Here is a 55,940-nt window from a genome sequence, read left to right on the forward strand (position 1 = left end):
CGCCGGCCCGCCGCCGTCCGGCCGTCCGGCGCCCGGACGGCGTTCGCCCGGCACTCGGGACGGCGTTCGCACGGCGTTCGGACGGTGTGGTTGACGCGCGTCGACCACAGGGGCCAGGCTTCCCCCCGACAGGTTCGCTGACAGATGCATGACATGTCCCGGCGTGCCCGCGCCGGGGCTCGTGCGCCCGTTGAGGTGGAGGCCCGCCCGATGCTCCTGCACAGCCGCGCTCCCGTTCCCCCCGCGACCGCGACCGCGACCGCGACCCGGGTGTCACCCGTGTCCCCGGTGGCCCGACTCCTGCTCGCCCTCGTGCTGCTGCTCGCCGGTTTCACCGGTGTCGTCGCCGGCGCGGGGCCCGCCCGCGCCGACGGGTGCTACACCTGGTCCCGCACCCTCTCCCAGGGGGCGAGCGGCGCCGACGTCACCCAGCTCCAGATCCGCGTCGCCGGCTATCCCGGCTACGGCGCCGTCCTCGCCGTCGACGGCTCCTACGGGCCGGCCACCGCCGCCGCCGTGAAGCGCTTCCAGTCCGCCTACGGACTCGCCGCGGACGGGGTCGCCGGACCCGCGACCTTCAGCAAGCTGTACGCCCTCCAGGACGACGACTGCACGCCGATCCACTTCACCTACGCCGAACTGAACAACTGCAACTCGACCTGGTCGGGCGGGGCCGTCAGCGCCGCCACGGCCAAGTCGAACGCCCTGCGGACCATGTGGAAGCTGGAGGCCCTCCGGCACGCCCTCGGCGACCAGCCCATCCGGGTGACGAGCGGTTTCCGCAGCACCTCCTGCAACGCGGCGGTCGGCGGCGCGACCGGCAGCCGGCACCTGTACGGCGACGCGGCCGACCTCGGCGCCGGGCCGCACTCCCTGTGCCGACTGGCCCAGCAGGCCCGTAACCACGGCTTCAACGGCATTCTCGGCCCGGGCTACCCCGGCCACTCCGACCACACCCACGTCGACCACCGTTCCAGCCGGTACTGGTCCGCCTCCTCCTGCGGCATCTGAGCCCGAGGCGCCGGAACGAGCCGTCCCGAGCCACCCCGCGCCACCCCACCTGCCCGGCCGCGCGTCCCCGCGCGGCCGGGCAGGTGCTCCGGGTGGATCAGGGTCAGTACATGACGCCGACGTGCGCCAGCGCCTGCTTCAGGAGCACGCCGTGGCCGCCGGGCATCTCGCTCTGCACCGTGGCGGAGGCCGCTTCCCTCGGGCTGAACCACACCAGGTCGAGGGCGTCCTGACGCGGTCGGCAGTCGCCGCTGACCGGGACGATGTAGGCGAGCGAGACGGCGTGCTGCCGGGGGTCGTGGAACGGGGTGATGCCGGCCGTCGGGAAGTACTCGGCGACCGTGAACGGCTGGAGGGACGCGGGCACGCGGGGGAGGGCGACCGGGCCGAGGTCCTTCTCCAGGTGCCGCAGCAGGGCGTCCCGGACGCGCTCGTGGTGCATCACGCGCCCCGAGACGAGGGTGCGGTTGATCGTTCCGTCGGCGCCGATGCGGAGCAGCAGTCCGATGCTCGTGACCTCGCCGCTGTCGTCCACCCGGACGGGAACGGCGTCGACGTAGAGGATCGGCATCCGGCCTCGGGCCGTGTCGAGCTCGTCCGAGGTCATCCAGCCGGGCGTGGTCTCAGTCATGTCAGACATCGCCTGATCATACTTTCCGCCACGGCCGTACGGCCCGGATTCCGGCATCCGTCGTTCGGGTGAGCTCCGGAGGCGCCGGGCCGTACCCTTCCGCGTCTCACTTCACCGACCCGGCCATCACCCCCTGCACGAAGTGCTTCTGGAAGGCGAAGAACACCACCAGGGGCACGACCAGGGAGAGGAACGCCCCCGGCGCGAGGATCCCGATGTTGCTGCCGAACTGCCGCATCTGCGACTGGAGCGCCACCGTCAGCGGCTGGGACTCGCCGTCCGCGAAGAGCAGCGCCACCAGCATGTCGTTCCACACCCACAGGAACTGGAAGATCGCCAGGCTCGCGAGCGCCGGCCGCCCCAGCGGCAGCGCGAGGCGCCGGAAGATCCGCCACTCCCCGCCGCCGTCGATGCGCGCCGCCTCCAGCATCTCCCGGGGGATCTCCGCGAAGAAGTTCCGCAGCAGGAAGACCCCGAACGGCAGCCCGTACGCGACGTGGAAGAGGACGACACCGGCCACCGTCCCGAACAGCCCCACCGCGCCGAAGAGGCGGGCCACCGGCAGCAGCCCGATCTGCACCGGGACCACCAACAGCCCGACGACCACCAGGAAGAGTCCGTCCCGCCCCGGGAACTCCAGCCAGGCGAAGGCGTATCCGGCGAGCGCCGCCACCCCCACCACCAGGACGGTGGTGGGCACCGAGATCAGGACGGTGTTCCAGAACGCCTGGACGAGTCCCGAATCCTCCAGCAGCGCCCGGTAGTTGTCGAAGGAGAGCTGCGACGGTTCGGTGAGCGAGGTCCACCAGCCGTCCGCGGCGTTGTCCCGCTCCGAACGCAGCGAGGAGAGCAGCAGCCCGGCCAGCGGGGTGATCCAGACCAGGGCGACCAGGACCAGCAGCGCCTGCACCGCCGAACTCCCCAGCCACCGCGTCACCTTCGTGCCTCTCATCGCGAACCCTCCTTCCGGAAGCGCCGGATGTTGAAGACCATCGCCGGGACGACGAGCAGGAGCAGCAGCACGCTCAGCGCGCTGCCGAGCCCCTGGTCGTTCCCGCCGCCGAAGGAGACCAGCCACATCCGCGTGGCCAGGACGTTCGCGTCCTCCTGTACGGGACCGGGGGCGATGACGTAGACGAGGTCGAAGACCTTCATCACGTTGATCACCAGGGTCACGAACACGACCGTGAGGACGGGCGCGAGCAGCGGCACCGTGATCCGCCGGAAGATCTGCCGCTCGTTCGCGCCGTCCACCCGGGCCGCCTCCAGGACGTCACGGGGGAGGGCGGCGAGCCCCGCCCCGATCAGCACCATGGAGAAGCCGGTCCACACCCACAGGTAGGCGCCGATGATCGCCGGGGTGACGAGGGCCGGGCCGAGCCAGTCGACACCGCCGTATCCGGCGGCGAAGTTCGCGGCCGGCACCCGCAGCCGGTACGTCCCGTCACCGAGCCCGTCGAGCCGGAATGTGCCGTCGGCGGCCGTCCGCGCGGACGCCGCCACCGCCCCGTCCTCCCCGACCGCCTCGACCGTCATCCCGGGCAGCCCCTTCTCCCGGGCGTCGACGACCCCCGCCCGGCCTCCCGAGCCGGGCGTGAAGTCCAGGTACGCGGTCCCGGCCAGACCGTCCGGGGCGGGCTCGGGGGCGCGCGCCGGCTCCGCGCCCGCCGGTACGGCTCCGGGGGCGACGCCCACGAACGGCAGGACGGCGACGGAGCCGGGCCGCAGCCCGCCGCTCGTGTACCCGTCGGCGGGGTTGCCGGTGAGGCCCTCGCCGTCCCGGGCGCGGGCGGTCGGATAGGGGGACGGCTCGTCGAAGGCGTCGTGGACGCCCACGACGACCGCGTTGAGGACGCCCCGGTCGGGATCCTGCTCGTACGCCAGCCGGAAGACGATGCCCGCGGCGAGGAAGGACACCGCCATCGGCAGGAACAGCACGAGCTTGAACGCCGTCGCCCAGCGGACCTTCTCGGTGAGCACGGCGAGCACCAGGCCCAGCCAGGTGAGCAGCACGGGGGCGACGACCACCCAGACGGCGCTGTTGCGCAGCGCCTTCAGGGTGGCCGGGTCCCGGAACATCTCCACGTAGTTGTCCGCGCCGACGAACCGGTCGCCGCTCGCGTCGAACAGACTGCGGCCGACGGAGAAGACCACCGGGTAGGCGACGAGCGCGCCGAGGAGCAGCAGCGCGGGGAGGGCGAAGGCGGCGCCGAGCAGCCGCCTCCTGCGCAGGGCGCGGCGCAGGCTCGGGGTCCGCTTCGGTCCGGTCGCGTGCGTCGGTCCGGTGGCGTGCTTCGGGGCGGCGTCGGGCCGCGGTCCGATGGCGGGCTTCGGGTCGGTGGCGGGATCGGTGCTTCCAGGAGGCCGGTCCATGGCGGGCCCCGGCCTCAGTTCCCGTACGCCTTGGCCGCCGCGGCCTCCAGCGCGGCCGCCGTCCGCCGCGGGTCCGAGGGGTCGCGCAGGAAGTCCTGGAGGAGTTTCCACTCGCCGGCGCCCTTGGTGCCGCCGAACGCGGCCGGCGCCTGGTCGGACAGGTCGAAGCGGACGGAGTCCCCGGCGGCGACGAGCGAGGCGGCGGTGGCGCGGGCGGTGTCGTCCGCGTACGCCTCCGGCTTCACGTCCTTGTTGGGGGAGAGGAAGCCGCCCGCGCCCGCCCACACCTCGGCGGCCTCGGGGGTGGCGAGGAACTCCAGGAGCCTCATCCCGGCGTCCGCGTTCTTCGCGTCCTTGAGGACGACGGCGGCGTCGCCGCCGCTCACCACGGGCGCCTTCCCCGAGCCGACCGGCGGGAAGGGGAAGAACGCGGCGTCCTCGCCGGGCTTCCTGCCGAACTCGTCCCTGGCGACGCCGCCGACGAAGTCGCCTTCGTACACCAGGGCGGCCTTCGGCTCCGGGCCGAAGACCTTCTCCACGGAGCCGGGGAAGTCGGTCCGCAGCGCCTCGGCGGCACCGCCCGCGACGAGCCGCTCGTCCTTGAAGACCTCGGCGAGGGTGGTGAGGGCGGTGACGACGCTCGGGTCGGTCCACTTCAGCTCGTGCCGGGCCAGGAGGTCGTACTTCTCCGGTCCCGCCTGCGACAGGTAGACGTTCTCGAACCAGTCGGTGAGCGTCCAGCCGTCCTCGCCGGCGACGGCGAACGCGGGCAGGCCCGAGTCGGCGAGCGTCCGGCCCGCCGCGAGCAGCTCGTCCCAGCTCTTCGGCTCGCCCACCCCGGCCTGCTCCAGGGCGTCGGGGGCGTACCAGACGGTCGACTTGTGGGCGGCCTTGAAGTAGAGGCCGTAGAAGGAGCCGTCGACCGTGCCGTACTCCTTCCAGACCGGCGCGAGGTTCCCGGACGCGGTGGTCGTGGTCTTCTCGGAGAGCGGCTTCAGCCAGCCCTCCCCGGCGAACTGCCGCAGCACGCCGACCTGGGGGACGAGGACCACCTCGGGGGCGTTGCCGCCCTCGATCTTGCTGCCGACGAAGGTGGAGACGTTGTCGCCGGAGGGGACGAAGACGGTCTTGGCGCCGGTCTTCGCGCTGAACGCGTCGAGGACCTTCTTGAAGTTCTCCTGCTCGCCGCCGGTCCACACGCCGGCGACGGTGACGGTCGTGCCGGCCAGTTCGCCGCCGGACTTCGGGTCCGCGTCGCCGCCGCAGCCGGTGACGGTGAGCGCGAGAGCGAGCGCCGCGGAGAGCGCGCCCGCGGCGCGGCGGGTCGTGAGGGAGGGTCGTCGCATGGTCGTCCTTCCTTCGTTTCGATACCTTCATGTTAGGTACCTATGACGAAAGCATGTCAACGGGCGCGACCCAACAGCCTTATCGATCAGGCGAGTTGGAGATGATGGAGTGAGAGAGGAGAGTGGGAGTGGAGTGGGAGGGAGGGGCTCGTGTACTTAACGCGTAGGCAGGGGAGGGGTCGCGGCGAGCTCACGCGTCAGCCGCCGCACGCCCTCCTCAGGCGAGCACCGCAGCGCCAGGACGTCCTGCGCGACCGCCTGCACCGCCAGGCTCACCTGGTCGTACCGTGCGCTCTTCGGCCGCGGGACCGCCGCCAGCACGCTCTCCCGCAGGATCGGCAGGTACGGATGGGCCGCCACCAGCTCCGGATCCGTGTACAGCGAGGCCCGCACCGGCGGCAGCGAACCCCGCGTCAGCACCTGCCGCTGCACCCGCTCGCTCGTCAGGTACGCCAGGAAGTCGGCGGCCGTCGCCGGATGGAGCGACCGGGCCGACACGGCGAGGTTCGAACCGCCGAGGACGCTCGTGCCCGGCCCGTACGGCCCCGGCAGCGGCGCCGCCCCGAACCGGCCCGCCACCCCCGACCCGGGCCGCGCCGCGTCCGCGTACACATACGGCCAGTTCCGCAGGAACAGCAGCCGGCCCTCCTCGAAGGCCGCCTTCGACTCCTCCTCCTTGAACCGCAGCGCCTCCGCCGGGATCCACCCCTCCCGCACCCCGCCGGCCAGGAACGACAGGGCCGCCCGCGCCGCGTCCGAGTCCACCGCGACCCGCGCGCCCTCCTCGTGCAGCACCGTGCCGCCCGCCGACTGGATCGCCTCCGTGACGTTCACCGTCAGCCCCTCGTACGGCAGGAACTGCCCCGCGTAACCCCCGAGTCCATGGCGCGGCGCCAGCGTCCGGGCCAACCGGGCCAGCTCCGCCCACGTCCGCGGCGGCCGCTCGCCCGCCGCGTCCAGCACGTCCTTCCGGTAGTACAGCAACCCGGCGTTCGTCACGTACGGCACCGCGTACAGGCGTCCCCGGAACGTGGCCGTGTCCACCACCGGCGGCAGGAACTCCGCCAGTTCGAACCGCTCCCGCTCCAGCGGCGCGATCAGCCCCGCCGCCGCGAACTCCGACGTCCACGCCACATCGATGTTCAGCACGTCGAACCGGCTGCTCCCGGACCGCAGTTCGCTCAGCATCTGCGCCCGCGTCTCGTCCGCCGAGTCCGGCAGCTCGACCAGCGACACCGGCTCCGCGGGCCGTCCGGCGTTCCACTCCGCCACCAGCGGCGCCAGATAGTCGGTGAGGTCGCCCGCCGTCGCGAACGTCAGCGGCCCCCGGCCGACGGCCGCCCCCGTCCCGGACCCGGAGGCGGCCGTCGGGACGGCACCCCCGCACCCCGCGAGCAGGACGGCCGCGACCAGCAGGGCCTTCGACACGGACCGTACCCATCCCATGCGTACCTCCCGACCCGGAGACGGCGCCCCGCGTGACGGTCCATCGTGGCAGGACACGGCGCGCGCCGCATCGGTGATACTGGTCCGGGAACGACGCACGACACGGAAGGGGGAGCGCGTGCGGCAGCAGCTGCTGGCACTCCTCACCCGGGGCCCCGCCCACGGCTACGAGCTCAAGCAGGGCCTTGAACAACTCCTCGGCTCCGCCTACCCCCAGCCCAACGTCGGCCAGGTCTACGTGACCCTCGGCCGGCTGGAGAAGAGCGGACTCATCGAGGGCGAGGACGTCGAGCAGACGGGCCGCCCCAACAAGCGGATCTACCGCCTCACCGACGCCGGACGGGAGGCCGTCGCCGCGTGGTTCGAGGACACCGGTGACGAACCCCGGGTGCGCGACGGGTTCTTCATGAAACTCGCCCTCGCCCCCCTCTCCGGACTGGCCGACCCCATCGCCCTGATCAACCGGCAGCGGCGGCAGCACCTCAACACCATGCGCAGCCTCTCCCGGCTCGCCGCCGCCGAGGACCGCGACAACAAGATCGCCCAACTCCTCATCGAGGGCGCCATGCTGCACCTCCAGGCCGACCTCGACTGGCTGGAGCGCTGCCAGGAGGAGCTCGAATGAGCGGGAGCACGGGGCCCGGTGGCCCGCCGGGCGACGCGATCGTGCACGCCGAGGGCCTGTCCAGGACCCACCGCGGCGACCGCGCCCCCGTCCACGCCGTCCGGGGCGTCGACCTCACCGTCCGCCAGGGCGAGTTCGTCGCCGTCACCGGCCCCTCGGGAGCCGGCAAGTCCACCCTCCTCCACCTCGTCGGCGGCCTGGAACGCCCCGACGCCGGGCGCCTCTGGATCGGCGGCGAACGCGTCGACGGCTACGGCGAGGCCCGCTGGGCCGTCCTGCGGCGCCGCAGCGTCGGCATCGTCTTCCAGTTCTTCAACCTCGTCTCCCACCTCACCGTCGCCGACAACGTCGAACTCCCCGCCCTCCTCGCCGGCGCCTCCCCGCGCGCCGCCCGCGCGAGCTGCGAGGAACTCCTCGCCGAACTCGGCCTGAAGGGACGGGAGAACGCCCTCCCCGGCGCATTGTCCGGCGGTGAACAACAGCGCGTCGCCCTCGCCCGCGCCCTCGTCAACCAGCCCGCGCTCCTCCTCGCCGACGAGCCCGCCGGCAGCCTCGACAGCAAGGGCACCCGCGACGTCCTGCGCCTCCTCGCCCGCTTCCACGCCCGGGGCCAGACCATCCTCATGGTCACCCACGACGCCCGGATGGCGAGCGCCGCCGACCGCGTCATCAGCTTCTTCGACGGCCGGATCGCCGACGACGCCCCACTCGGCGACCCCGCCCCCGTCCGGCCGGGGGTGACCGGCGTACTCGATCTGAACGACTGAACGGGCACGGGCGGGCCGAGAGAGGAAGGGCGAGAGCGCATGCGGGCGACCTGGCGATGGGTCCACTCCGACCTCCGCACCCACCGGGGCGAGGCCCTCTTCGCGGTCCTCGCCAGCGCCGGCGTCATCGCCTCCCTCCTCCTCGCCGCCGCCCTCCTCGGCTACGCCGCAAGCCCCTGGCAGCGCGTCTTCAACCAGTCCCAGGGCAGCCACGTCTGGCTCCACGGCCGCGACGGACGCGACGGACGCGAGGGCCTCGGCCCGGCCGCCTTCGCCCCACTCGCCTCCCTCGACGAGGTCGCCGCCGTCTCCGGCCCCTTCCGCACGGCCGCCGCCACCCTGGAGAGCGGCGGAACCCGCGCCGGGGTCGCCCTGCGCGCCACCGGAACCCGCCCGCCCGACACCGCCCGCCCCCTCCTCACCGCAGGCCACTGGCTCACCGCCCCGACCGGTCGACAGGAGAGGACCCCGCACGACCAGATCGTGCTCGAACGCACCCTCGCCCGCACCCTGTGGGCCGAACCCGGCGAGACGGTCACCGTCACCCTCACCGGCCGCCACGGCCCCACCACCCGCACCCTGTACGTCGTCGGCGTCGCCGAGACCGCCGAACCCCGCTACCGCGCCGGCCAGGACGACGGCGTCGGCTGGATCCTCCCCGCGACCCTGGACCGCCTCGCCCCGGCCACCACCGGGCAGACCGTCGGACTGCGCCTGAAGGACCCCGGCGACACCGACTACGCCGTCCAGCGCGCCGTCACCCTCCTCGGCGCCGAACGCATCGCCCAGGTCACCAAGTGGCAGCAGGCGAAGGCCGACTTCGGCGGCGACGACCGGCTCCTCGGCCGGATCTTCGCCGCCTTCGGCCTCGCCGCCCTCCTCGCCGCGGCCGTCGCCGTCGCGGGCGCGGTCCGCGCCCGGATCAGGGGGCAGGCCGGCGACATCGCCGTCCTCAAGGCCGTCGGCTTCACCCCCGGCCAGGTGATCCGCGGCTTCCTCCTCCAGCACCTCGGCTTCGCCGTCGCCGGCGCGGCCCTCGGCACCGCCGCCACCCTCGCCCTCGGCCACGCGATACCCGGCCGCGTCGGCGAGGCCGTCGCCCTCTGGCCCCGCATGCCGGGCCACCGGGCCGCCGTCACCGGCATCCCCCTCGCCGCCGTCCTCCTCATCGCCGCCGCCACCGCGCTCGCCGCCTGGCGGGCCGGCCGCGTCCCCCCGGTCCCCGCCGCCCGCCGGGCCCACCCCGCCGCCCGCCCGCTCTCCGCCCTCGGCCGCCGCGCCCTCGGACTGCGCCTCTCCCCGGTCCTCGTCCTCGGCTGGCGCTCCGCCTTCACCGCACCCGGTCGCACCCGCGCCCTCGGCGCGACCGCCCGGCTCGCCCTCCCGATCGCCCTGATGACGGTGGCCCTCGTCGCCTGGTCGACCCTGGGCCAGTTCCGTACGGACCCCGCCCGCGTCGGCCGCGCCGCCGCCCTCACCGTACGCACGCAACAGCCGCCGCCGTCCGCCTCGTCGGAGGAGGCGCTGGAGGCCGTCCCGGGGGTCGCCGACGCCGTGCCCGGCGCCGAGTTCCGCGCGCTCGTCCCCGGCCAGACCGGCACCATCACCCTGCGCGGCCTCGGCACCCCCGACGCCCCCTACCCGCACACGATCGCCGAGGGCCGCGCCCCCGCCGGCCCCGACGAGGCCGTCGCCGGACAGGGCCTCCTCGACCTCCTCGGCGTACGCGTGGGGGAGTGGGTACGGATGACGGTCGGCGGCCGCCCGCAGATCCTCCACCTCGTCGGCCGCAGCATCGAACCCGACCACGGCGGCCGGGTCGTCTCCACCACCCTCGACACCCTCCGCGACTCCACCCCCGGCCTCCGCCCCGCCTTCCACGCCCTCGTGCTGCGACCCGGCGCCGACCCCCGCCGGGTCGCCTCCGCCGTGGCGACCGCGGCGGAGGCGACCGGTGAGGGCGCCGAGGTCCGGACCACCGCCGACCCGGCGGGCGGCGAGGACGCCCCGAGAGGCGTCCTCGCCGCCCTCGCCGCGGTCCTCGCGCTGATCGCCCTCGTCGAACTGCTCACCCTGATCGGCACAGGGGTACGCGACCGGGTGCGCGACCTGCTCGCCCTCCGCGCCATCGGCCTGACCCCTCGCCAGATCGGCGCCGTCGTCGTCACCTCGGCCACCCTCACCGCCCTCGCGGCGGCCGTCCTCGGCACGGCGGCGGGCGCCGTTCTCGGCCACTACCTCGTCGACGCCGAAGCCGCCGCCACCGGCCTCGGCGCCGGCGTCGCCCGCCTACCGGCCCCGGCACTCCTGGCCGCCCTCGTCCTCGCCACGACCACGGCCGGCGCGCTCGCGGCCCTGGCCCCCGGCATCCGCACCGCCCGCCGCCGCCTCGTCGACTCACCCGGCGAGACGCTCTAGCCTGCGGGGCGGGGCGGGGCGGGGCGTCGGGACGTCGGAGCGTCGGAACGTCTGGCCGACCGGGGCGAACCCGGGTGCCCGAGGGTGCGCCGAGCCGTGACACTGCTCCGACGACCGAAACGCCGACCGCCCCGCCGACCGCGTGCGGTGACGCCTCCGGTGACGCCTCCGGTCGAGCCGTGGCGGTGGACCGGCAACACCGCTCAGGCCCTCGTCCTCGTACGGGAACTCGCCGAGGGCGGCGGTACCGTCGACCAGGACCGGCTCGCCCGCGCCCTCGCGGCCGCCTGCACCGCCGACACCCACCGGGGCCACGGCGCCTCCCTGCACGATGTCCTGCACCGGATCGACGCCGGCGAGCCCGGGCGGGACGCCGTCGCCGGACAGTTCGGCGGGCAGTTCGGTGGGCAGGGCTCCTGGGGCAACGGCGCGCGCTGCCATGCGCATCGCCCCGCACGGCGCCTGGCACGCCGGAGACCTCGGCACGGTCGCGGAGCCGGCCACCACCCCGAGGCGGTCGCCGGGGCGGTGCCCGCCGCCCGCATACCTCGGCTCCGGATACCGCATGTCGGGCCCCCGGGTTGATCGCCGCCCGCCGCTGCCCTGGACCCCCCGGGCCTCGCGCAGCGCCGTACGCACCGACCACACCACGGACACCAGCGGCACCGCGAGGGGCACGCCGAGCAGCCACAGGGTGAACCCGACGAGCACCGCGTTGACGGCGGCGACGAGCACGATCCCGTGGGTGTACCCCGTGAACGTCCGCCACGCCGCGCGCCCGCCGACCGCCACCCGCTCCCGTACCGACTCCGGCAGCTGCTCCTGGAACCACGCCCATTGGCGGTCCCCCGAGTGGATGAAGAACACCGACGCGAACACGGCCAGGGCGAGTGTCGTCAGCAACGCCACCACATGGTGCGCCCTGCTCGCCGCCTCCCCGACCAGCGCCAGCACGCCGAGGACCAGCGCGAGTCCGCCGAACAGCGTGAGCGCCACCGCCAGTGCGCGGGGCAGACCGCGGGCGAGGAAGAGGGTCACCCCGCGGGCCGCCGCACCCGGTCTCCGCGACCTTGACCCGCCCAGCGGCGCACCAAGATCGAGAGTATTGTCCGGAAAGTACGACCGTGCGTGACGCTAGGCGATGACCGGAGGCCGTCATGAAGGACTTCAAGTACGAGCGCAAGCGCTCGCTCTCCCGCGCGGACGCGGCCGACCAGCTGTCCGCCCTCGCCACCGCCCTGCGCAAGGGCGGCGAGGCCGAACTCGAACTGGGCGGGGGCGTCCTGAACCTCCGGATCCCCGAGAAGCTCGCGGGCGAGATCGAGCTGTCGGTCGAGGGCGGTGAGATCGAGATCGAGATCGAGCTGAAGTGGCCGGTCCGGGGCACGGCGCTCCCGAAGGAGAAGGAGAAGGAGAAGGCGAAGGAGAAGGCGAAGGCACCGGCGAAGAAGGCGGCCGACAAGGCGAGCAAGCCCGCGCCCGCGAAAAAGGCACCCGCCAAGAAGCCGGCAGCGGCCAAGAAGGCGGCAGTGGCGAAGAAGACCACGGCGAAGAAGACCACGGCGAAGAAGACCACGGCGAAGAAGACCTCCGCCAAGAAGACCACCGAGAAGAAGACTCCGGTCAAGGCGAAGGCTCCTGCCAAGCGGTCATGACGGCTCGGCAGGAGCCGGGGCGGGTTCAGCAGCTGACGGTGCCCCTGCGGAGGGCGTGGCCGCCGGTGTTGGAGTCGTCGGACCAGTAGACGGGCTTGCCGCCCGCCACGCACTCGTCGGCGCCGGCGAGGGCGAAGCCCTCGTTGTTGTAGTCGGGCATGCCGGCGGGCCGGGCGTACGCGGCGGTGACGGCGAACGCGCCGGTGGCGGCGTCGACCTTCAGCGTGCGGTGCTGCCCGCCGCAGGTGTCGTCGCAGACGGCCCACAGCCGGGACGCCTGCGGCTCCCACTGGACCTCCATGACGCCGGCCATCCCGGTGGCGATCGAGGCGACGCGGGTGAAGGCGCCGGAGTCCTGGAGGACGTACCCGTGGATCGTTCCCGTGCCCTCGACGCCGAGGAAGAAGACGCCGCCGCCGTGGGCGCCGTAACCGGCCGGGGCGTAGGGGGCGCCGGTCGAGGCGTCCTTGAAGCCGGCGGCGGTGAGGGAGGTGTCGGGGATCCAGGTGATGGCCTCGAAGCCGGCGTTGGAGCCGGTCGGCGGCAGGTCGGCGGTGAGGTTCCACTCGCGGGTGGCGGTGAGGGCGGAGCCCGTACCGCCGACGTCGTAGCGCAGCACGGAGAGCCGGCTGGTGCCGGAGGCGTCGCCGTTGCGCTCGCTGGCGACGAAGACGCCGGCCGGGGCGCCGGCGCCGGTGACCGTGACGCCCTCGCCGTCGGGCGTGCCGGAGCCGTTGGGGAAGCGCAGGGTCTTGCCGGAGGACCAGCCGTTCGCGGTGTCCGGGGTCCAGCCGCCGGAGCCGTCGCGGACGAGCCGCCACAGCTTGCCGCTGTTCTGCGCGGCCCAGAGGACGGAGCCGTCCTGGCGGAGGCCGCTCAGGTCGCCGCCGAAGACGTTCGCGGCGTCGGCGGTGGCGACGGCGCTGCCGCCGGGCCAGGCGGCGGGGGTGGTACCGCCGCCACCATCGCAGGAGTTGGGCGCACCGAGCGTGAGGGCGGCCGCCTTGAACGCGCCGGTGCCGTCGGGGCAGCGGGACCAGGACGGCGAGGAGTGGCTGCTCCAGGAGTGGCTGTCCACGAGCGTGCTGCCGTCGGGCAGGTAGAGGCGGGCCTTGTCGCTGGAACCGAGCCCGAACTTTCCGTGCACGTCGAAGGCCCGGAAGGCGCCCGGGGCGAGCTTCGTGCCCGAGGCGATCGTGTACTTCGAGCTGTTGTTCTCGTCCTTGAGGATCCAACCGGAGAGGTCGACGGTCGAGGTGCCCTTGTTGTAGAGCTCGACCGAGTCCTCGACGGACCCGGTGGTGACGACCTCGTTGACGCGGATGTCGTTGGCGGCCGCGGCCGCCGCGGCCTGCGCGGGCGTGGCCCCCAACGCGCCGAGGACGAGCGCCGGTACGGCGACGAGGGCAAGGGTCAGTTCACGACGCCGGCGACGTACACGCGAAACGATCACAGAAGTCCGTCCTGGTTACGGGGGGGAAAGGGCGCCACGACCGTCGCGCCCCCACCCGAACACCACCCCTCACCCCCGAACCCCCACCATGAACACCAGCCGAACCCTTACCGGCCCCGCCCCTCCCCCCCGCCCCGCATCGCCGGTGTCCGTGCCGGTCGCTTGCCGCCCCGGTCGCCCGGGTACTGCTCCGACGGGAGGGCCGATGCGCATCTTCGAGCCGGGAGACACCGTCGTACGCCGGGACAGGCGCCCCTCGGGGCGTCCCTGGAGTGAGCACGCCCTGCGAGCCGTCGCCGATACGGAAGAGGCACTTGTGGCCGCCTGCGCCCCCGGGGCGCAGGTCCGCCGGCCCGTCCTGTACGAGGCGGCCCGGAAGTCGGGCGACCGGATGGAGCGAGGCGAGGCGCTCGAACAACTCGCTGCGGGCGACTGGCAGTTGACGGAAGCGTGCTGGCATGACACCGAACTGCTCCTCTGGAAACCGCCGGAAGCCTGGTACTCGGTCAACGCCTTCTTCACCCCGCCCCCCGACGGCTGCCTCCGTCACTGGTACGTCAACTTCGAGCATCCCATCCGCCGCACCGGGGACGGTTTCGACACCTTCGACCTGGCCGTCGACCTGATCGTCTCGCCCGACCTCGGCCGCCACGCCTGGAAGGACGAGGACGAGTACGCCCACGCGCGCCGCCTCGGCGTCATCGACGACACCGAGCACGCGGCCGTCTCCGCCGCCCGCGACGAGGTACTCGCTCTGATCGCGGCCCGCGCCGGTGTCTTCGCTCACGCGGACCACTGGGCCGCCTGGCGCTGGAATCCCTCCTGGCCCCTGCCTCGTCTGCCCGCCGAGTAGGTTTTTGCAGGGTCTGCATCTTTGCTGACCATGTACCCAGGGTGGAGGGGGTGCCTGCCGAGGGCGGGCTCAGGGAGCGCAAGAAGCGGGCGACGCGGGCCACGCGGGCCACGCGGGCCACGCGGGCCACGCGGGCCGCTCTGGCCTAGGCGGCGGTGCGGCTGGCGGTCGAGCGGGGCGTCGAGAACGTCACCGTTGACGCCATCAGCGCGGCGGCGGGTGTCTCCACCCGCACGTTCTTCAACTACTTCGACTCCCGCGACGAGGTCTTCGTCATGGTCGGGTCCGACTCCAGCGACCGCGTCTGCCGGGCCCGCCCCGCTTGAGGTGCTCCGTGACGCCCTGGCCGCGGAGCTGGGGGAGGTCGAGCAGCAGCAGGAGGTGTGTCGTCTGCACGCCGAGGTGCTGCGCAAGGCACCCCAGCTCCTCGCGCGCAGATCGGCGCCCACACCGCCGACGAACTCGGTCTCGCCGCTCTTCGACGAGGACCGGCCTGCGTTCGCCTCGCCGGCGGAAGGGGAGCGCCGACGCGCCCTTGACCTGTACTCGCGGCTGCTCGCCGCCGTCGGCGGCACCGCCGTCCGCGTCGCGGTCGAGCACTGGTCCGTACGACAGGACCAGGCCCCCGTCGCCGACGTGTTCCGGGAGACCTTCGAGCACCTCGCCGCCGGCCACCGGCCCTGCCCCCGCCCCGTCCGTCGCGACCTACGCAACGCGCGCCACCGAGAAGGAGAAGCTGTGAAATCACCCGCCGCGGCGCCCGCCGAGGCGCCCCCGGCCGCCATGTCGGACCGGCAGATACTCCAGGCCCTGTCCGGCCTGATGGCGGGCATGTTCGTCCCGGCCTCGCCGCCCAGGACATCGCCCTCACGACCGTCGCTCCCTCCCGGGACCTGGTCCTTCCGATCGCCCGGCTGCGCGAGCACGGTGTCCGCGTCGGCCTCGGCTCCGACGGCGTCCGCGACTCCTGGAGCCCCTTCGGCAACGCCGACATGCTCCACCGCGCCCACATCCTCGGCTGGGTCACCGGCGTCCGCCTCGACGAGGAACTGGCCGACTGCTACCGCGCGGCGGCCCACGGCGGCGCCGACGTCATGGGCCTTGCGCACGCCGACCTCGCCCCGGGTTCGCCCGCCGACTTCGTCCTCGTCCTGGGGCAGGGGCTGCCCCAGGTCGTGGTCGACATGCCGCAGCGGGACCTGGTCGTCCACGGCGGCGCCGTCGCGCGCAAGGTCGCGATCCGGCCAACGTGGGGAACGAGGGCAACGCCGCAAACGTGGACCACTGCCCCGTGAACTGCAAGACCTCTCTGCAATTTTCTGACGCCCATTCAATTTTCCCTTCAACTTCCTCCCTGGTGAGGGTGGTTGAAGAGGGCGCCCGCCGTCATCGGCGATGGACGCGCGTAGAGCGGCCGAAAGTGCGCCTTGCCGCCGTTCCCTGCGGAGTCGAGGATTCCTCTCGCAGTCGTCAGTCAGTCACGCTCACGACGTTGTCAGGTTCATGGCGGAAACCCCCGCCGATCCCACTCCACCTGGGCCGCCCACCCAGCGGCTCACCCCCCTCGGAGGACTCAGTGAACCGTTCGTCCCAGAACCGCCGCCTCACCAAGGGCACCCGCGCCCTCGCCGTCCTCGGTGCGCTCGTCGCCGCGACGGCCCTCGCCGCCCCCACGTCCTCGGCGCAGCCGGCCGACACCGCGCGGGCCGGCGTCGCCGCGCTCGCCGCCACCAGCGACGCCGTCCTCGACGCCGACGTGCCCGGCACCGCCTGGTACACCGACCAGGCGACCGGCAAGGTCGTCGTCACCGCCGACGAGACCGTCTCGTCGGACGAGATCGCCGCCCTCCGCAAGGCCGCGGGGGCGAACGCCCCGCACCTGAAGATCGAGCGGACCGCCGGCAAGATCAACAAGCTGATCGCGGGCGGCCAGGCCATCTACTCCGGCGGCGGCCGGTGCTCCCTGGGCTTCAACGTCCGCAGCGGCAGCACCTACTACGCGCTGACGGCCGGCCACTGCACCGACGCCGCGAGCACCTGGTACACCAACTCCGCCAACACCACCCTCCTCGGCAGCCGCGCCGGCTCCAGCTTCCCCACCAACGACTACGGCATCATCCGCCACTCCAACGCCTCCGCCGCCGACGGACGCGTCTACCTCTACAACGGCAGCTACCGGGACATCACCGGCGCCGGCAACGCCTACGTCGGCCAGTCCGTCCAGCGCAGCGGCAGCACCACGGGCCTGCGCGGCGGCACCGTCACCGGCCTCAACGCCACCGTCAACTACGGTGGCGGCGACATCGTCTACGGCCTGATCCAGACCAACGTCTGCGCCGAGCCCGGCGACAGCGGCGGCGCCATGTTCGCCGGCTCCACCGCCCTGGGCCTGACCTCCGGCGGCAGCGGCAACTGCTCCACCGGCGGCACCACGTTCTTCCAGCCGGTCACCGAAGCCCTCAACGCCTACGGCGTCAGCGTCTTCTGATCCCGCGACGACGACCGCGCCCACGCCGACACCACGGCGTGGGCGCGGTCATGCCGGCCGGTGGGCAGGAAGACCGCGTCGCGCACCACCAGCGACAGCGACAGCAGGGGGACGCCGAGGAGCACCGAGATGCCCAGGTGATGTACGCGGCCGTCGCGGGTACATCGGGATGCTCGCCGTCGACGGGGGGACTCGCTGGATCCCCGCAGCGGCCGGTATCGGTCGGATGACCGATGTGGGACGGGTACGGGCCCGGCGATGGTTCTCGGAGATCGTTCGGGGGTGCCCGTGGGGCGCCCGGTTTTCGAAAGGACCCTGCTGTGGGTACGTATGCGGATCTGGTGTTCGTCGGTGGACGGGTGGTCACGGTCGACGCCGACTTCTCCGTGGCCGAGGCCTTGGCGGTGACCGGATCGGTGATCAGCGCGGTGGGCACGCGGGAGGACGTGGCCCCGCTCGTCGGGCCCGGCACTCGGGTCGTCGATCTGGAGGGGGCGACGCTGCTGCCGGGCATCAACGACTCCCACTTGCACGGCTGTGCCTTCGGGACCGCGAGCCCGCCGTTGTCGGTGGAGGTCGGGCATCCGGCCGTTTCTTCCCTGGCCGACGTGGCCGAGGCGGTGCGGGAGGCGGTCGGGCGGACGCCCGACGGGCAGTGGGTCACCGGGCACGGCTGGGACCCCGGCTTCCTCGCCGAGTGCGTCGCCGACCCGGCCCGGCAGCCCTCGCGCCGCGACCTCGACGCGGTCAGCCCCGACCATCCCGTCGTCCTGTACTCCTTCTCCGGGCACGCCACGTGGGTCAACTCCAAGGCCCTGGAGCTGATCGGCATCGACCGGGACACCGTGGCTCCGCCCGGCGGCGCGATCGTCGTGGACGAGGCGGGGGAGCCGACCGGTCTGCTCCACGAGGGTGCGCAGGCACTCATCCAGAACGCGTTGCCGGCGCTCAGCAGGCAGGAGCGCGCGGACGCCATCCGCTCGACCCTCGCCACGCTCGCCCGGCTCGGCGTCACCAGCTACACCGAGCCCGGGCTCGGGCCCGGCGGCGACGGCATCATGCGCGGCACCATGGGCACCCAGACGTTGGACGTGTACCGCGAACTGCTCGCCGACGGCGAACTCACCGCTCGGGTCGGCGTGTTGCTCCTGCCGACGGGCATGGCGAGCACCGCGGACGAGTTCGCGCGGAACCTCGACGACCTGGCCGGTGTCGCCGTCGGCGACGACCCGCGCCGCCTCGCCGTCCACGGCGTGAAGGTGTTCGCCGACGGCATCGTCCCCAACAAGACGGCCTGGATGCACGAGCCGTACGTCGGCGGGGGCTGCGGCTCCCTCTGCGTCGGCGGCGACATCGACGACGAGCGGGTCGCCGAGATCCGTGCGATGGTGCGGCACGCTCACGCCGCCGGGTACCAGCTCGGCGTGCACGCCACCGGCGACCGGGCCATCGACACCGTCGTCGACGCCTTCGCCGAAGCCGCCGCCGAGCGCCCCCGCGACGACGCCCGCCACTACGTCATCCACGGCGACTTCCTCACGCCGCACGCCATGGAGGTGCTGGCCGAGCACGACTTCGGGGTCAACATGAACCCGACGATCAAGTGGACGGTGGCGGACATGGAGGAGGAGTTCGTCGGCGCGGGCCGGGCCGCGTACGCGTGGCCGTACCGTGACGCCCTCGACGCCGGCGTGCGCGTGGCCAGCGGTTCCGACGCCCCCGTCACGCACCCCGACTGGCGGCAGGGCGTCGCCACCATGGTGCTGCGCGAGTCGAAGGCCGCGGGCCGGGTGAGCGGACCCGAGCAGCGGATCGCGCTCGCCGAGGCGATCCGTACGTACACCATCGACGCGGCCTGGCAGGACTTCGCCGACGACTGGAAGGGCTCCCTGGAGCCCGGCAAGGTCGCCGACCTGTGCGTCGTCGGCGGCGACCTGCTCGGTGCGGACCCCCACGCCATCCCGGAGCTGCCCGTCGTCCTCACCGTCCTCGACGGACGGATCGTGTACGAGGCCGGGCCCGGCACCCGGTCCCGCACCGGGTCCGGCGAGGGCTCCGGCACGGGCCTCGGCGTGGGCTCCCACACGGGCTCCCACACCGGCTCCGACATCCCTCGCGATTGACGTATGCCGGACAGATGATCATCCTGGTGGGATGGCGGCGCGGCACAGCACAGTGGTCACAACGGACATCCTCGACGCCGCCGTCCACGTCCGGGACGCCGCCAGGAGCGCCACGGCCGGTTCGGCGGGCGTCGACACGGTCCTGGCGGCGCTCTCCGAGGTCGTGGAGCACGACCACGCCTCCCTGACCCGGTGGGACCCCCGGCGGCGGCGCCACACCACGCTGGCCGGGAGCTATCCGGAGGAGGCCACGGCCTACATCGAGACCCGCCTCCACCGCGACCCGGTCTTCCCCGTGCTGCACAGCCCCGCCCAGGGCGGCCTCTGGCTCGGGGACGTACCCAGGCGGCTGCTCGACTCCTCGCCGGGATTCCGGGACGTGCTCGCCCCGCTGGGCATCGTGGACGGCGTCGCCCAGTGCCTCTTCACCTCCGACGGCCGGTACGTCGGCATGCTGAACGTCAGCATCCGGCGACCGCGCCGCACCCCCGACCCGGCCCGCGCCGTGGTCACGCTCCTCACCGAGGCCCTCGCCGCGACCGTGGCCACCGGCGAGGCCGGCCCGGCCCGCCCGCCCGGCGGGCTTTCGCCGCGGGAACTGGAGGTGCTGGCCGAGCTGACGGCCGGACGCACCAACCGCCAGATCGCCGAACTGCTCTACGTCACCCCGCGCACGGTGGGGACCCACATCGAGCACATCCTCGCCAAGCTCGACCTCCCCAACCGCGCGGCGGCGGCGGCCCAGGCGGCGGCCTGGGGCATCCGGTCGCCGCACTGAGCGAGCGGCTCGCGCCGGACGCTCACCCCACGTCGTGCCCCACGTCCTGCCCCGACGTCATGCCCCCATGCCGTGCCCGAGGTCGATGCCGAGCCGCTCCGCGACCGAGGTGAGCGCCTTCCCGAGGGGCAGGGCCACACGGGTGGCGGCGAGGGTGTCGCCGCGGGTCGGATCACGGTTGACGATCACCACGGGGGTGCCGGCCTGCGCTGCCTGACGGACGAACCTCAGCCCCGACATCACCGTCAGTGACGACCCGAGCACCAGCATGGACGCGGCGCCCCGCACCAGCTCCCGGCAGTGTTCCACGCGCTCGGGAGGCACCGTCTCGCCGAAGAAGACCACGTCGGGCTTGAGCACCCCGCCGCACACGACGCACGACATCACGTGGAAGCCCGCGACCTGCTCGTCCGTGAGATCGGCGTCGCCGTCGGGGTTGATCGCGGCGGGGACGGGGTCGAACCCCGGGTTGGCCTCCTCAAGGCGGCGCGCGAGCTCCCGCCGGGGGCTCGTGTCGCCGCACTCCAGACACACGACCCGATCGAGACCGCCGTGCAGCTCGACGACGCCGTCGCTGCCGGCGGCCTGGTGCAGCCCGTCGACGTTCTGCGTGACCACGCCGCCGAGGAGCCCGGACCGGCCGAAGGCGGCCACCGCACGGTGTCCGTCGTTGGGCCGGGCCCGCCCGAAGGTGCGCCAGCCGAGGTGGCTGCGGGCCCAGTACCGCCGCCGCGCCTGCGCGTCGCCCGTGAAGTCCTGGTACGTCATGGGCGTGTGCCGGCTGAGGCTCCCGCCCTCACCCCGGTAGTCCGGGATGCCCGACTCCGTCGAGATCCCGGCCCCGCTGAGGACGAGTACGCCGCCGGCCCGCACCGCGTCGACGACCGGTTCCAGATCGGTCGTCCCCGGCGGCAGCTCCCCGGTCGGTGTCCAGCTCAAAGTAGGCCGCATGCGCATGCGGCCAGCGTACGGAACGTCCACCGAAGACGCCGTACGTCAGGTGTTGGCCCAGTCCCGCGTGGACAGCACCAGCAGATAGCCGTCCGGGTCCTGGACCGTCACGCCCCAGGTGTCCCAGTAAGGGTTGTGGGCGGGTACGCGCTTCCCGCCGTGCTCTTCGAGCCGCCGCACGAGCGCGTCCGGCACCTCCTCGCCCAGATAGACCACCAGCAGGTCCTCGGCCGTCGGCCGGGGCTCGATCGGAGCGGTCGGATCGAGGACGAGTTCAAGGTGCCAGCCGGCGCCACGCCACCCGACCATGAGCAGCGAGTGCGTGCCGGGAGTGCCGTCGGCCGCGTGCCGGTACTGCACGTCGAGGCCGAGCCCCGCCACCCAGAAGCGTTCCGCTGCCTCCAGGTCACGCGAAGGGCGGGCGATACGGATGTGTGCGGCGGCATCGGCGGACAAGACAGGACCTCCTGATCGACGGGTGTCCCCGACCCTAGGCACCGGATCACACCCCTGCCCATACCCCGCTGGACCTACGACCGGCGAAGGAGAACCCCGTCACGCGTTCGCGGTGTCGGCGAGCTTGTCCAGTTCGCGCATGGCCTGGCCGTGGGCGCTCATGCGGCGGCTCACCGCGCCGGTCGTGTAGAGGCCCACGCCGGCGATCGAGAGCGGGAGGGAGAGGCCGAGTACGGTCAGGGCCTCGGGCCAGTCGCGCTCGGCCTGGCACCAGGAGTTCTGCCTGATGCCGCGGTTGGCGGTGCCGTCGTCCGTCAGCAGGCGGGACTCGCACTCGGCCGGGTACTTGTCGTCGGGCTTGCGGTCGACCTCGTACGGCGTCAGCAGCAGGATCGCGCACCAGGTCCACAGGAGCGCGGCCAGGCCCAGCAGGGCCATGCCCCAGATGCTCGTCCGGCGCGCCCGGTCGCGGAAGTCGAGGTCGAAGTCACGTGATCGCATGGCGACCGAACATAGCAGCGGATTTCCGGGCGTTCGGCGGTCATTGACAACGCAGGTGCGTGGATCGCTTCGTGCCTGGTGTTGGACGGGAGGGGAGGTGCGGCGCGAAGCTGATCATCGATACCTCTTCCCCCTTCCGCCAGTCCAGCAGTGAAACGAGGCGCGGTGTTCATGCGTGACGACGTCTTCGAGACGGCCGGCGGTTCGGTCCGGGGCTTCCGGGTCAAGGGCGGTGACGACGTCGTCGCCGTGCTCGGGATCCCCTACGCCGCACCCCCGTTCGGCGCCGACCGGTTCCGGGAGCCGCGCCCGGCCCCGCCGTGGAGCGGCGTCCGGGACGGTACGGAGTTCGGGCCGGTCGCCCCGCAGTCGGCGGAGCTCCCCGGCGCGCCGAACTGGTCGCCCGGAGACGAGGACGTCCTCACCGTCAACGTCTGGACCCCGGCTCCCGGCCGCGGCGGCCGTCTCCCCGTGCTGGTCTGGCTCCACGGCGGCGCCTACACCTTCGGCTCCTCCGCCCAGCCCGACTTCGACGGTACGGCGCTCGCCCGCGCCGGCCTGGTGGTCGTGACCGTGAACTACCGTCTAGGGTTCGAGGGTTTCGGGCACGTCCCCGATGCCTCCCCCGATGCCTCCGACGACGCCTCCATCGTCTCCGAAGTCCCCGACAATCGGGGGCTGTTGGACCAGATCGCGGCCCTCCGCTGGGTGCGCGACAACATCCACGCCTTCGGCGGCGACCCCGACGACGTCACCCTCGCCGGTCAGTCCTCCGGCGCGACCTCCGTGGTCTGCCTGATGGTGATGGACCGGGCCCGGGGCCTGTTCCACCGCGCCATCGCCCACAGCCCCGCGAGCCCGTTCCACACCCGGGACATCGCCGCGGCGACCGCCCGCGAGATCGCCGCCGCGGCCGGCTGCCCCGCGACGTGGGAAGGCCTGGCGTCGGCCACCCCGCAGGCCCTGGTCGCGGCCGCGGACCAGGTGGTCGACGCGTACCGGAACGACCCCGGCTCCGGCTCCCGCCACTACGACCCCTCCCTCTTCGCCCCCGTCCTCGACGGCGACACCCTCCCCACCGACCCGCTCACCGCCCTGGCCGCCGGCGCGGCCCGCGACGTGGACCTGCTGCTCTGCCACACCACGGAGGAGTACTGGCTCCTCGACGCCGTCGGCAGCTGCGCGAAACTCACCACCGAGGCACAACTCGCCCGCTTCGCCCGCGACTTCGGCCTGAGCGACGAGCTGCTCGACGCCTACCGCTCCCCGGACCCGGCGCTGCTCGCCGACGACTATCTCGCCCTCTTCGGAGACCTGCTCTTCGTCGAGTTCACCCACCGTCTTGCCGAGGCGCACGCGGCCGGCGGCGGCCGGACGTACCTCTCCCGCTTCGACCGGCGTCGCGAGCGCGCCGACGGCACGACCGTCCATGCCTGGCACTGCGCCGACATCCCCTTCGCCTTCGGCAACCTCGACGACGCCCACCTCTCCTTCCTCATCGGAGGCGCCCCCACCCCCGAGGACCACGCCCTGTCCCGCCGCATGGCCGGCGCCTGGGCCGCCTTCGCCACGACCGGAAACCCGGGCTGGGACCCGATACGGAAGGACGACACGGAGGCGGGACGGACCACCCACGTCTGGACCCTCGCCGACCGTCCGCCAGCCGACCCCAGGCCCGTACGTCCCCGCGACCTCTGGGCGAAGGTCGCATTCCCCCTCCTGCACCCGTGACGTGACCGGTCCTGACGCCAGCCACACGGGCGTGGAGATCCGCGGCGTCCCGAGGACCGCCTGGCCACAGCCACGGTCACAACCACTGCGCCCAGCCGAACGCGAACATGTAGGCGCGCCGTAGCCCCGACGCACCGCGGTGGCCCCGAAGGAACAGCACGGCCGCGGCGGCGGTGAAATGCGCGGCGAACGCGCCTGCGATCGACACACTGGCGACAGGGCTCACGAAGATCCCGATCGACAGACCGGTCTCGCCGCCCACAGGGTGTCGATCAGCGAGCTCGTGCGGGTGCGGATCTCCGTGCTCCTGGAGGGCTGGGGCGAGCGGGAGGTGCTCACGCCTCGGCTCCTCGACTGCCGTGGAGACGGTGAGCCGGGGCCGGTGACGCTGGTGCCGCCGGTGGAGGAGGAGGCGGCCGGTGGCGTTCTCGTGCCGTGGATCGCCTGCGAGCGGTGTGGTGATGTCCTCGCGAGGGTGCACGTGCGCGAGCCTTGGGGAGGGCTTTCCTACCTCGCCGTGCGGTACGTGATCACCTCGTCGGCAGGCGGCGGCGCGGTCACACGGGAATTCCCCGCGGAATCCGTGGACTTGGCATTCGCGTACCTGCTGGAGGCTTGCTCGGGGTAGTGCCCACACGACTCGTTACGACGCCTCGTTCCCCCTTCTGTTCAGCGGGCTGCTCCACGTGTCCGGCCATGGGCCGGGCGGAGCGGGGGCGGGGGCGGGGGCCTCGGGACAGAGGTGCTACCGGCCCGCCGTCTCGAACAGCAGCCCGGCCGCCACCGTCGCGCCGTCGTCGCGGATCCGGCCGCGTACCGCTTCCGCCCGCGCGCGGGTCTCGGGGCTCAGGGCCGTTGCCAGGGCGGCCGACAGGACTGTCGGCGACGGGGGTTCCGGCGGCGGGGCGGGGAGGGTCGCGCCAAGACCTAGGGTGGCGATGCGGTCCGCCCAGTACGGCTGGTCGCCGGCCCGGGGGACGATCACCTGCGGGGTGCCGGCGCGCGCGGCGGTGGTGGTCGTGCCCGCGCCGCCGTGGTGGATCACGGCGGCCACCCGGGCGAAGAGGGCCTGGTGGTCCGCCTCGTCGACCGCGAGGCAGTCGTCACCGTCGTCCGTCGGGGTCAGTCCGGCCCAGCCGCGCGCGAGGATCACGCGGCGGCTCCGCTCGCGGGCCGCTTCGATCGCCGCCCGGGCCAGGGCGGACCCCGCCGTGCCGAGCGGGGTGCTACCGAAGCCGACGTACACGGGGGGCGGCCCGGCCTTCAGGAAGGCCGTCACCTCCGGTGGAAGCGGGCGGGCGACGGGGCGGAACCACGCACCCGTCCTCACGACGTCGACCGCGCCTCCGCCACCGCCACCGATGCCTATGCCGGCCGTCGGCCAGGGGGACAGGACCGGGTCCGCCGCCAGCCAGGGGCGGTCGGTGAAGGCGTAGCCGCGGACGTCGTCCACCGGCGGCAGGCCGGCCGCATCCCTGAACGCGCCGAGCATCGCGCCGAACATGTCGTTCGCGAGGCGGGCGTCGAGGTCCCACAGCTCGCGGTTGTCCTCGACGTCCGGCGGCAGCGGCCGGCCCCGCCGGCCCGGCGGCGGCTGGTGCGGGGACGGGAGGACGACCGGCGTGTGGGTGGCGTACACGTAGGGGACTCCGAGCCGCTCCGCCACCGACCGCGCCCCCGCCGTCACCGGCAGCGGGCCCGTCGCGACCACCACGTCGCACCCCTCGGCCGCCTCCGCGACCGGCCCGAACTGCGCGGCCATCAGATCGGCCGCCCGCTGCGCCAGACCGACGGCGGACCCGGGCTTCACCGTCGTCACCAGCGGCCGCACCGGCGCGCCCACCGGTATCGCCGCAACCCCCGACCCGTCCAGCAGTTCCGTGAACTCCCCGTCGGGCGGCGCGCACACGCGTACCTCCGCGCCCCGCTCGCGCAGGGCTTCCGCGAGCCCGGCCATCGGCTCCACGCTTCCGCGCGCCCCGTAGGCGGACACCACCACACGCATGCGACGCATCCCGCGCTCCCCCCCCGATGTGACCTGACCCCGAGCGACCTGACCTGCGGAGTCATATAGGTGTGCGATTGTCGGTCACGCGTGATAGTCACTACACCCACGGGGTGGGACGATCATCAGCCACCTCGTGCGAACACGGCAAGGGGTGGGGACATGGCGTTGCTCCGGGACCTGGGGAACACGCTGGGAAGATGGACGGGCAGGCCCGTCGCGCGCGTCGACGCCGACTCCGGCGACCCGGACGTGCGGCGCGTCCGCGAGGCCGCCGAGGCCGCGGACTGGGCCGCCGTACGGGACGTGCTCGACGCGCGGCCCGAGAGCGAGGACCGTACCGGCCTCCTGTGGGCCGTCGGCGACGTCGCCGGGGTGGAGCGGTGGATCGCCGACGTCATGGCCGCCGAGCCGGACGCCGCGCTGCCGCGCCTCGTGGCGGGCGTCCGGCACATCAGCTGGGCCTGGGAGGCCAGGACCGCGGCGCGCGCGCAGCACGTGTCGCGCGAGCAGTTCGAGGTGTTCTTCGAGCGCCTCGGCACCGCTGAGACCCGGCTGTACGAGGTCGCCGAGCGCGAACCCGGATGGACCTCGCCCTGGTACGGCCTCCAGGTCACCGGGCGCGGCCTCCAGGTCGGCCAGGAGGTGGCACGGCGCCGCTTCGAGGCGACCGTGCGCCGGGACCCGTACCACCTGGGCGCGCACCAGCAGCAGTTGCAGCAGGTCTGCGAGAAGTGGAGCGGCTCCCACGAGGAGATGCACGCCTTCGCCCGCGCCTCCGCCTTCGGCGCGCCCGCCGGGACGCTCCTCGGCCAGCTCGTGGCCGTCGCGCACCTGGAGCACTGGCTCGCCCTCGACTCCGGTCCCGACGCGCGCTACATCCGGCAGCCGCAGGTCGTGGCCTCCCTGAACGAGGCCGCCGACCACTCCTTCCGCCACCCGGACTTCGTGCGCGGACGCGGCTGGCTCCAGGTCTACAACACCTTCGCCATGGCGTTCGCCCTCGCCGGCGACGTCGCCTCCGCCCGCGCGTGCTTCCGGGCCACGGAGGGCCGCGTCACCGAGTTCCCCTGGTACTACCTCGACGGCTCCGACCCCGCCAAGGCGTACCGACAGCACCGGTCGTTCGCCGGACGCTGACGCTGACGCTGACGCTGACGCTGACGCTGACGCTGACGCTGACGCTGAGGCGGGGGACGGGGCAGACGCGGGGACGGACCGTCCCCCCACCCCACCACATTCCGACCCTCGTTCCGGCCCTCGTTCCGGCCCTGATTCCCACCCGCTCGCACCCGAAGGACTGCGTCAGGTGTTCCACCCCGATTCCCCCGGTTCCCCCGATTCCGCCGAGACCGCCCACACCTTCCAGGTGGATCTGCGCGGCCTTGTCGACCTGCTCTCCCACCACCTCTACTCCAGCCCCCGCGTCTACCTGCGCGAGCTCCTCCAGAACGCCGTCGACGCGATCACCGCCCGCCAGGCCCTCACCCCCGGCGCACCCGGCACGATCACCGTGCGGACGGGGGAGACGCTGACCGTCACGGACACCGGGATCGGGCTGACCGAGGCCGACGTGCACCGGTTCCTCGCCACGATCGGACGCAGCTCCAAGCGCACCGCAGACGGGGCGCTCGACGGGGCGGGACTCGACGCGGCCCGGGGCGAGTTCATCGGACAGTTCGGCATCGGGCTGCTCGCCTGCTTCGTCGTCGCCGACGAGATCACCGTCCTGAGCCGGTCCGCCGCCGATCCGGCCGCGCCCACCGTCGAGTGGCGCGGCCACTCCGACGGCCGCTACACCATCCGCACCCTGCCGTCCGCGACCCTCCCCGAGCCCGGCACCACGGTGAAGCTCGTCCCGCGCGCCGACAACGCCGAGTGGACCGGCCCCCAGCAGGTCGTCGCGCTCGCCCGGCACTACGGCGGGCTGCTGCGCCACGAGGTCACCGTCGTCGACGCGCGCGGCGACAGCCACCGGGTCAACGCGGCCCCGCCGTGGGAGAAGGCGCACCGCTCGCCGCTGGCCAAGCGCGAGGCGTACACCGCGTACTGCCGCGAGCTCTTCGACTTCACCCCGCTCGACACCATCGAGCTCGACCTGCCCGCCGCCGGCCTGCGCGGTGTCGCCTACGTCCTGCCGACCGCCGTCAGCCCGGCCCAGCGCGCCGGACACCGCGTCCACCTCAAGGGCATGCTCCTCACCGACCAGGCGCCCGAACTGCTCCCCGAGTGGGCGTTCTTCGTGCGCTGCGTCGTCGACACGACCAGCCTGCGGCCCACCGCCTCCCGCGAGTCGCTGTACGAGGACGGCACGCTCTCCGCCGTACGGGACGCCCTCGGCGACCGGATCCGCGACTGGCTCACCGGGCTCGCCGCCAGCGACCCGGCGCTGCTCCACCGGTTCATCGACACCCACCACCTCGCGGTCAAGGCGCTCGCCCGCTACGACGACGAGCTGCTCCGGGTCGTGCTGCCCTGGCTGCCGTTCGAGACCACCGACGGGAACGTCACCCTGGAGGAGTTCGCGCGCACCCACCCGACGCTCCTCGTGACGCGCAGCGTCGAGGAGTTCCGGCAGGTCGCGCCGATCGCCGCGGCCGCCGGACTCGGCGTCGTCAACGGCGGGTACACCTACGACCGCGACCTCGTCCACCGCCTGCCCGAGATCCGCCCCGGCACCTCCGTCGGCGACCTCGACCCGGCCACCGTCACCGCCCACCTCGACGCCGTCGACCCGAGCGCCGAACTCCGCGCCGCCGCCTTCCTCGCCGTGGCCCGAGAGACCATCGGCGTCCACGACTGCGACGTCGTCCTGCGCGACTTCCAGCCGGTCACCGCCCCCGCGCTGCTCCTCGACAACCGCGACGCCCGCCACGAGCGCACCCGGTCGAGCCTCGCCGCCGACAGCGACGGCCTGTGGGCCGACATCCTCGGCTCGCTCCGCGACGAGACGCCGCGCGCCCAGCTGGTCCTCAACCACCTCAACCCGCTGGTCCGCCAGGCCCTCACCATCGGCGAGCGCGGCCTGGCCGTCACCACCGCCGAAGCCCTCTACGGCCAGGCCCTGCTGCTCAGCCGCCGCCCGCTGCGCGCGAGCGAGAGCGCCCTGCTCAACCGGGCCTTCATCGGCCTTCTCACCCACGCCATGCACCACCCGGGCGACGCCGGCCCCGACCGCGCTTCCGGCCCCGACCCCGCTTCCGGTCCCGGCCCCGCCCTTGGTCCCGACCTCGGTCCCGATCTCGGGCCCGGCTCCGGCTCCGGTCCCCGGAAGGAGAGCTAGATGCTGGACACCCCCGAGGCCGTCGTCGAGGCGCTCCGCGAGAACCACGAGCGCCCCCACGGCCTGCCGCGCACCATCACCGCCGAGGAACTCGTCGAGGCCGCCGAGGTCTTCGAGAAGCCCGACGTGCTCGTCACCGCGCTCCTCGAACTCATGACGGCGTACGAGTTCACCGGCGAACAGCGCAAGTCCCCGGTCGCCTTCGCCCGCATCCTCAAGCTGTGGGACTCCGCCCCCGACTCCTTCAGCCCCTACGAGGCCCACCAGGTCTTCTGGCGCTTCAAGTGGGTGACGACCTCCCTCCTCCAGGTGCCCGAGATGCCGCTGACGGCCATCGGCGGCTGGATCGACCAGATGCGCGAGCGGTACGAGGCCGCCGGGCACGGCGTCCAGCCCGTCGCCGCCATGCGCTACCACTTCGCGCACCACACCGGCACCGGCGTCGCCGACGCCTACGACCTCTGGGCCACCCGGCCCCGCACCGACCTCAGCGACTGCGAGGCCTGCGAGACCCGCCACCACGCCTGGCACCGGGTCGCCGAGGGCGACGACACCGCCGCCCTCGACGTCTGGGGCCCGGTCCTCGCCGGCGCGTCCACGTGCAGCGAGGAACCGCAGATGAGCCAGGCCCGCGCCCTGCTTCCGCTGCTGCGCACCGGCCGCACCGACGAGGCCCGCTCCCACCACCTCACCGGCTACCGCAAGGTGCGCGGCAACGCCGCCATGCAGGCCGAGGTCGGCCTCCACCTGGAGTTCTGCGCGCTGTCCCGGAACGAGGGCCGGGGCCTGGAGATCCTCGCCGAGAACCGGCCCCTCTTCGAGGCGACCGGCGCCCCGCTCGACCACCTCGGCTTCCTCACCGGCGTCGAGGTCCTCCTCGCGCGCCTCGTCGAGGACGGCCACGACGACGCCGCCGTCGCCGGCCCGCCCGGCCGCGACTGGACGGCCGGCGAGCTCCTCGCCCACGTCCGCGCCGAGGCCGAGCCGCTCGCCGCCGCCTTCGACGGCCGCAACGGCACCGGAGCCGTCGGCGACGGCCGCCGGACCCGGCTCGCCCGCCGTCCGCTCCTCGACGAACCGCTGCCCCTCGGACTCCGGGCAGCCACCCGTGCGACCGGAGCGACCGGAGCGACCGGAGCGACCGGAGCGGGCCGGACGGCCGGAGCCGGGGTGGGCGCGACCGCCGTCGCAGGCGCCCCGGCCGCCGCCAGGATCGAGATCCCCGAGGACTTCGCCGCGCTGGTACGGGAAGTCCGCCGGCTGTCCCGCGACGGCCACCCCGGCGAGGCCCGGCTCTGGACGCGCATCACGGAGCGCCTGGCGGAGGGTTCCGCGTCGTACGACGACGCCGACGGCCCCGGGGACCTCCTCCGCGCCGAACTCGCCGAGCAGAACGCCCAGAAGCTCTGGCTGGACGACCTCCACACGGCCGGCATCGCCGAACTCGACACGGCCATACGGTACTTCGAGGCGCTGGGCCTGCCCTGGCACGCGCTCTCCGCCCGGGCCCGCGTCTTCGCCTGGGCGAGCGGTCCGGGTTCGCGGGACACGGACGGCGCCGCCCCGGACCACGACTCCTCCCGCGCCGGACTCGACGAACTGCTGCGCACGGCCGAGAAGCTGCTCGCCGACACGCCGTTCGACAGCGAGCCGCTCGGGGACGCGGAGGCGGCGTACGGCACCGACCTGGAGGCCGAGCGCACCCTCGCGTACCTCTCCCTCCGCTACTCCGACGCCTTCGTCGCGTACCAGGCGTTCGTCGACGCGATGAACCGGTCCCAGGAGAGGGAGGCCGACGAGGCCGACGAGGACGGTGAGGGTGGCAAGGACGGCCAGGTCGAGGCGCTCGCGGAGCGGTTCGAGGAGGCCGCCGGCACCCTCGTCGCCGAGGCCCTGCGCCTCGGCTACCCGCACCACAGCGCCAACGCCCGCCAGTTCCGCGCCGACATGCTCGCCCGGCGCGGCGCGATGGACGCCGCCGAGGCGCAGGTCAGGGCCGCGCTCCAGGACCTCGAAACCGCCGGACGCCCCTGGCGCAGGCCGCGCCCGAACGCGCTCCTGGCGCAGCTGCTCCTCGCCCAGGACCGGCCGGAGGAAGCGGTGGAGCTGCTGCACGCCGCGAACGCCGACGCCGTCGCGTACGACGACACCACCTTCCGGCTCGCGCCGACGTACCTGCTGCTCGGCCACGCCTCCACGCACCTGGGGGACCTCACCGGCGCCGTACGCCACCTCTCCGAGGCCGCCGCGCGCTTCGACCAGGACGGCGAGTCCACCGACGCGACCCGGGCCCGCCTCCAGCTCGCCGACGTCCTGGCCCGCTCGGGGCAGCAGGCCGACGCGGTCGCCGTCCTGGAGTCCGTCCTCACCGACGAGGCCGCCTCCGGCGTCGACGAGCGCACGCTCGCCCAGGCCCGCCTGACCTTCGGCCGGGGCCTGCGCGAACTGGAGGAGTACCTCCCGGCCGCCGAGGAACTGCTGCGGCTCGCCGACACCGTGGCCGGCTGGCCGCAGGAGGAGCGCGGCGGCGTCCTCACCCTCGTCGCCGCCGAAGCCGCGATCACCCTGGCGCTGGCCGAACGCTGGGACGCGGCGGACACGGCGTACGAGCGCGCCGTCGCCGCCCACGCCGAGGCGCCCAACCCGCCGCTCATCCTGCAGATGATGCGGGAGTTCGCCCGCCTCACCCCCCGCCCCGATGACGACGAGGCCTCCGGGGGCGCTTCGGCCACCGACAAGGCCCTGGCGCACCTCGCGCGCGCCGAGGCGGTCCTCGCCGCCGTGACCGCCGAGGAGGCGGACGGTTTCGCCGTCTGGTACGAGCGCGGCGAGATCCACTACCGCCGTGCCCGCGCCTTCGCCGAGGCAGGCCGCCACGAGGAGGCCCTGCCGGAGGCCGAGTCCGCGATCGCCGCCCACGAGGAGGGCGGCGAGCAGGGCGAACTCCCGCGCGCCGAAGCCGTCCGCATCGCCGCCCTCGTCGAGGGCAACGGCCTCGACCGCGTGAACGAGGCCATCGCCCGCCTCACCACGGCGGCGGCCCGCTGCCGCAACTCCGGCCACCCGGAGGCGGCCCGGATCCTGGACGCCCTGCGCCAGGAGTTCCTCTCCCGCTGACGGCCCGTCCTCGGCCTCCGCCGCTCCTCGCCCGCCGCGCTCAGCGCACGGGCGGCGGGGGAGGCGGAGGCGGCGGGGGTGACGGAGGCGGTGGCACGGCGGGCCGTGGCGGTATACGGGGGCCGCGGCGCGGGGGCGCCGCAGGGGGAGGCGGCGGGGCCGACGGGAGGCCGCCCGTCCGAGGGCGAGGCGTCCGTGACGGCGGGTTCGCCGGCGGGGGCGGCGGGGGCGGCGGCGGGACCGGCTCGGCCAGGGGTGGGAGCACGGGGCCGCCCGCGCGCAGACGTGCGAGGGTCATCTCCCGGCGGCGCCGTGCGTCGGGGGCCTCGACCCGTCCGAAGACGAGCAGCACGCCGTAGAAGCCGTTGCCCTTGGTCTCGACCAGGCCGTAGCCGAGCGCGTGGGCGATGGCCTCGATCCGCTGCCGTCCGGCAGGGCTGGCCTGGCGCTTGTCGAGCAACAGCTCGACACGGCCGCCGCCGTCGAACCGCGCGCGTATCCGGTCGTCGTCCACCGTCCGATCCTCGCACGCGCCGCCCGTTGTTGTCGGTGCCGGGTGAAAGGATCGCGGGATGACGACGCCCTTGCTCCTCTCCGACATCGAACGGGCCGTGCGCGCCGGCTGGTGCGCGGAGACGGCCACGCCCGAGTTCCGGTCCCGCTGGACCGCGGACAATCCGGCCCGGGACCAGTGCGGGGTGACCGCGATGGTGCTGAACGACCTCCTGGGCGGCGAACTGCTCCGCGGCGAGGTCCTCGTCGACGGCGAGCGGGTGGACTACCACTGGTGGAACCGCCTGGGCGCGGGCGTCGAGATCGACCTCACGCGCGAGCAGTTCGGGCCCGAGGAGACCGTGACCGCCGGGACGGTCGTCCCCCGGCCGCCCGTGACCGAGTGGCGCAGGCTCCGCGACGAGTACGCGCTGCTCCGCGAGCGCGTCCTGCACCGGCTGGGCCGTGGGGCCGACGCGGCCGACGACGGCCCCACGGCGTGAGGCCCACCGGACCGGCGGTCGTGCCCGCCCTGCGGACGTCCCTGGCCGAACTGGCCACGCCCGCCCGCGTGTACGTGGCGGCCGGACGCTTCACGGGGCCCGACCCGGATCTGCCGGAGCTGGCGGCGGAGGTCCGCGCCGTGCTGGCCGGCATGGCGGCGGACGAGGCGTGGGCGCGGTTCCTCCCCGGGTACGCACCTCCTCCGGTCCCGGAGCTCTGTGCCGCCCTTGAGCCGCTGGAGACGTACGAGGCCGCCCCGTTCCTGGCCCGGCTCGCGTCCGTCGACCTGTACTGGCCGACCCACCGCCACCTGCCGGCGGATGTCGCCGAACGCGCGGCGGACCGGGTGGTGGCCCTCCTCGGACCGGACGCCTCCTGGTGGACCAACCACGACGAGGCGGCCGGTGCCGTCACCGGTGTCACCCCGTTCTTCGACAGCCTCCTCGCGGGCACCGACGGTGAGCACTTCGCCGTCGCCCTCCAGGTCGCCGACGACTGACTGAGCCGGGACGGCAGGTGCGGTAGGGGGGTTCCGTCTCACGTCCGGGCGGGCGGGGTCCCCTCGTCGACGAGTACGGCGAGGCCGTCGAGGAGCCGCTGGAGCCCGAACTCGAAGAGGCCGTCGAGATCGAAGTCGTACCCGGACCGCGCGAGGCGGGCGAGCGCCGGGTACCGCCCGCCCTCCAGGGCCGCCAGCAGGACGGACTCCTGCGTGTCCATCCACTCCTCGCTGTCGAGGCCGCTCTGGGCCTCCGCCTCCCGCTCCGTCTCCATGTTCAGGGCGAGGCCGCGGATGTAGTTGAGCAGCGTCAGGTGGGCGGTGAAGGCCGACTGCTCGTCGAGCCCGTGCCCGTGCAGGGAGCCCAGGACCCACTCGCTGTACGTCATCGCCGAGCCGATGAGCTGCGGCCGGGTCATCGACATGGCCGGCGCCAGCCAGGGGTGGGCCCGGAACCGGCCCCAGAGCTGCCGGGCGGCCACGGTGAGCGGCTCCCGCCAGCCCGGGGGCGGATCGGCGGGCAGCGGGCGTTCGGCGATGGCCGCGTCCATCATCCGCACGAGCAGGTCGTCCTTGTCGGCCACGTGCCGGTACAGCGACATGGTCGCCACCCCGAGCTCGGCGGCCACCCGGCGCATCGAGACGGCGGCCAGCCCCTCCGCGTCGGCCACGGCGACGGCGGCGGCCACGATCCGGTCGAGCGTGAGACCGGTCGAGCCGGCCGGCGCGGCGGACGGGGAGCGCGTGCTCCGCCGGTCGGGAGCGGGAGCCGAGGGGGCGGGAGCCGTCGGAGCGGGATCCGTCGTCGGCTCGGGCACCGATACGACCGTCCCGACGCCCGGTACGGCGCGTACCAGGCCCTCGTGCCGCAGCTCGGTCAGCACCTTCGTGGCGGTCGCCATGGCGACGCCCCACTGCCGGGTGATCTCCCGGGTCGACGGGACCCGCTCACCCGGTGCCAGTTCCCCGGTCTCGATCCGCCGCCGCAGCTCGCCCACGATCCGGCTGTAGCGGGGTTCCGGTCTCCTGTCGTCGCCCACCGACACCGCCCTGCTCTCCGCACTAGTGCACCTGAATGCGCCCCATCGTAGCCGCCGACGGGGAGAGATCCCGTGAGTGCACTACCCCGACATCTCGCCGCACTAGTGCACCACGGCGCTGATGATGCAGCAGATGTTGAGGATTCGGGCTTGCGTACTACTGTGCGTACGGCGTACATTCCGTCTCGTGAAGAACAACGAGATCCTCATCAGCGGCGCCGGGATCGCGGGAACGGCGCTGGCGTACTGGCTACGCAAGGCGGGCTTCGCGGTCACCGTCGTCGAGCGGGCGCCCGAACCCCGCCCGGGCGGGCAGACCGTGGACCTGCGGGGCGCCGGGCGGACCGTCGTCGAGCGCATGGGCCTGATGGACCGGGCCAAGGCCCTCACCGTCGACCAGCGCGGCCTGGCCCTCGTCGACGGGAAGGGCAGGATCACCGCCCGGGTGCCCGCCGACAGCTTCGGCGGCGAGGGGATCGTCTCCGAGATCGAGATCCTCCGCGGCGACCTCGCCCGGCTGCTGTACGAGGCGACGACGTCGGACACGGAGTACCTCTTCGACGACACCATCACCGGGATCGACCAGGAGTCGGATCCGGACGCCGTCACCGTCACCTTCGAGAAGGCGCCGCCGCGCCGCTTCGCCCTCGTCGTCGGAGCCGACGGAACGCACTCCGTCGTCCGCTCCCTCGCCTTCGGGCCGGAGCGGGACCTCGCCCACCCCATCGGCCTGTACACGGCCTGGTTCACCGCCGTCGACGACTGCCTGGACCTCGACGGCTGGTACCTGATGCACAACGCGCCCGGCGGGCTCGTCGCCTCCGCGCGCCCCGGCCGACTCCCCGGCGAGATCAAGGCCGGGTTCGGCTTCCGCTCGCCGCCACTGACGTACGACCGCCGGGACGTCGAGGCCCAGCGGGAGCTCGTCGCCCGGCGCTTCGCCGGCGTCGGCTGGGAGACGCCCCGCCTGCTGCGGGCCATGCGCACCGCCCCGGACTTCTTCTTCGAGACCATGGCGCAGGTCCGCCTCGACAGCTGGTCGCGCGGCCGGGTGGCGCTGCTCGGCGACGCCGGATACTGCGCCACACCGCTCACCGGCCTCGGCACCAGCCTCGCCCTCGTCGGCGCGTACGTCCTCGCCGGCGAACTGGCGGCGGCGGGAGGCGCGCACGAGACCGCCTTCCGCCGCTACGACACGGTGATGCGGCCCTATGTCACGCAGGCCCAGGAACTCCCGCCCGGCGGAGCCGCCGGCTACGCCCCGACGGGCCGCTTCGGCATCCGGATGCGCGACCTCTCGATGCGCTCGATGACCCGCTGGCCGATGCGGAACATCCTCGCCGCGCAGTTCGCCAAGGCCGGAGACATCGCCCTCCCGGAGTACGGCCCGGCCGGGCCCCGCCCGCTGAGCGAGGCCCGCACGGGACGGTGACCGGGGGAGTGAGGACGCCTCAGTGCATGAGCAGCAGCCGGGTGTTGGGCACCAGCTTGCGGTTGACGCTGGTGCTCTGCACGAAGATGGTGAAGTCCGCGTTCTGATCCGGCTTCACGCGCACCTCCTCGTCCGGCAGGCCCAGCAGGGCACGGGCCTCGGGCCCCGTGTAGACGCGGTCGGTCTTCTTCTCCAGGACCGCGATCCGCTTCCGCGCCTGGATCTTCTCCGACTTGCTCAGCTGGTAGAAGGCGCACCCGGTCTTGTACGTGTGCCCGGACTCGGTGACCCACTCGCGGATCGCCACGTCCCGGGGCACCGGGATCAGCTGGTATCCGGACGCGTCGACCGGGGTGAGGCCGGCCGCCGCGATCGTCTCCTTGTTGACCGCGTCCGCGCCCACGGAGAACACGGAACGAGAACCGCGGATGCCCTTGGTCCGCCCCATCATGAACTTCTCCGTCGCCTGCTGGATGACCTGGCCGGCCTCCTCCAGGCCCCGGGTGCTCGTGGCGTCCCAGATGGCGACGTTGTCCTTCGGGAAGCCGCAGTTCATGGCCTCGCGCTTGCCCATCTGGTCCGGCACGAGCACGGCCAGCGTCCAGTTGTCGTCCTGCGTCTCGATCATCTTGGCCACGGCCGACACCAGCGCGCGGGGGTCCCTGCTGGGCGCGTCGGGGCAGCGGTGGCTGGCGTTCTCCTGGCCGTCCGTCAGGACGAAGGTGAGGAAGCTGTGGTCGCCGTACAGCTGGGCCGTCTGCGCCAGCTCCCCCTGCGACTTCAGCGCGGCCGCCAGCAGCGAGGTCATCCCCCCGACGTTGTACAGGGCCTTCAGGGACGGCATCCGCAGCACGTCCTTGTCGTAGATGACGCACTGCACGGTGTCCGCGAACACGTACACCGTGACCCGCGTCTCCTGGTCGAGCTCCCGCGACCGGCGCGCGAGGTACTCGATCTGCTGGTCGGCGACCTCGACGACCTTGCCCCTCAGGTGCGACATGGACGAACTGGCGTCCAGCACGAGCGCGACGTGGTTGATGAAGTTCTGGTTTCCGGACATGGCCAACTCCCCGTCTCTGGCGGTTGTCTTGATGTCCTCACCGTCTCACCCACCACTGACAATCGGCCCGGACGAGAGCCCCGGCCCCCCCAGCCCGGCCCCGGCCCCGCCCCCGGCGCTCCCGCCCTCAGCCCCGGTCGTCGCCCGCGAGGCGGGCCGCCACGGCGGCGAGCCACAGGAGGCCGAGACCGGCGGCGAGGGTGAAGGCGAGGACCGACACGGCGGAGGCCAGGAACCCGGCGAGGACCGACACCGGGACGACCCGGGAGGCGACCGCCCAGGCCCGCGGCCCCCGCGCGGCGAGCGCGCGGCCGAGGGCCACGGACGCGGCGCACAGCGCGAGGTAGCCGACCATGCCGCCGAGCATGTGCACGGCCCCGTGACCGGTCATCACCGTCGCCTCGGGAGCGCCCGCGGGGAAGCCCGCCCCGGCGTCGGCCGGAAAGCCGGCCGCGACCCAGAAGGAGACGCCGAAGACCCCGAGGAGGGCGGGCCCCCAGGTGCCGCCGGGACCGCCGCGCAGCACCTGGCGCAGTCCCCAGGCCGCGCCCGTCAGGAGCAGCCCGGCGACGAGGAAGTTCACCGTCTGCACCCAGCCGCCCTCGCCGAGGGCGAGCTGGCTGATGGCGTTCCGCCGGAACGTGAAGCCGTCCCGTACGAGCCCCTGGGTGACCCCCGCCGCGAGGAACAGCGGCCCGGCCACCACCCCGCCGGCCACCGCCCACCCCGCCACGCGGCGCCGCGTGGCGGGAACGGCGGATCCGCGGGCGCCGGCGTGCCGGGAGGTGCGGGGAGCGGTGAGCGAGTCGGTCATGACGGGGCCTTTCCTTGCCGTGGTGTCGTCGCTCATATGACCGACGGGACGGCCCGAACTCATCGCTCCCCGCGCGAAGAAACGGCGATGTGGATCCGATCACCAGAGCTCGGTGCTGTGGGCGGCGACGAGTCCGCCGATCCGGGCGAGGGCGGCGTCGGCCGGCTGCGGGGGCAGCCGGCGACCGTCGCGCAGGCGGAGGGAGACCCGGCCGTCGGCCGCCTCCCGGGGGCCGACGACGGCCAGGTACGGGACCAGGCGGGCGGCGCGGATCCGGGCGCCGAGGGTGCCCTCGTCGGGGGCGGCGACCTCCGCGCGGAGGCCCGCGGCGATGCAACGGTCGGCCAGGGCGGTCGCGGAGGGCAGTTCGGCGGCGGAGAGGGGGACGACCACCAGCTGGGTGGGGGCCAGCCATGCGGGGAAGGCGCCGCCGTGGTGCTCGACGAGGTGGGCGACGGCCCGTTCCACGCTGCCGACGACACTGCGGTGGACCATCACTGGGCGGTGCCGGGCGCCGTCCGCGCCGACGTAGCGCAGGCCGAACCGTTCGGGCTGGTGGAAGTCGACCTGGACGGTCGAGAGGGTCGACTCCCTGCCCGCCCCGTCGGCGACCTGGACGTCGATCTTCGGCCCGTAGAACGCCGCCTCGCCCTCCACCGCCTCGTACGCGAGCCCGGCCGCGTCGAGCGCCTCGGTCAGCAGCGCGGTGGACCGCCGCCACAGGTCGGGCGCGTCCACGTACTTGCCCCCGGGCCCGGGCAGCGAGAGCCGGTACCGGCTCGGGACGACGCCCATCGCCTCGTACGCCCTCCGGATCATCCCCAGCGCCGCCCGCGCCTCCTCGGCGACCTGCTCCACGGTGCAGAAGACGTGCGCGTCGTTGAGCTGGATCGCCCGCACCCGGGTCAGCCCGCCCAGGACCCCCGACAGCTCGGAGCGGTACATGCCGCCCAGCTCGGCCATCCGCAGCGGCAGCTCCCGGTAACTGCGCGACCGGGAGCGGAAGATGAGCGCGTGGTGCGGGCAGAGGCTCGGCCGCAGCACCACCTGCTCCCCGCCGAGTTCCATCGGCGGGAACATGTCGTCGCTGTAGTGCGACCAGTGCCCCGAGATCTCGTACAGCTCCCGTTTGCCGAGCACGGGCGAGTACACGTGCCGGTACCCCGCCCGCCGCTCGGCGTCACGGATGTACTCCTCCAGGGCGTGGCGTACGGCCGCGCCGTCGGGCAGCCAGTACGGCAGTCCTGCGCCGATCAGCGGATCGGTGTCGAACAGGCCCAGCTCGCGGCCCAGTCGGCGGTGGTCGTGCATGGCGGTCTCCTCGCGGTGAACGGGCGAGCGACCACGGCACGAAGCCCCGGGGCACTCGCCCCGGGGCTTCGGACTGAGACAACGGTCAGCGCGCCGGGACACTCTCCGGCGTCGTCGTCTCAGCGGCAGGCTTCATGCGGGAGACGTTAGCGGGGGTCGGGACCGCCCGCACCTCCTATTTATGTGGCTGGGTCCCGTCACGCGGCGGGCTCGTACGAGAACTCGCCCTCGCCCTCGCCCTCACCGAACTCACCCTCGCCGAATTCGTCCTCGGGGAACTCGCCCTCCTCGGGCATCATCGCGGCGGCGAAGGCGTCCATCAGCTCCTCCGGCTTCAGCTCGGTGGCTCCGGCCGGGGCCGTCGGCCTGGTTCCGGCGCCCAGCTTCAGCCCCAGGCCAACCTTCTCCGCCTTCGCGCTCTCGGTCAGCTTCGTGAGGTCGACGTACACCTCGGTCAGCTCGCCGTTCTTGAGGGTGAAGTCGGCGGTCACCTTGGCGGCGGGGGCGTCCTTCAGGTCGGCGGCCGAGGGCAGCTCCACGCCGGGCGGAAGCTCCTTGGAGAAGGGGCGGATCTCGTCGACCAGGTCCGTGATCAGGGTGCGGAACGGCGCCGTCGCCGAGATGCGCTCGGTGCCGTCCTCGCCGCCGGCCGTCGTGAACTCGACGTCACGGGCGACGACTTCGCGCAGGGCCTCGACAAGCTTCTTCTGGGTCTTGGCGTCGAGCGTGGGCTCGGCCGACGGCTCGGTGTCCGGGGCCTCCTCGCCCGGCGCCCGGCCCAGCTCCTCGCCGGCCTTCTCCAGGGCCTTGTAGTCGACCTTGATCCACTCGCCTTCCAGGGCCTTCTTGAGGGCCCCGGCCTCCGGCGGCAGGTCGTCGGTCGACGGCATGGGGGTGCCCATGGCCTCCCCGAGCGCCTCGACGTCGGACCGGAAGTAGGCGTAGTCGCCGACGACCCGGTACTCGACCAGGTCGCCCTCCGGGACGCTGACCTTCATCGCCATCCCGACGAAGTCCTCCTCCCCGGACTCGGCGAGCGGCTTCTTCGACTCCACCGTGACGCTCAGCTTCGCCCCGCTGAGCAGCTCGGCCGCCTCGTCGGGGAGCTCATCGCCGGGCTCCGGGTCGGAGTCGGCGTCCAGCTTCTTGAGGGTCGCGGCGTCGACGTCCAGGTCCAGCTCGAAGGAGAGCGACTTCTCCTTGCCGAGCTTCTCGAACGCCTGGTCCAGCTTCTTCCCGGCGGACAACTGCTCGACCGTCCCGCAGGCGGCCGAACCCGCCAGGACGGCGCCGACGACGGCGGTGGCGGTGAGGGTCTTGCGTATGGCGCTGATGATGAGCTCCTCAAGAGTTCGATCACGTGGGATCGACTCGGCTGTGAACGACCGCGATCGACTGCGGTCGGCAAGGGAGACTCACCGCTCGTCCAAAGGGTTGTACGGCGGTCGCGATCAGTCCGCCGAGGTGTCGGGCGTCGCCGGGGCGTCGGCGCCCCGGACGCCGTACCACTGCTCGGCGCCGTACTCCTCGTACCGCTCGACCTCCGTGAAACCGAGCCGCGCGGCGAGCCGCATCGCGCGGACGTTGGCGGTCTGCGTGACGAGCGAGACCGGCTCGCCGGGCCGGATGCCGGCGAACCATCCGAGCACCGCCCCGCACGCCTCGGCGGCGTAGCCGAGACCCCACGCCTGCCGCAGGAACATGTACCCGAGGTCGGTCCGCCCGCCCTTCCCGGGATCGAGCGTCACCACGCCGATCATCGTGCCGTCGCGCTCGACGACGAAGGCGCCGGGACGCCGTCCCGGCACCTCAGGCATCGCCGCTTCCAGGTCCGCGCGCGGCCGGGCCCCGCCCACGTACGTCCCCACCTCGGGCGAGGCGAACAGCTCGACGAACGCCGGCCGGTCCCGGGCGGCCGCCTCGCGCAGCACGAGCCGGCCGGTCCGGATCGGGGCCGGCGGCCAGGAGTCGGTTCCGAATGCGGTCATGACGCGAGGCTAACGCAGGGTGCCCGGGATCGATCGGAGAAGCATCGAACCGACGACTCATCAGATGCGGTTACCGATGGGTGTGTTCGGTCCGCTACACGTCGCGGCCCCGCAGCGGCGTGCCCCCCGAGCAGCCGCCCCACGGGCATCGGCGCCAGCTGGCCGTCGCCTCCCGGCGCGCAGGGTCGGGCCGTCGGCCAGGGAGAGTGGGCGTAGCCGTGTGCCTCGGTGAAGCCGCTGCCGGGCAGGAGGAGGCCGCCGGTGACGACGGAGGCCAGGACGGCGGCCGTGCCCGCGACCAGGACGACCGCGGTGAGGACGGCGAGCCGGTTCGGCGTCGTCACGAGCGTGGTGGTGATCAGGCGGCTGACGTACTCGCCGCTGACGGCCGGCACCGCGAGGACGGCGACGACCGCCTGCCCGACGGTGACGCCGGTCAGGGCGAGCCGGACGGCGTCCCCGGCCGCACCCCGTGTCCAGGCGCTTCCCACGACGGACTGGAGGCCGCGGCCAAGCTGGACGCCACCGCGTACGAGGTCGTCGTGCTCGACCGGAACCTGCCGGGGATCCACGGCGACACCCTCTGCCGGATGATCGCCGCGCGGGACGACCGGGTGATGGTCCTGATGCTGACGGCTGCCGGCTCACCCGGCGACCGCGTCAGCGGCCTCACCCTGGGCGCCGACGACTACCTCGCCAAGCCCTTCCACTTCCCCGAGCTCGTCCTGCGCGTGCGCGCCCTGGCCCGCCGCCCCGGGGGTCGCCGGTCATCACGACCACGCCCGGCGTCGGCTGCCGGATCAGCGACCGGGCCACTCCGGCGCGTCCCTGAGCGCGTCGGGGGCGGCGGCGAGCGGCCAGGCCCAGGTCGGCTGCTCGTTGAACCTCAAGTCGGTTAGCAGGCGGGCGAGTTGGGGACCGGCGATGGCGGTGCCGTCGGGGACGGTGGAGCCGTGGACGGCGCGCAGCCGCTCGAAGCGGGCGAGTTCGTGCTCGTAGAGGGAGACGGCCGAGGCGGTGCCGGCCGCGAGGCGGTCGTGGGGCAGGGTGCGGTGCAGTACGAGGAGCGGGGGCTCGATGTCCTCGGCGATCGCGGCGGCGAGCCGCGCGTGACCGTCCAGGACCAGATGGCAGTCGAGACCGCTCACCCACCACAGCAGCACGGGCGGCAGCGTTCCCTCCCTGGCCTGCTTGCGGTAGGCCTTCACCCGGCCGTCGTCGGCGTCCGGCAGGGGGCGCAGCGGCAGTACCTCCCACGACCCGGAGTGCACGTACCAGTCGATGTGGCCGTCCGGATGGCCCTCGACGAGCATCGAGCCCCAGTACTCCCCGTGCGTGCACCCCGAGGGCCGCCACCGCAGGAGCCGGGTCCCGGAGGTCAGCAGCCAGCGCCCCTCGTGCAGCGGGCCGTCCGGGGCCTCGGCGAGGTGGCGGGCGAAGCGGTGGGCCCACCGCTCCGGGGCGCCGGAGAGTGCGCGTGCCGTGTCGGCGCGCAGCGGCGGGACGACGGAGCGGTACGCGTCGGTGCGCCGGAAGTCGACGCCCATCAGGTCCTCGTCGACGAAGGCGAGCAGCACGGGCCGCGACTCCTGGGCGATCAGCAGCCGCTGCCCCGCGCCGCTGAACACGCACAGTCCCGGCCGGGGCCGGTCGTCCCGTACGTCCAGGGTCAGCCCGGCCCACAGGCCGTCGTCCCGGGTGAGGTCGTCGCTTCGCACACGCATACCGCGACCCTAGACGGTCGCCGGACGCCCGCCCCCCGGAGGGGCGGGCGTCCGGCGGGCGGGCTCAGCTCGCGTTCGGGCCGACGTCGGTGGTCGTCAGGGGGCGGCGGACCGGGGCGAGGGTGGAGTACTCGTCGGCGCCGACGTCGCGGGCGGTGCCGCGCGCGTGCCCGTCGGCGTCCTCGGCGAGGGCCAGGGAGGTGAGGGTGGCGGCGTCGACGGCCGGGCTGCCGGCGGTGAGCCGGTGGACCCCGTCGGCGTCCTTGCGGAGGAGGGGGTCGACGCGGCGGAAGCCGGCGGACGGGATGGTGCCGTTCGCGGCCGAACCCCACAGGATGTTGCCCTGCCAGGTGAAGCCGGTGGCGCTGCCGAGGGCGACCAGGCTGCCGGAGGAGGCGACGAGGACGTTGTCGGCGACGACGACGTCCCGGGGCCCGTACGTCCGGCTCTCGCCGGAGATCGTCGCGGAGTTGCCGACGAGCGTGTTGTGCGCGATGACGGCCCGGTCGCAGGCGTCGTTCCCGCGCCGCTCCTCGGTCGTCTCGCCGTCGTGGTGGTCGCGGGTGGTGCCGCTGCCGATGACGATGCCGCGCGAGGTCGTGCCGGAGATGTGGTTGTTCACGACGAGGTGGTCGTTGCCGTACAGGCGGACACCGTTCGCGCCGCCGAGGACGTGGTTGCCCGACACGGTGGTGGCGTTGCCGTGCCGCAGCACGATGCCGCCCTTGCTGTCGCGGAGGGTGTTGTAACGGATGGTGTTCCCCGAGGACTTGACCGAGATCGCCTCCGGGTCGCCGTCGCAGCGCTCGAAGAGGTTGTACTCGACCACGGCGTCGGCCGTGGACAGCGCGCGGTGGCTGACGCCGAGGCGGATCGCCTCGCCGCCGTTGGCGCCGGTGTAGGAGTGGTCGGCGAAGTGGTTGCGGAAGATGTGGGTGCGCTGGGCCATGGCGGTCGTGCCCGGCCCGTCGACCACGAGGAAGATGCCCTGGGTGCCGCGGTGGTGGAAGTGGTTGCGGTCGATCTTGGCGTCGTCGCCCCGGACCGTCACCCAGTCGAGCCCGTCGCGGTCGGCGAGCTTGAAGTCGTTGCGCGTCAGCCGGATCCGGGAACAGTCGGCGGGGATGGCGAACGTGCTCGTCTGCCGGAACGCGAACCCGCTGATCGTGATGTTGGCGGACGCCGAGAGCACGAACCCGACGGGCCCGTTGAGCACGGCACCCCCGCGACTGGCCGACACGATCGTGATCGGCGCGGCCGACGTCCCCTCCTTGCCCGCGATCCGGACGCCGGACGAGGGCACGGTGTACGAGCCGTTCGCGAGCACGATCCGGTCGCCGGGCACGGCGGCGTCGATCGCGCTCTGCAGCGCGGCGATGCTGCCGACGCTGACGGTCCCCGCCGCCGCGGCCGCCCCCTGCGCGGCCCCGACGACGGGCACGGCCAGAGCGGCCGCCGAACCCATCAGACTCCCCTTGAGAAACGTACGTCGTCGCATGATGCAAGCCTCCTGAAGTGGTCCCCTCCACCCTCCCCCCGGCCCCTGCCGTCCCACTGACGCCTCACTAACGCGCCGGACGCCGCTGTCCGAGGCGGCGGCTAGTGTGCTGACGCATGAAGATCGAATCCCTGCTCGAAGACCTGTACGGCGACGATCCCGCCCGGGCCGAGGCCGCCGCCGAGGAGATCGTCGCGCGGGGCGAGGAGCTCGTGCCGGGCCTGCTGGCGGGGGCCGCCGGCGGCTCGGGGTCGGCACGGCTCAAGCCCTACCAGCGGGCGCTCGGGCTGATCGGGCCGGCCGCCTTCGACGGGCTGGTCGCCGCCTGGCGCCGGGAGGAGGTGTCCGGCTGGCTGGCGAACCGGCTGCTCACGGCCTTCGACGAGCGGTGCGCCGACCGGTACGCCGAGCTGGCGGCCTCCCCGAAGTACGGCGTGGCCGGCGAAGGATTCTCCGGTCTCCTGCGGCTGCGCACCGACTCCGAGGCCGGGCTGCGGGCCCTGGTGGCCTGCTACGCGCACGGCCGCGCCGTCCCGTACAAGGCCGACGACTACGCCCGCGCCCTGCACGACGCCTTCCGGCCCCGGCTGCGCGCCCTGCGCCGCGACCCGGGCGTGCCGCCGCGCGTCCGGCGAGGCGCCATGGCCGCCCTCGTCGTGGGCGGCGGGGCGGACGCGCTCGACGACCGCGACCGCGCCACGGTCGAGCGGCTGATCCGGGTGAAGATCCCGCACGAGACCCCGGCCCTCCCGTCGAACGTGCTCAGCGGCTGGTGGATGGCCGTGCCGGCCGCCTCGTACGAGGGGCTCTTCGACGCCCTCGACCTGCACGACCGCCGACCCGTCACCTGCGCCGCGGGCAACGCCGCCTCCGAGGGACGGCAGATCCGGGTGCCAGGGAAGGCGGACGGGGACCGCGCCCGCTCCGTGGGCCGGGTCTTCGTCACCCCCGAACTCGACGGCTGGCGGCTGATCTTCGGCGACTACGACCTTCTCGTCGGCGACGACTGGGACGACATCACCGACACGGTGGAGCGGCTCAGCACGCACTGCGGACAGGCCCAGTTCTTCTTCCTCGACGACGCCGGCGGCTCCGACGTGTGGATGGTCGCCGAGAACGGCACGGTGATCCGCCGGTTCGTCGCCGAGGGCGACCCCGAAGGGGAGGGCGCCCCGCTGCCCTGGGAGACCCTCGCCGTCGACGCGCCCGACTACGACCCGGAGTACGACGACGCCCCGCCCCACGCGGGCACCCTGGGTGCCCGTTCCGCCTGCGCCCACCTCTCCGTCGACCCCAACGAGATCGGACCGGAGACGCGGGTGCGCGGCCACGGCTGGCTGGCCGTCACCGCCCCCGGCGTCGGACACGGCGCCTTCCCGGGACGCCTGCCCCTCTGACCCCGACGCGCCTCGGGCTCAGTCGGCGTCGCTCAGGTCCGCCTCGTACGCCGACTCCCGGACGTCCGGCTCCGGATGGCGGCGCAGCGCGAGCACGGCCGCCCGGCACTGCTCCGGCCAGCCCTGCCGGGACCCGAGAGCCGTCGCGAGCGCGGCGGCGAGAAGACCCCGCACGAGGTCGCCGCTGTCGCCGAGGGTCCGTACGACGGCGAGGACGGCGGCCGGGTCGGCGAGGGGCGCGCGGTACCGATGGGCCCCGTCGAGGTCCTCGGCGGCCACGGCCGCGAGAACCGGGCGGTCCGCGACGGCGTCCACCAACTCATCTAGCGCGGCCGTGAGTTCGACCTCTGTCGCGGTCATGTCCACCGCGCGGACGAGGAGTTCGACGCGCGTGGTCGTGGCCAGCGGCTCGTCCGCGAGGCGCCGGGCCAGGGCCGCGCAGTCCCCGGGTTCCTGCTGCGGCGACGACAGGAGGGAACGCAGCCTGCGGAACGCCGGCAGGTCGCCGTCCCGCCCGCCGCCCTCCGGCTCACCGGCCGCGACGCGCGCCAGCAGCCGGTCCACCGCCTCGCACAGCACGCTGCCCGGCGCCACACCGCCGAGCGGATGCGGGAGCCCGGAGCGGGACAGCTCGTTGAGGCCGCTGCTCACCGACCAGAGCCTGCCCGTCCTGGTGCTGTCCGTGTAGACCGTCACGAGCGCGTCGGCCGCCTCCGGCGCGTACCGGGCCCAGTCGGCGAGGCCGGACAGGGCGCGGTACGCCGTCTCCTCGTCGGCGGCGAACGCAAGGCGCGCGGCCAGCGCGCCGAACCGCCGCCGGTGCGCCCGCGCCAGCTCCGCCGGCTGCACGCCCAGGACGGCGAGCCGTGCCGGTTCCGGTCCCTCGGCCACCGCCGCCTCCAGCAGCGCCCACATCTCCTCGGCGGGCAGCAGCGCCATGGCGAGGCCCACGACGGTGGCGCGCACATCGGGGTGGACGCCGGGCGTCCGGCCCACCCGGGACAGCAGCGCGGTGGCGGCCGCCGGGGGGGAGGTGGCGGACGGCGAGCCGCGCGGCGGCCTTCCGGACGGTGACCTTCACCCCCGTCTCACGGGTCAGGACGGAGTGGAGCAGGGCCGCGACCTGGGACGGCCGGGCGTGGAGAGCGGCGCGGTCGGCGGCCGACCAGGCCGCGACGGCCCGGTCGTCACCCGCGAGGTCGAGCAGGGGGGTGAGGGCCGACACCGGATCGTCGGTGTGCGCGGCGGCGTCGAGCGCGGCCGCCGCGAGCGCCGGCTCGACGGGGGAGTCGGTGGCGGGGCCGCCGTCCGGCGGCGGAGGGGCGTACTGCTGGAGCAGGGCCCGGCCGTGTGCGGGAACCGGTGCCACCGCGCGGAGGAGTGCGGCCCGCTCGTCGATGCCCCGGTCGGGGTCCGCGACGGCGGTGGCCGCCAGCCGGACGGCGGCCTCCTGCTGCCGGGGCAGCCACCGGTCGGCGTGCCGGAACGGCGGCAGCGCCCGTACGGTCCCCGCCGCCGGGAACCGGCCGCCGGGGAGCGAGGACTCCGCCAGGGCGGGGTCCAGGAGGTCGGTGCGCTCGGCGGCCAGGACGGCGAGGACCGGGGGCAGGAAGACCGCCGAGGGCTCCCGGTCCAGGAGCGCGACGACGCGGACGCCACGGGTCGCCGGATCGGCGAGCCAGGCGGCGGCGACGTCACCGAAGCTCCCGTCGGAACAGACGGCCAGCGCCTTCTCCAGGCGGTCCTGGAGCTCGGGGACGCCGTACGCGAGGCGCCCGCAGGACGCGACCAGGGCGAGCAGCGGCGCGACCTCGCCGCGGGCGGCGCTCCGGTCCAGCCACGGGCCCAGCGCGCCGACCACGGAACGTACCCCGTCGGCCCGCAACGACCCTTCGAGTGCGCCGAGTTCGACCGATCCGGTGTACGCGGTCAGAGCCTCCAGGAGGCGCGCCGCGAGCGCTGGTGCGGAAGCCGTGCCGGAGAGCAGTGTCACGGCCAGCGTACGGATCGTGTCGCGGGTCGCGGGGGAGCGGTCCCGGGCCCTCAAGGCGTCCAGGCACAGCCGCTCCAGGGACTCGGAACCGCCGGAGTCGCCCTCGACCGCGGTGAGCAGGAGCGGCGCCGGGACCAGGGTGAGGGAGCGGAGGACGTCCCGGCGGACGGGGTCGCGCTCGTTGGTGAGACGGCCGGCGGCCTGGGCGAGGACCTCGGCGACCTGCTCCGGGTCACGGTTCAGGGTGGCGTTGAGGATCAGCCGGGACCAGGCCGTAGAGCGGTCGTCCGCGTCGCCGGTGGCGAGGGCGGCCAGCAGTCGGGGGCGGGCCTCGGCCGGCGGGAACAGGGCGAGCAGGTCCTGGACGTCACCCGCCGATCCGTCCCCGGCCTCGATCGCGTCGACGGCGGCACGCGCCCGGGCGCGCTGTTCCGCCGCCGGCAGCAGGCCGAGCACGCCCGAGTGGGCCCGGAGGTTTCGGCGCGGAGGCGCCACGGCCACGACGGAGTCCAGGAACGCGCCCCGGCGCGCCGGCGGCAGCGCCCGCAGCAGGGTGCGGAAGGCGTTCCGGTGGAACCACAGCGCCCCGAGGGCGGGCAGCGACGGCGGCTCCGCGGCCACGAGCCGGCGCATGACCGCCGGCCCCGGCGTCCGCTCCCAGCGCCCCGCCGCCCGGTCCGGATCGGCGAACCACCGCGCGACGCGCTCGGCGTCCACCGCGACGAGCTCCGCCAGCCGGTCGTGGACCGGCCCGGGCAGGTCGTCCGGGCCGTAGGTCTCCAGCAGGTCCAGGACGCGCTCCGGCGCGGCGGCGAGCGCCGTGGCGAGCCCGGTCGCGTACCGCTTCCACCACGAGTTGCGCAACCAGCGGGTGAGCGAGGCGAGTTCACGCTCGGCGTGGTCGAGCACCGCGAGCGGATGCCGTCGGGCCAGGGTGCCCCAGTCCTCGTACGCCAGGGCGTCCGCGACCTCGGGCAGCAGCCGCGCGGCGAACTCCGTGGAGCAGCCCGCGAGGAGCAGCGCCGCGTCCCGGTCGCCGTACTCGACGCGCACCCGCCGCGCGAGCCGCTCGGCGAGCGCGGCCCGCCGCCCGTCGCGCAGCAGCCGGGCGAGATCGGCGCGGACGACGGCGGGGGCGTCGGTGTAGGCGGCCTCGACGGCGCGGTCGAACGAGGCGTCGGCTCCGGTCCGGGCTCCGCCTTCGCCTTCGCCTTCGGTTTCGGCTGCGTCTTCGGCTGCGTCTTCGGCTTCCGCGATGGGCAGGCGGTGGGCGCAGCGGAGCGCGTACCGGCGGACGACGGGATCGAGGTCGCCGAGCCGGGCCAGCAGGTACGCGGCGTCCCCCGCGGCGAGCGCCGCCAGCGCACCCAGGCGCCGCTCGTACGCACCGAGCGCGTCCAGTTCGACGAGCAGCGGGCGCAAGTCGCCCCGGGCGGCGAGCCGGTGGGCGGTGACGGCGGTGAACCGGAGCCGGGCGGCGTGGGGCAGGGGCGCGAGAGCGGCGAGCAGCTCGCCGGCGGTGGAGATCATCGCGGGCATTGTGCCCGAGGGAGTCGACCCGGGCCCAACGAATATCGCACCACGGGGGGAGGGAGAGGGGGAGGGGGATGGGGCAGGCGGCCCCCCGGCGCACGTCCATGTCGGATTCCTGCCGGACGGCGGAGGCCGTTCCTGCTTGGCTGAGCCCATGACCAGCAACGCACCGCACGGATCCGCGCTCTTCCGCTCCCTCCACACCTCCGCCCGCCCGCTCGCGCTCGCCAACGCATGGGACGCGGCCGGCGCCCGGATCGTCGAGGCCGCGGGCGCTCCCGCGATCGCCACGACCAGCGCCGGCGTCGCCTGGTCGCTGGGAGCCCCCGACGGCGACCGCGTCCCCCGGGACCTCGCACTCGACGCGATCGCCCGGATCGCGGCGGCGGTCACCGTGCCGGTGAGCGCCGACATCGAGGGTGGCCACGGCCGGAGCCCCGAGGAGGTCGCGGACACCGTCACCCGCGTCCTGGAAGCCGGCGTCGTGGGCGTCAACATCGAGGACGGCACCCGTCCGCCGGGTGCCCTCGCCGCCCGCCTGGAGGCCGTACGCGCCGCCGCCGACCGGGCGGGCGCCGACGTCTTCGTCAACGCCCGGGTCGACACGTACCTGCTGGGACTGGGCGACCCCGCGACCCGGCTGCGGGACACTCTGGCGCGGGCCCGGGCGTACGTCGACGCCGGAGCGGACGGCGTCTTCGTCCCCGGCGTCACCGACCCCGACCTCATCAGGTCCCTCGCCGACGCCCTGACGGTCCCCCTCAACGTCCTGGCGGGCCCCGGCGCCCTCTCGGTGCCCGAGCTGGGAGCCCTGGGCGTGGCCCGCGTCAGTCTCGGTTCGGGCCTCGCCCAGTCCGCCTACGCGGCGGTACGGCAGGCGGCGCGTGAACTGTACGGCGACGGCGGGTACGCGGCCTCGCTGCGGCAGGCCCTGGACTACACGGAGGTCAACGGCCTGTTCGACACGTCCGGTTGACCGCGTCGCCGGCACCGGAGCCCTGCGGGCGCCGGCACAGGAGCCCTACGGGGGACCGAATGATCGGATGACCGGACGATCGGCCCGTTATGCTGCCTTGTCCCCGTGGCCAGGAAGGAACCCCTGTATGAGCAGCGCCGTCTCCCCGTTCCCCGCTCGGATCGAGCTGTCGGGAGAAGGGCTCGTCCTGCGCGACTGGACGGAGGCCGACGTGTCCGCGATGCCGGACCTGTTCGAGGACCCCGACGTCGCGTACTGGACGCCGATCGTCTCGCCCTTCGAGGGGCAGGCCGCCGCCGCGCGCGTGGAGATGGCCCGGAAGCTGCGGTCGGAGGGCAGGACCATCCTCCTCGCCATCACCGTCGACGGCGGCGCGCCGCTCGGCGAGGTGATGCTGCGCCGCCTCCCCGACGGCGCGGAGCTCGGTTACGCCGTCGGCCCCGCCCACCGCGGCCGGGGCCTCGCGGCGCGCGCGGTGCGGATCATGGCCGCGTACGCCTTCGAACAGCTCGGCCTGGAGCGGGTGGTCCTGGAGCTGGAGGCCGAGAACGCCGCCAGCGTCGCCGTGGCGACCAAGACGGGCTTCACCCTCCTCGACGTCCCCCTGATCGAGGGCGAGGAGAAGGGCCGCCCCTTCGCCCTCCAGACCTGGGGCCTGTCCCGGACTCCCGAGGCCTCCTGAAGCCTCCTGAAGCTCCCGGAAGTCTCCTGAGATGGCCCTCCCTCCCGACGAGTCGGTGCTCGACGCGCTGGACGCGTACCTGGAGGCGCGCTGGGACGGTGCCGCCGCGCAGGCCCCGGAGCTGCCGGAGCACCGTCCGGAGGAGGGGACGCTCGTCGGATGGGTGCGCGAACGGCTCCGGGAGCTGCCGGCCGGCCCGACCCGCGACTCCGCGCTCCAGGCGGGCACGCTGCTGCGGGAGTTCCGGAGCCGGCGCTCCGCGTGGAACGCCGCCGCGCTGCGGCTGCTCGACGACACGTACACCTTCGTCGCGACCGGCCCGCGGCGCCACGACGACTGGGCGCACGACGTACGTGCCGTCATGCACCGGTCGGTACGCGACCCCCGCGGCTGGATCCGGCTGGACGGCGACCGTACCGGCGACGTCCGCGACACCCTGCCCGCCTACCCCTTCGACCCTCCCGCCGCGTCCGACTTCCCCGCCCGCCTCCGCCCCGTGGACGCGGACGAGGCGGCCGGCGCGCTCGCCGTCATGGCCGAGGAGTGGCAGGCGGAGCCCGCCCCGGTCCGCACCCGCCCCGACCGCGACGCCCTCCTGGCGGACGCCCGCACCCTGCTCGACCGGTACGGTCCCGACGCCCGGTACTGGACCAACGCGACCACAGCCCAGGCCGGCTCCGACTTCGTCGCGGCGGGCCTCGCGGGCACCCGATCCCACCCCTTCGTCACCGGCGCGTACGTCGGCGGCCTGGACCTCCTCGAAGACCTGGGCCTGATCGCAGTGAGCGCCGACGAGGTGGGCGTCTTCTGGTCCATCGGCGCGTACTGAGACGGCCCGGGTCCGGGCCCGGCGAGAAAACACGTCGACATGGCCGTGCCGGCAGGAAAGACTGCGCGCGATGACCAGAATCGATGACACACCGCCCGCGTGGGACGAGCGCACCCAGCTCACCACGTTCCTCGACTACGCGCGGAACACCGCCGTCGCCAAGTGCGAGGGAGTCTCCGAGGAGAACGCCCGGAAGGCGCTCCTGCCCCACTCGCCGCTCATGACCATGAGCGGGGTGATCAACCACCTGCGCTGGGTCGAGTACTACTGGTTCCAGGTGGTCCTCCTCGGCGAGGAGGACGAGGGCCCCTGGACCGAGGAGGACCCCGACCGCGAGATGCGCATCGCGGTCGACTTCCCGCTCCCGCAGCTGCTCGACGAGTACGCCGCGCAGAGCGCCCGCTACCGCGAACTGGCCGCCGCGCACGGCCTGGACACCAAGGCCGCGCGGCCCATCCGCAAGGGTCTCCACGTGGACCTGCGCTGGATCCTCCTCCACCTCACCGAGGAGACGGCCCGGCACAACGGCCACCTGGACATCCTGCGGGAGATGCTCGACGGCACCACCGGCTCCTGAAGCCCACCGGCTCCTGAAGTCCACCGGCTTCCGGAGTCCACCGGCTAGTCCGCCGGGGGCCGGTCCGGGAGCCGGACCGTGACCACGAGGCCGCCCGCCGGGCGGGCGACGAGGTCCAGGACGCCGCCGTGCGCGCGGACGACGCTCTGCACGAGCGCGAGGCCGAGCCCGACACCGGCGTGTCCGTCGGTCCGGACGCGGTCCGTGCCGCGCCGGAAGGGCTCGGTCAGGGTCGGTACGAGCTCCGCCGGGAGCACCGGCCCCGTGTTCTCCACCCGGACGAGCCCGGCGCCGTCCCGCGCCTCCGTGCGGACGGTCACCGTGCCGCCCGTGGGCAGGTTGTGGACGATGGCGTTCTGGACGAGGTTCGTCATCATCCGCAGCAGCAGCTCCGGCGAACCGCCGGTCCGCGTCGCGCCGCCCGTGACGTCCAGCGTGATCCCGCGCTGTTCGGCGAGCGGAAGCAGCGTTTCGGCGGCCTCCTCCGCGACGAGGGAGAGGTCGACGGGCTCGCGGGCGAAGCCCCCGCGGTCGCTGCGGCTCAGCAGCAGTAGCGCCTCCGTGAGCTCGATCGCCCGCCGGTTGACGACCCGGAGGCGCTCGATGAGCTCGTCCCGGTCCCGCGTCGGGTCCTCGCGGGCGACGTCGAGGAGCGCCTGCGAGACGGCGAGCGGCGTCCGCAGCTCGTGCGAGGCGTTCGCGGCGAACCGCCGCTGCTCGGCGACGTGCGACTCAAGGCGTTCGAGCATCGTGTCGAAGGCGTCGGCGAGCTCCCGGAACTCGTCCTGACGCCCCTCCATCCGGATCCGGTGCGCCAGCGAACCGCCGCCCGCCGCCCGCGTCGCGGCCGTGATCCGGTCGAGCGGCGCGAGCATCCGGCCGGCCAGGAACCAGCCCCCGACGAGCCCGAACACCAGCAGGAACCCCAGCGCCACGGCCGCCGCGGGGAAGAAGGTCCGCACCAGGAGGTAGCGGTTGGGGGAGATCCCGAGCAGACCCTGGTCCTTGTCGGGTACGTAGCGCAGCAGGAACGCCCACACCACGGCGAGCAGCAGCGCACCGGCGACGGCGAGGAACCCGGCGTAGCTGAGCGTCAGCCGCAGCCGGACGCTGAGCCCCGGCCGCCTAGCCACGCGAGTCACCGGCCCCACCGGCCCCACCGGTCTCATCGGGCGTGGAGGGCGTGGAGGGCGTGGCGTCGATGCGGTAGCCGACGCCCGGCACCGTGGCGATCACCCACGGCTCGCCGAGCCGTTTGCGCAGCGCCGAGACCGTGATGCGTACGGCGTTGGTGAACGGGTCGGCGTTCTCGTCCCAGGCACGCGCCAGCAGCTCCTCGGCGCTGACGACCCCGCCCTCGGCGGCGACGAGGACCTCCAGGACCGCGAACTGCTTGCGGGTGAGCGCCACGTACCGCCCGTCGCGGAAGACCTCCCGGCGGAACGGATCCACCCGCAGCCCGCCGAGCTCACGGACCGGTGGTCGGGCGTGCCCGCGCCTGCGGTCGAGCGCGCGCAGCCGCATCACGAGCTCCCGCAGCTCGAACGGCTTGGTGAGGTAGTCGTCGGCCCCGAGGGCGAACCCGGACTCCTTGTCGTCGATCCGGTCCGCGGCCGTCAGCATCAGGATCGGGATGCCGCTGCCGGAGGCCACGATGCGCCGCGCGACCTCGTCGCCGGACGGGCCGGGGATGTCGCGGTCGAGTACCGCGAGGTCGTAGGAGTGGAGCCGGAGCAGCTCCAGGGCGGTGTCCCCGTCGCCCGCGACGTCGGCGGCGATCGCCTCGAGACGCAAGCCGTCCCGGACGGCCTCGGCGAGATACGGCTCGTCCTCCACGATCAGTACGCGCATGCCCGAAGCCTAAGCAACCCGGCCGGTCCCGGCCGCGACCGAGGCCGTGCCCCCGGGCGCCCCCGTCCCCGCCCCAGCGCCGGCCCCCGTTCCGTTTCCCGCCCCCGTCCCGGTGCGCGTGCGCCACCAGCGGCGGGAGGCCAGCCCGGCCAGTACGGCTCCGGCGGCGTTGAGCAGGACGTCGTCCACGGACGACACCCGGTCGAGGCGCAGCACGTACTGGGCGGTCTCCACCAGCGCCGAGCAGCCCGCGCCCAGCGCCAGGACCCGCGGCAGGGTCGCCGCGGCCGCGAACCGGACCGGGGCGAAGAACCCGAGCGAGGCGAAGACCAGCAGGTTGCCGACGATGCCGAGCGGCCCCATCACGACCAGGTCCCGCAACGGCACCAGGCTCACCCGGGGCGGTACGACTCCGGCCCCGCCGCCCGGCATCAGCGTCAGCCACAGGAACGGCAGCGTCCCGTGCACCATGCCGACCTCGGCCAGCGAAAGCCGCCACGCCGATGCGACCCCCGCCGCGCGCCGGCGCCACGCGAGCCCCCACGCCACGAGCACCGCCGCCGGCAGCGTGACCAGCGTCATCAGCACGACACCGTTGAACGTCCCCAAGCACCGTCCCCACTGCCCGGACAGGCACATCGGCGCGCTCATCAGGAGCGGACCCCGCACGGCGAACAGGCCGCCCGCCACCAGGAGGACGGCGAGGGCGGCGAGGCAGAGGCGGACGATCCGGCGCTTGTCGCTGTACATGACGTCGATTGAACGGGGAGGGCGGTTGCGGCGGCGTATGCGGTTTTCGATACGCGCACGATACGGAGAGGGCCCCCGGGACCGGCCGGACGTGCGCCCCGCCGCGCCGGGCGGGAGCGAGCCGTGCTTCGGCGTGCGCCTCCCCGGGGCCCGCCGGTCCTGGGAGGCTGACGCCGTCCGAAGGTCACCTCCAGGGAGGGGAAGACGTGGCGACGACGCAGTCCAGGTGCGGAGCGCTGACGGAGAAGAACACCAGGTGCCGGCGGCTGGCCATGATCGGGGCCTCCCGCTGCGACCGGCACCGCGGCGACTGGTCCCCCTACACGATCGAGCGGCGCAAGGAGGCCGAGCGCAAGGCGAAGCGGAAGGCGACGGCGAAGCGCGGCGGCTGACGAGGGAGCGGGTCACTCCTGAGGGGTGGCCTCCAGCCAGGTGATGCGGGTGAACGTCACCGACTCGGGGTCCCCGGCGAACCACTCGACGAGCACGGGACGGCCGGGGACGTCGAGGTCGAAGACATCGCCCCACTGGTCGATGGGGCTGGCCCCGGGCGGCACGGTGCCGCCCTCGTGCGCGGCGGTGACGGCGGTCAGGGTCCGTACGGTCGCGGTGAACGTCTCGGGGGCCTCGGCGGACATGGCGGCGAGGACGGCGGCCGCCTGCTCGCTCAGACCGTGGTTCACCAGGCCCCGCTCAGCGAGGCGAGGACGTCGTCCAGGGGCCGGACCCGCACCCCGCCCCCTTCGCCGACCCGCAGAGCCCCCGCCTGCGCGCGGTCCGCGTCGCTGCGCCGCGTGTCGGCGACGGCCCGCAGGTGCCACCGCTCCATCACGGCCAGCTGCGCCTCCCCGGCCTCCGCGGCCAGCAGCTCCTCCAGGAACGGCCCCTTCCGTCCCGGGGCGAGCGCCGCCGCGATCGCGTTGGCGGTGCGGGGCAGGGTGCCCATCGCGGACCCTCCTTCCGTTCGGACGCCGCCGTC

At 74.1% G+C, this 55,940-nt stretch carries 52 protein-coding genes and 3 pseudogenes; 27 read left to right on the top strand and 28 right to left on the bottom strand.

Going from position 1 to position 55,940, the window contains the following annotated elements:
• The first annotated feature begins 210 nt into the window (after positions 1-210).
• Positions 211-1,011 carry a D-Ala-D-Ala carboxypeptidase family metallohydrolase gene (locus tag HHL19_RS17315; protein WP_169090546.1) on the top strand — a complete coding sequence of 267 codons (801 nt, stop codon included), beginning with the start codon at positions 211-213 and terminating at the stop codon, positions 1,009-1,011.
• 103 nt (positions 1,012-1,114) lie between these two features.
• On the opposite strand, the gene HHL19_RS17320 is transcribed toward HHL19_RS17315, so the two are convergent.
• From HHL19_RS17320 to HHL19_RS17340, 5 genes are all read right to left on the bottom strand, one after another.
• Positions 1,115-1,651 (bottom strand): NUDIX hydrolase family protein, encoded by a 537-nt coding sequence (locus HHL19_RS17320; RefSeq protein ID WP_206325277.1) that lies wholly within the window; start codon positions 1,649-1,651, stop codon positions 1,115-1,117.
• Positions 1,652-1,748: 97 nt separating this feature from the next.
• A complete protein-coding gene (locus HHL19_RS17325; RefSeq protein WP_169090548.1) occupies positions 1,749-2,594 on the bottom strand; it encodes a carbohydrate ABC transporter permease in 846 nt (281 codons plus the stop codon).
• Positions 2,591-4,015: an ABC transporter permease subunit gene (locus tag HHL19_RS17330; RefSeq protein WP_169090550.1), complete on the bottom strand. Its 1,425-nt coding sequence runs from the start codon at positions 4,013-4,015 to the stop codon at positions 2,591-2,593. The genes HHL19_RS17325 and HHL19_RS17330 overlap by 4 nt, the downstream gene beginning before the upstream one ends.
• Before the next feature lie 14 nt (positions 4,016-4,029).
• Entirely contained in the window at positions 4,030-5,361 is a 1,332-nt protein-coding gene (locus HHL19_RS17335; protein WP_169090552.1) for an ABC transporter substrate-binding protein, read from the bottom strand.
• 156 nt (positions 5,362-5,517) lie between these two features.
• Positions 5,518-6,807, bottom strand: coding sequence for an ABC transporter substrate-binding protein (locus tag HHL19_RS17340; RefSeq protein ID WP_169090554.1), 1,290 nt, complete (start codon positions 6,805-6,807; stop codon positions 5,518-5,520).
• Between the two features lie 118 nt (positions 6,808-6,925).
• Between HHL19_RS17340 and HHL19_RS17345 the strand changes: the two genes are divergently transcribed.
• The 4 genes from HHL19_RS17345 (at position 6,926) to HHL19_RS17360 (ending at position 11,202) form a co-directional block, all read left to right on the top strand.
• Positions 6,926-7,432 carry a PadR family transcriptional regulator gene (locus tag HHL19_RS17345; protein WP_169090556.1) on the top strand — a complete coding sequence of 169 codons (507 nt, stop codon included), beginning with the start codon at positions 6,926-6,928 and terminating at the stop codon, positions 7,430-7,432.
• Positions 7,429-8,199 carry an ABC transporter ATP-binding protein gene (locus HHL19_RS17350; protein WP_169090558.1) on the top strand — a complete coding sequence of 257 codons (771 nt, stop codon included), beginning with the start codon at positions 7,429-7,431 and terminating at the stop codon, positions 8,197-8,199. The genes HHL19_RS17345 and HHL19_RS17350 overlap by 4 nt, the downstream gene beginning before the upstream one ends.
• A gap of 39 nt (positions 8,200-8,238) precedes the next feature.
• Positions 8,239-10,617: an FtsX-like permease family protein gene (locus tag HHL19_RS17355; protein WP_169090560.1), complete on the top strand. Its 2,379-nt coding sequence runs from the start codon at positions 8,239-8,241 to the stop codon at positions 10,615-10,617.
• Positions 10,618-10,776: 159 nt separating this feature from the next.
• Positions 10,777-11,202 carry an ADP-ribosylglycohydrolase family protein gene (locus HHL19_RS17360; protein ID WP_346770286.1) on the top strand — a complete coding sequence of 142 codons (426 nt, stop codon included), beginning with the start codon at positions 10,777-10,779 and terminating at the stop codon, positions 11,200-11,202.
• 72 nt (positions 11,203-11,274) lie between these two features.
• Here the strand turns inward: HHL19_RS17360 and HHL19_RS17365 are convergent.
• Positions 11,275-11,643 (bottom strand): annotated as a pseudogene (locus HHL19_RS17365) (AI-2E family transporter); the annotation flags it as partial.
• 131 nt (positions 11,644-11,774) lie between these two features.
• On the opposite strand from HHL19_RS17365, the gene HHL19_RS17370 reads away from it, so the two are divergent.
• Complete coding sequence (locus tag HHL19_RS17370) at positions 11,775-12,272, top strand: amphi-Trp domain-containing protein (RefSeq protein WP_169090562.1); 498 nt, start codon at positions 11,775-11,777, stop codon at positions 12,270-12,272.
• Positions 12,273-12,297: 25 nt separating this feature from the next.
• Here the strand turns inward: HHL19_RS17370 and HHL19_RS17375 are convergent, their stop codons facing one another.
• Entirely contained in the window at positions 12,298-13,725 is a 1,428-nt protein-coding gene (locus HHL19_RS17375) for a lamin tail domain-containing protein (protein WP_169090564.1), read from the bottom strand.
• Between the two features lie 205 nt (positions 13,726-13,930).
• Between HHL19_RS17375 and HHL19_RS17380 the strand changes: the two genes are divergently transcribed.
• From HHL19_RS17380 to HHL19_RS17405, 6 genes and pseudogenes are all read left to right on the top strand, one after another.
• Positions 13,931-14,578, top strand: a complete 648-nt coding sequence (locus tag HHL19_RS17380; RefSeq protein ID WP_169090566.1) for a DUF402 domain-containing protein — start codon at positions 13,931-13,933, stop codon at positions 14,576-14,578.
• A 155-nt stretch (positions 14,579-14,733) separates the two neighbouring features.
• Positions 14,734-14,904 carry a helix-turn-helix domain-containing protein gene (locus tag HHL19_RS38525; RefSeq protein ID WP_346768438.1) on the top strand — a complete coding sequence of 57 codons (171 nt, stop codon included), beginning with the start codon at positions 14,734-14,736 and terminating at the stop codon, positions 14,902-14,904.
• 534 nt (positions 14,905-15,438) lie between these two features.
• A pseudogene (locus HHL19_RS17390) lies at positions 15,439-15,873 on the top strand (amidohydrolase family protein); the annotation flags it as partial.
• 281 nt (positions 15,874-16,154) lie between these two features.
• The gene (locus HHL19_RS17395) at positions 16,155-17,066 is read left to right on the top strand and encodes an alpha-lytic protease prodomain-containing protein (protein WP_169090568.1); all 912 of its coding nucleotides are present in this window, start codon (positions 16,155-16,157) and stop codon (positions 17,064-17,066) included.
• A gap of 320 nt (positions 17,067-17,386) precedes the next feature.
• Positions 17,387-19,189, top strand: coding sequence for an amidohydrolase (locus tag HHL19_RS17400; protein ID WP_346768437.1), 1,803 nt, complete (start codon positions 17,387-17,389; stop codon positions 19,187-19,189).
• Between the two features lie 31 nt (positions 19,190-19,220).
• Positions 19,221-19,967, top strand: coding sequence for a LuxR family transcriptional regulator (locus tag HHL19_RS17405; RefSeq protein WP_169090572.1), 747 nt, complete (start codon positions 19,221-19,223; stop codon positions 19,965-19,967).
• A 57-nt stretch (positions 19,968-20,024) separates the two neighbouring features.
• Here HHL19_RS17405 and HHL19_RS17410 read toward each other — a convergent pair whose 3' ends face one another.
• From HHL19_RS17410 to HHL19_RS17420, 3 genes are all read right to left on the bottom strand, one after another.
• Positions 20,025-20,924: an NAD-dependent protein deacetylase gene (locus HHL19_RS17410; protein ID WP_206325275.1), complete on the bottom strand. Its 900-nt coding sequence runs from the start codon at positions 20,922-20,924 to the stop codon at positions 20,025-20,027.
• A 39-nt stretch (positions 20,925-20,963) separates the two neighbouring features.
• Positions 20,964-21,374, bottom strand: coding sequence for a VOC family protein (locus tag HHL19_RS17415; protein ID WP_169090574.1), 411 nt, complete (start codon positions 21,372-21,374; stop codon positions 20,964-20,966).
• Positions 21,375-21,473: 99 nt separating this feature from the next.
• Positions 21,474-21,875 (bottom strand): hypothetical protein, encoded by a 402-nt coding sequence (locus tag HHL19_RS17420; RefSeq protein ID WP_169090576.1) that lies wholly within the window; start codon positions 21,873-21,875, stop codon positions 21,474-21,476.
• Between the two features lie 171 nt (positions 21,876-22,046).
• Between HHL19_RS17420 and HHL19_RS17425 the strand changes: the two genes are divergently transcribed.
• A complete protein-coding gene (locus HHL19_RS17425) occupies positions 22,047-23,606 on the top strand; it encodes a carboxylesterase family protein (RefSeq protein ID WP_169090578.1) in 1,560 nt (519 codons plus the stop codon).
• A gap of 76 nt (positions 23,607-23,682) precedes the next feature.
• Here HHL19_RS17425 and HHL19_RS17430 read toward each other — a convergent pair whose 3' ends face one another.
• Positions 23,683-23,868, bottom strand: a complete 186-nt coding sequence (locus HHL19_RS17430; protein WP_169090580.1) for a hypothetical protein — start codon at positions 23,866-23,868, stop codon at positions 23,683-23,685.
• 3 nt (positions 23,869-23,871) lie between these two features.
• Between HHL19_RS17430 and HHL19_RS17435 the strand changes: the two genes are divergently transcribed.
• Complete coding sequence (locus tag HHL19_RS17435; RefSeq protein ID WP_169090582.1) at positions 23,872-24,234, top strand: hypothetical protein; 363 nt, start codon at positions 23,872-23,874, stop codon at positions 24,232-24,234.
• A gap of 117 nt (positions 24,235-24,351) precedes the next feature.
• Here HHL19_RS17435 and HHL19_RS17440 read toward each other — a convergent pair whose 3' ends face one another.
• Positions 24,352-25,611 (bottom strand): glycosyltransferase, encoded by a 1,260-nt coding sequence (locus tag HHL19_RS17440; RefSeq protein WP_169091148.1) that lies wholly within the window; start codon positions 25,609-25,611, stop codon positions 24,352-24,354.
• Positions 25,612-25,773: 162 nt separating this feature from the next.
• Between HHL19_RS17440 and HHL19_RS17445 the strand changes: the two genes are divergently transcribed.
• From HHL19_RS17445 to HHL19_RS17455, 3 genes are all read left to right on the top strand, one after another.
• Entirely contained in the window at positions 25,774-26,751 is a 978-nt protein-coding gene (locus HHL19_RS17445; RefSeq protein ID WP_240981651.1) for a hypothetical protein, read from the top strand.
• A gap of 169 nt (positions 26,752-26,920) precedes the next feature.
• A complete protein-coding gene (locus HHL19_RS17450) occupies positions 26,921-28,894 on the top strand; it encodes an HSP90 family protein (protein WP_169090584.1) in 1,974 nt (657 codons plus the stop codon).
• Positions 28,895-32,011 carry a hypothetical protein gene (locus HHL19_RS17455; protein ID WP_169090586.1) on the top strand — a complete coding sequence of 1,039 codons (3,117 nt, stop codon included), beginning with the start codon at positions 28,895-28,897 and terminating at the stop codon, positions 32,009-32,011.
• 40 nt (positions 32,012-32,051) lie between these two features.
• Here the strand turns inward: HHL19_RS17455 and HHL19_RS17460 are convergent, their stop codons facing one another.
• Positions 32,052-32,525 (bottom strand): hypothetical protein, encoded by a 474-nt coding sequence (locus HHL19_RS17460; protein WP_169090588.1) that lies wholly within the window; start codon positions 32,523-32,525, stop codon positions 32,052-32,054.
• 58 nt (positions 32,526-32,583) lie between these two features.
• On the opposite strand from HHL19_RS17460, the gene HHL19_RS17465 reads away from it, so the two are divergent.
• Positions 32,584-33,006, top strand: a complete 423-nt coding sequence (locus tag HHL19_RS17465) for a hypothetical protein (RefSeq protein WP_169090590.1) — start codon at positions 32,584-32,586, stop codon at positions 33,004-33,006.
• A complete protein-coding gene (locus tag HHL19_RS17470; protein WP_169090592.1) occupies positions 33,003-33,506 on the top strand; it encodes a hypothetical protein in 504 nt (167 codons plus the stop codon). The genes HHL19_RS17465 and HHL19_RS17470 overlap by 4 nt, the downstream gene beginning before the upstream one ends.
• Positions 33,507-33,544: 38 nt before the next feature.
• On the opposite strand, the gene HHL19_RS17475 is transcribed toward HHL19_RS17470, so the two are convergent.
• Entirely contained in the window at positions 33,545-34,546 is a 1,002-nt protein-coding gene (locus HHL19_RS17475; protein ID WP_169090594.1) for a TetR/AcrR family transcriptional regulator C-terminal domain-containing protein, read from the bottom strand.
• Between the two features lie 187 nt (positions 34,547-34,733).
• Between HHL19_RS17475 and HHL19_RS17480 the strand changes: the two genes are divergently transcribed.
• Positions 34,734-35,978, top strand: coding sequence for an FAD-dependent monooxygenase (locus tag HHL19_RS17480; RefSeq protein ID WP_169090596.1), 1,245 nt, complete (start codon positions 34,734-34,736; stop codon positions 35,976-35,978).
• 19 nt (positions 35,979-35,997) lie between these two features.
• Here the strand turns inward: HHL19_RS17480 and HHL19_RS17485 are convergent, their stop codons facing one another.
• From HHL19_RS17485 to HHL19_RS17505, 5 genes are all read right to left on the bottom strand, one after another.
• Positions 35,998-37,038: a vWA domain-containing protein gene (locus HHL19_RS17485; RefSeq protein ID WP_169090598.1), complete on the bottom strand. Its 1,041-nt coding sequence runs from the start codon at positions 37,036-37,038 to the stop codon at positions 35,998-36,000.
• Between the two features lie 127 nt (positions 37,039-37,165).
• A complete protein-coding gene (locus tag HHL19_RS17490; protein ID WP_169090600.1) occupies positions 37,166-37,852 on the bottom strand; it encodes a DUF998 domain-containing protein in 687 nt (228 codons plus the stop codon).
• Positions 37,853-37,951: 99 nt separating this feature from the next.
• On the bottom strand, positions 37,952-39,265 hold the full coding sequence (gene thrS, locus HHL19_RS17495) for a threonine--tRNA ligase (RefSeq protein WP_346768435.1): 1,314 nt from the start codon (positions 39,263-39,265) through the stop codon (positions 37,952-37,954).
• 95 nt (positions 39,266-39,360) lie between these two features.
• On the bottom strand, positions 39,361-40,410 hold the full coding sequence (locus tag HHL19_RS17500; RefSeq protein WP_240981652.1) for a hypothetical protein: 1,050 nt from the start codon (positions 40,408-40,410) through the stop codon (positions 39,361-39,363).
• A 204-nt stretch (positions 40,411-40,614) separates the two neighbouring features.
• Positions 40,615-41,151: a GNAT family N-acetyltransferase gene (locus HHL19_RS17505; RefSeq protein WP_169090604.1), complete on the bottom strand. Its 537-nt coding sequence runs from the start codon at positions 41,149-41,151 to the stop codon at positions 40,615-40,617.
• 485 nt (positions 41,152-41,636) lie between these two features.
• Here HHL19_RS17505 and HHL19_RS37310 point away from each other — a divergent pair.
• Positions 41,637-41,903, top strand: a pseudogene (locus HHL19_RS37310) (response regulator); the annotation flags it as partial.
• 48 nt (positions 41,904-41,951) lie between these two features.
• On the opposite strand, the gene HHL19_RS17515 reads toward HHL19_RS37310, so the two are convergent.
• Together HHL19_RS17515 and HHL19_RS17520 are read right to left on the bottom strand one after the other, a co-directional pair.
• Positions 41,952-42,875, bottom strand: a complete 924-nt coding sequence (locus HHL19_RS17515; RefSeq protein ID WP_206325273.1) for a hypothetical protein — start codon at positions 42,873-42,875, stop codon at positions 41,952-41,954.
• A gap of 64 nt (positions 42,876-42,939) precedes the next feature.
• Positions 42,940-44,373, bottom strand: coding sequence for a polysaccharide lyase 6 family protein (locus HHL19_RS17520; protein WP_169090606.1), 1,434 nt, complete (start codon positions 44,371-44,373; stop codon positions 42,940-42,942).
• A 116-nt stretch (positions 44,374-44,489) separates the two neighbouring features.
• On the opposite strand from HHL19_RS17520, the gene HHL19_RS17525 reads away from it, so the two are divergent.
• On the top strand, positions 44,490-45,770 hold the full coding sequence (locus tag HHL19_RS17525) for a hypothetical protein (protein ID WP_169090608.1): 1,281 nt from the start codon (positions 44,490-44,492) through the stop codon (positions 45,768-45,770).
• 18 nt (positions 45,771-45,788) lie between these two features.
• Here HHL19_RS17525 and HHL19_RS17530 read toward each other — a convergent pair whose 3' ends face one another.
• Both HHL19_RS17530 and HHL19_RS17535 read right to left on the bottom strand, forming a co-directional pair.
• Positions 45,789-46,364, bottom strand: coding sequence for a hypothetical protein (locus tag HHL19_RS17530; protein WP_169090610.1), 576 nt, complete (start codon positions 46,362-46,364; stop codon positions 45,789-45,791).
• A complete protein-coding gene (locus HHL19_RS17535; RefSeq protein WP_169090611.1) occupies positions 46,300-49,293 on the bottom strand; it encodes a hypothetical protein in 2,994 nt (997 codons plus the stop codon). The genes HHL19_RS17530 and HHL19_RS17535 overlap by 65 nt, the downstream gene beginning before the upstream one ends.
• A 157-nt stretch (positions 49,294-49,450) precedes the next feature.
• Between HHL19_RS17535 and HHL19_RS17540 the strand changes: the two genes are divergently transcribed.
• From HHL19_RS17540 to HHL19_RS17555, 4 genes are all read left to right on the top strand, one after another.
• Positions 49,451-50,272 (top strand): isocitrate lyase/phosphoenolpyruvate mutase family protein, encoded by an 822-nt coding sequence (locus HHL19_RS17540; RefSeq protein ID WP_169090613.1) that lies wholly within the window; start codon positions 49,451-49,453, stop codon positions 50,270-50,272.
• Between the two features lie 127 nt (positions 50,273-50,399).
• Positions 50,400-50,954, top strand: coding sequence for a GNAT family N-acetyltransferase (locus HHL19_RS17545; protein ID WP_169090615.1), 555 nt, complete (start codon positions 50,400-50,402; stop codon positions 50,952-50,954).
• 31 nt (positions 50,955-50,985) lie between these two features.
• Complete coding sequence (locus HHL19_RS17550) at positions 50,986-51,783, top strand: hypothetical protein (RefSeq protein ID WP_169090617.1); 798 nt, start codon at positions 50,986-50,988, stop codon at positions 51,781-51,783.
• A gap of 70 nt (positions 51,784-51,853) precedes the next feature.
• Complete coding sequence (locus HHL19_RS17555; RefSeq protein WP_169090619.1) at positions 51,854-52,360, top strand: DinB family protein; 507 nt, start codon at positions 51,854-51,856, stop codon at positions 52,358-52,360.
• A gap of 44 nt (positions 52,361-52,404) precedes the next feature.
• On the opposite strand, the gene HHL19_RS17560 is transcribed toward HHL19_RS17555, so the two are convergent.
• The 3 genes from HHL19_RS17560 to HHL19_RS17570 are packed head-to-tail and all read right to left on the bottom strand — an operon-like array spanning position 52,405 to position 54,961.
• A complete protein-coding gene (locus HHL19_RS17560) occupies positions 52,405-53,493 on the bottom strand; it encodes a HAMP domain-containing sensor histidine kinase (RefSeq protein ID WP_346768434.1) in 1,089 nt (362 codons plus the stop codon).
• The gene (locus tag HHL19_RS17565) at positions 53,486-54,211 is read right to left on the bottom strand and encodes a response regulator transcription factor (RefSeq protein WP_169090623.1); all 726 of its coding nucleotides are present in this window, start codon (positions 54,209-54,211) and stop codon (positions 53,486-53,488) included. The genes HHL19_RS17560 and HHL19_RS17565 overlap by 8 nt, the downstream gene beginning before the upstream one ends.
• 9 nt (positions 54,212-54,220) lie before the next feature.
• Positions 54,221-54,961: a VanZ family protein gene (locus tag HHL19_RS17570; protein WP_206325272.1), complete on the bottom strand. Its 741-nt coding sequence runs from the start codon at positions 54,959-54,961 to the stop codon at positions 54,221-54,223.
• A 206-nt stretch (positions 54,962-55,167) separates the two neighbouring features.
• On the opposite strand from HHL19_RS17570, the gene HHL19_RS17575 reads away from it, so the two are divergent.
• The gene (locus tag HHL19_RS17575) at positions 55,168-55,353 is read left to right on the top strand and encodes a hypothetical protein (protein WP_169090625.1); all 186 of its coding nucleotides are present in this window, start codon (positions 55,168-55,170) and stop codon (positions 55,351-55,353) included.
• A gap of 12 nt (positions 55,354-55,365) precedes the next feature.
• On the opposite strand, the gene HHL19_RS17580 is transcribed toward HHL19_RS17575, so the two are convergent.
• A complete protein-coding gene (locus tag HHL19_RS17580) occupies positions 55,366-55,644 on the bottom strand; it encodes a hypothetical protein (protein WP_169090627.1) in 279 nt (92 codons plus the stop codon).
• Complete coding sequence (locus HHL19_RS17585) at positions 55,641-55,907, bottom strand: hypothetical protein (protein ID WP_169090629.1); 267 nt, start codon at positions 55,905-55,907, stop codon at positions 55,641-55,643. Before HHL19_RS17585 ends, HHL19_RS17580 begins: the two co-directional genes overlap by 4 nt.
• Positions 55,908-55,940 lie beyond the last annotated feature (33 nt).

The sequence above is a fragment of the Streptomyces sp. R302 genome (assembly GCF_012927245.1).
In the GTDB taxonomy this organism is placed as follows: Bacteria; Actinomycetota; Actinomycetes; order Streptomycetales; family Streptomycetaceae; genus Streptomyces.

What these genes read in the sequence shown, in the direction of transcription:
- HHL19_RS17315 (WP_169090546.1), top strand. Translation starts at nt 211, where the DNA reads ATGCTCCTGCACAGCCGCGCTCCCGTTCCCCCCGCGACCGCGACCGCG.
- HHL19_RS17320 (WP_206325277.1), bottom strand. Translation starts at nt 1,651, where the DNA reads ATGTCTGACATGACTGAGACCACGCCCGGCTGGATGACCTCGGACGAG.
- HHL19_RS17325 (WP_169090548.1), bottom strand. Translation starts at nt 2,594, where the DNA reads ATGAGAGGCACGAAGGTGACGCGGTGGCTGGGGAGTTCGGCGGTGCAG.
- HHL19_RS17330 (WP_169090550.1), bottom strand. Translation starts at nt 4,015, where the DNA reads ATGGACCGGCCTCCTGGAAGCACCGATCCCGCCACCGACCCGAAGCCC.
- HHL19_RS17335 (WP_169090552.1), bottom strand. Translation starts at nt 5,361, where the DNA reads ATGCGACGACCCTCCCTCACGACCCGCCGCGCCGCGGGCGCGCTCTCC.
- HHL19_RS17340 (WP_169090554.1), bottom strand. Translation starts at nt 6,807, where the DNA reads ATGGGATGGGTACGGTCCGTGTCGAAGGCCCTGCTGGTCGCGGCCGTC.
- HHL19_RS17350 (WP_169090558.1), top strand. Translation starts at nt 7,429, where the DNA reads ATGAGCGGGAGCACGGGGCCCGGTGGCCCGCCGGGCGACGCGATCGTG.
- HHL19_RS17355 (WP_169090560.1), top strand. Translation starts at nt 8,239, where the DNA reads ATGCGGGCGACCTGGCGATGGGTCCACTCCGACCTCCGCACCCACCGG.
- HHL19_RS17370 (WP_169090562.1), top strand. Translation starts at nt 11,775, where the DNA reads ATGAAGGACTTCAAGTACGAGCGCAAGCGCTCGCTCTCCCGCGCGGAC.
- HHL19_RS17380 (WP_169090566.1), top strand. Translation starts at nt 13,931, where the DNA reads ATGCGCATCTTCGAGCCGGGAGACACCGTCGTACGCCGGGACAGGCGC.
- HHL19_RS17405 (WP_169090572.1), top strand. Translation starts at nt 19,221, where the DNA reads ATGGCGGCGCGGCACAGCACAGTGGTCACAACGGACATCCTCGACGCC.
- HHL19_RS17410 (WP_206325275.1), bottom strand. Translation starts at nt 20,924, where the DNA reads ATGCGCATGCGGCCTACTTTGAGCTGGACACCGACCGGGGAGCTGCCG.
- HHL19_RS17420 (WP_169090576.1), bottom strand. Translation starts at nt 21,875, where the DNA reads ATGCGATCACGTGACTTCGACCTCGACTTCCGCGACCGGGCGCGCCGG.
- HHL19_RS17425 (WP_169090578.1), top strand. Translation starts at nt 22,047, where the DNA reads ATGCGTGACGACGTCTTCGAGACGGCCGGCGGTTCGGTCCGGGGCTTC.
- HHL19_RS17440 (WP_169091148.1), bottom strand. Translation starts at nt 25,611, where the DNA reads ATGCGTGTGGTGGTGTCCGCCTACGGGGCGCGCGGAAGCGTGGAGCCG.
- HHL19_RS17445 (WP_240981651.1), top strand. Translation starts at nt 25,774, where the DNA reads ATGGCGTTGCTCCGGGACCTGGGGAACACGCTGGGAAGATGGACGGGC.
- HHL19_RS17455 (WP_169090586.1), top strand. Translation starts at nt 28,895, where the DNA reads ATGCTGGACACCCCCGAGGCCGTCGTCGAGGCGCTCCGCGAGAACCAC.
- HHL19_RS17465 (WP_169090590.1), top strand. Translation starts at nt 32,584, where the DNA reads ATGACGACGCCCTTGCTCCTCTCCGACATCGAACGGGCCGTGCGCGCC.
- HHL19_RS17485 (WP_169090598.1), bottom strand. Translation starts at nt 37,038, where the DNA reads ATGTCCGGAAACCAGAACTTCATCAACCACGTCGCGCTCGTGCTGGAC.
- HHL19_RS17490 (WP_169090600.1), bottom strand. Translation starts at nt 37,852, where the DNA reads ATGACCGACTCGCTCACCGCTCCCCGCACCTCCCGGCACGCCGGCGCC.
- HHL19_RS17505 (WP_169090604.1), bottom strand. Translation starts at nt 41,151, where the DNA reads ATGACCGCATTCGGAACCGACTCCTGGCCGCCGGCCCCGATCCGGACC.
- HHL19_RS17515 (WP_206325273.1), bottom strand. Translation starts at nt 42,875, where the DNA reads ATGCGTGTGCGAAGCGACGACCTCACCCGGGACGACGGCCTGTGGGCC.
- HHL19_RS17520 (WP_169090606.1), bottom strand. Translation starts at nt 44,373, where the DNA reads ATGCGACGACGTACGTTTCTCAAGGGGAGTCTGATGGGTTCGGCGGCC.
- HHL19_RS17525 (WP_169090608.1), top strand. Translation starts at nt 44,490, where the DNA reads ATGAAGATCGAATCCCTGCTCGAAGACCTGTACGGCGACGATCCCGCC.
- HHL19_RS17535 (WP_169090611.1), bottom strand. Translation starts at nt 49,293, where the DNA reads ATGATCTCCACCGCCGGCGAGCTGCTCGCCGCTCTCGCGCCCCTGCCC.
- HHL19_RS17540 (WP_169090613.1), top strand. Translation starts at nt 49,451, where the DNA reads ATGACCAGCAACGCACCGCACGGATCCGCGCTCTTCCGCTCCCTCCAC.
- HHL19_RS17545 (WP_169090615.1), top strand. Translation starts at nt 50,400, where the DNA reads ATGAGCAGCGCCGTCTCCCCGTTCCCCGCTCGGATCGAGCTGTCGGGA.
- HHL19_RS17550 (WP_169090617.1), top strand. Translation starts at nt 50,986, where the DNA reads ATGGCCCTCCCTCCCGACGAGTCGGTGCTCGACGCGCTGGACGCGTAC.
- HHL19_RS17555 (WP_169090619.1), top strand. Translation starts at nt 51,854, where the DNA reads ATGACCAGAATCGATGACACACCGCCCGCGTGGGACGAGCGCACCCAG.
- HHL19_RS17565 (WP_169090623.1), bottom strand. Translation starts at nt 54,211, where the DNA reads ATGCGCGTACTGATCGTGGAGGACGAGCCGTATCTCGCCGAGGCCGTC.
- HHL19_RS17570 (WP_206325272.1), bottom strand. Translation starts at nt 54,961, where the DNA reads ATGTACAGCGACAAGCGCCGGATCGTCCGCCTCTGCCTCGCCGCCCTC.
- HHL19_RS17585 (WP_169090629.1), bottom strand. Translation starts at nt 55,907, where the DNA reads ATGGGCACCCTGCCCCGCACCGCCAACGCGATCGCGGCGGCGCTCGCC.